This is a genomic window from Virgibacillus salarius (genome assembly GCF_039521925.1).
GTDB classification, from domain to species: domain Bacteria; phylum Bacillota; class Bacilli; order Bacillales; family Amphibacillaceae; genus Virgibacillus; species Virgibacillus salarius.
Map to the genome: position 1 here is coordinate 1 of NZ_BAAACY010000099.1, position 57,671 is coordinate 57,671.

Annotated in this window: 61 protein-coding genes and 1 pseudogene (1 of these 62 running past the window's edge); all 62 read right to left on the reverse strand. The window is 36.7% G+C overall.

Annotated elements, in window-relative coordinates; genetic code table 11:
• Positions 1–218: 218 nt before the first annotated feature.
• Entirely contained in the window at positions 219–461 is a 243-nt protein-coding gene (locus ABDZ84_RS12920; protein ID WP_026680942.1) for a YlmC/YmxH family sporulation protein, read from the reverse strand.
• 454 nt (positions 462–915) lie between these two features.
• Positions 916–2,139 carry a M16 family metallopeptidase gene (locus tag ABDZ84_RS12925; protein ID WP_026680941.1) on the reverse strand — a complete coding sequence of 408 codons (1,224 nt, stop codon included), beginning with the start codon at positions 2,137–2,139 and terminating at the stop codon, positions 916–918.
• 39 nt (positions 2,140–2,178) lie between these two features.
• On the reverse strand, positions 2,179–3,123 hold the full coding sequence (locus ABDZ84_RS12930) for a polysaccharide deacetylase family protein (protein ID WP_026680940.1): 945 nt from the start codon (positions 3,121–3,123) through the stop codon (positions 2,179–2,181).
• A gap of 139 nt (positions 3,124–3,262) precedes the next feature.
• Positions 3,263–5,386, reverse strand: a complete 2,124-nt coding sequence (gene pnp, locus ABDZ84_RS12935; protein WP_026680939.1) for a polyribonucleotide nucleotidyltransferase — start codon at positions 5,384–5,386, stop codon at positions 3,263–3,265.
• Between the two features lie 171 nt (positions 5,387–5,557).
• The gene (rpsO, locus tag ABDZ84_RS12940; protein WP_026680938.1) at positions 5,558–5,827 is read right to left on the reverse strand and encodes a 30S ribosomal protein S15; all 270 of its coding nucleotides are present in this window, start codon (positions 5,825–5,827) and stop codon (positions 5,558–5,560) included.
• A 126-nt stretch (positions 5,828–5,953) separates the two neighbouring features.
• On the reverse strand, positions 5,954–6,898 hold the full coding sequence (locus ABDZ84_RS12945; protein ID WP_166529878.1) for a bifunctional riboflavin kinase/FAD synthetase: 945 nt from the start codon (positions 6,896–6,898) through the stop codon (positions 5,954–5,956).
• 21 nt (positions 6,899–6,919) lie between these two features.
• Positions 6,920–7,813: a tRNA pseudouridine(55) synthase TruB gene (gene truB, locus ABDZ84_RS12950; protein WP_026680936.1), complete on the reverse strand. Its 894-nt coding sequence runs from the start codon at positions 7,811–7,813 to the stop codon at positions 6,920–6,922.
• 79 nt (positions 7,814–7,892) lie between these two features.
• Positions 7,893–8,234 (reverse strand): 30S ribosome-binding factor RbfA, encoded by a 342-nt coding sequence (rbfA, locus tag ABDZ84_RS12955; protein ID WP_026680935.1) that lies wholly within the window; start codon positions 8,232–8,234, stop codon positions 7,893–7,895.
• A gap of 41 nt (positions 8,235–8,275) precedes the next feature.
• The gene (locus ABDZ84_RS12960; protein WP_026680934.1) at positions 8,276–8,554 is read right to left on the reverse strand and encodes a DUF503 domain-containing protein; all 279 of its coding nucleotides are present in this window, start codon (positions 8,552–8,554) and stop codon (positions 8,276–8,278) included.
• Positions 8,551–10,701 (reverse strand): translation initiation factor IF-2, encoded by a 2,151-nt coding sequence (infB, locus tag ABDZ84_RS12965; protein ID WP_026680933.1) that lies wholly within the window; start codon positions 10,699–10,701, stop codon positions 8,551–8,553. Before infB ends, ABDZ84_RS12960 begins: the two co-directional genes overlap by 4 nt.
• A gap of 19 nt (positions 10,702–10,720) precedes the next feature.
• Positions 10,721–11,020, reverse strand: a complete 300-nt coding sequence (locus ABDZ84_RS12970; protein WP_026680932.1) for a YlxQ family RNA-binding protein — start codon at positions 11,018–11,020, stop codon at positions 10,721–10,723.
• On the reverse strand, positions 11,010–11,291 hold the full coding sequence (rnpM, locus tag ABDZ84_RS12975; RefSeq protein WP_026680931.1) for an RNase P modulator RnpM: 282 nt from the start codon (positions 11,289–11,291) through the stop codon (positions 11,010–11,012). The genes ABDZ84_RS12970 and rnpM overlap by 11 nt, the downstream gene beginning before the upstream one ends.
• A gap of 13 nt (positions 11,292–11,304) precedes the next feature.
• On the reverse strand, positions 11,305–12,402 hold the full coding sequence (gene nusA, locus ABDZ84_RS12980; protein WP_026680930.1) for a transcription termination factor NusA: 1,098 nt from the start codon (positions 12,400–12,402) through the stop codon (positions 11,305–11,307).
• Between the two features lie 15 nt (positions 12,403–12,417).
• On the reverse strand, positions 12,418–12,888 hold the full coding sequence (gene rimP / locus ABDZ84_RS12985) for a ribosome maturation factor RimP (protein WP_026680929.1): 471 nt from the start codon (positions 12,886–12,888) through the stop codon (positions 12,418–12,420).
• 312 nt (positions 12,889–13,200) lie between these two features.
• Positions 13,201–17,487 (reverse strand): PolC-type DNA polymerase III, encoded by a 4,287-nt coding sequence (locus tag ABDZ84_RS12990; protein WP_205388601.1) that lies wholly within the window; start codon positions 17,485–17,487, stop codon positions 13,201–13,203.
• 352 nt (positions 17,488–17,839) lie between these two features.
• Positions 17,840–19,105: an RIP metalloprotease RseP gene (gene rseP, locus ABDZ84_RS12995; RefSeq protein WP_026680928.1), complete on the reverse strand. Its 1,266-nt coding sequence runs from the start codon at positions 19,103–19,105 to the stop codon at positions 17,840–17,842.
• A gap of 106 nt (positions 19,106–19,211) precedes the next feature.
• Entirely contained in the window at positions 19,212–20,018 is an 807-nt protein-coding gene (locus ABDZ84_RS13000) for a phosphatidate cytidylyltransferase (protein ID WP_166529880.1), read from the reverse strand.
• A 14-nt stretch (positions 20,019–20,032) separates the two neighbouring features.
• Entirely contained in the window at positions 20,033–20,803 is a 771-nt protein-coding gene (gene uppS / locus ABDZ84_RS13005) for an undecaprenyl pyrophosphate synthase (protein ID WP_026680926.1), read from the reverse strand.
• Positions 20,804–21,014: 211 nt separating this feature from the next.
• Entirely contained in the window at positions 21,015–21,563 is a 549-nt protein-coding gene (frr, locus tag ABDZ84_RS13010; protein ID WP_026680925.1) for a ribosome recycling factor, read from the reverse strand.
• A 2-nt stretch (positions 21,564–21,565) separates the two neighbouring features.
• The gene (pyrH, locus tag ABDZ84_RS13015) at positions 21,566–22,288 is read right to left on the reverse strand and encodes a UMP kinase (RefSeq protein WP_026680924.1); all 723 of its coding nucleotides are present in this window, start codon (positions 22,286–22,288) and stop codon (positions 21,566–21,568) included.
• Between the two features lie 101 nt (positions 22,289–22,389).
• Positions 22,390–23,274: a translation elongation factor Ts gene (tsf, locus tag ABDZ84_RS13020; protein ID WP_026680923.1), complete on the reverse strand. Its 885-nt coding sequence runs from the start codon at positions 23,272–23,274 to the stop codon at positions 22,390–22,392.
• A gap of 95 nt (positions 23,275–23,369) precedes the next feature.
• Positions 23,370–24,116: a 30S ribosomal protein S2 gene (gene rpsB / locus ABDZ84_RS13025; RefSeq protein ID WP_026680922.1), complete on the reverse strand. Its 747-nt coding sequence runs from the start codon at positions 24,114–24,116 to the stop codon at positions 23,370–23,372.
• Positions 24,117–24,337: 221 nt separating this feature from the next.
• Positions 24,338–24,787, reverse strand: a complete 450-nt coding sequence (locus ABDZ84_RS13030; RefSeq protein ID WP_026680921.1) for a DUF6115 domain-containing protein — start codon at positions 24,785–24,787, stop codon at positions 24,338–24,340.
• Positions 24,788–24,799: 12 nt separating this feature from the next.
• On the reverse strand, positions 24,800–25,108 hold the full coding sequence (locus ABDZ84_RS13035; protein ID WP_026680920.1) for a hypothetical protein: 309 nt from the start codon (positions 25,106–25,108) through the stop codon (positions 24,800–24,802).
• A 20-nt stretch (positions 25,109–25,128) separates the two neighbouring features.
• Positions 25,129–26,502: a flagellar assembly protein A gene (locus tag ABDZ84_RS13040; protein WP_343781819.1), complete on the reverse strand. Its 1,374-nt coding sequence runs from the start codon at positions 26,500–26,502 to the stop codon at positions 25,129–25,131.
• 202 nt (positions 26,503–26,704) lie between these two features.
• A complete protein-coding gene (locus ABDZ84_RS13045) occupies positions 26,705–27,484 on the reverse strand; it encodes a FliA/WhiG family RNA polymerase sigma factor (protein WP_026680918.1) in 780 nt (259 codons plus the stop codon).
• 39 nt (positions 27,485–27,523) lie between these two features.
• Positions 27,524–28,021, reverse strand: coding sequence for a chemotaxis protein CheD (locus tag ABDZ84_RS13050; RefSeq protein ID WP_026680917.1), 498 nt, complete (start codon positions 28,019–28,021; stop codon positions 27,524–27,526).
• The gene (locus tag ABDZ84_RS13055; RefSeq protein ID WP_026680916.1) at positions 28,014–28,646 is read right to left on the reverse strand and encodes a chemotaxis protein CheC; all 633 of its coding nucleotides are present in this window, start codon (positions 28,644–28,646) and stop codon (positions 28,014–28,016) included. Before ABDZ84_RS13055 ends, ABDZ84_RS13050 begins: the two co-directional genes overlap by 8 nt.
• 6 nt (positions 28,647–28,652) lie before the next feature.
• Positions 28,653–29,123: a chemotaxis protein CheW gene (locus ABDZ84_RS13060; protein ID WP_026680915.1), complete on the reverse strand. Its 471-nt coding sequence runs from the start codon at positions 29,121–29,123 to the stop codon at positions 28,653–28,655.
• A gap of 24 nt (positions 29,124–29,147) precedes the next feature.
• Positions 29,148–31,181 (reverse strand): chemotaxis protein CheA, encoded by a 2,034-nt coding sequence (locus tag ABDZ84_RS13065; protein WP_026680914.1) that lies wholly within the window; start codon positions 31,179–31,181, stop codon positions 29,148–29,150.
• Between the two features lie 15 nt (positions 31,182–31,196).
• Entirely contained in the window at positions 31,197–32,258 is a 1,062-nt protein-coding gene (locus ABDZ84_RS13070; protein WP_343781822.1) for a protein-glutamate methylesterase/protein-glutamine glutaminase, read from the reverse strand.
• Between the two features lie 6 nt (positions 32,259–32,264).
• A complete protein-coding gene (locus tag ABDZ84_RS13075) occupies positions 32,265–33,131 on the reverse strand; it encodes a MinD/ParA family protein (RefSeq protein ID WP_026680912.1) in 867 nt (288 codons plus the stop codon).
• A complete protein-coding gene (flhF, locus tag ABDZ84_RS13080) occupies positions 33,121–34,239 on the reverse strand; it encodes a flagellar biosynthesis GTPase FlhF (protein ID WP_026680911.1) in 1,119 nt (372 codons plus the stop codon). Before flhF ends, ABDZ84_RS13075 begins: the two co-directional genes overlap by 11 nt.
• Positions 34,236–36,269: a flagellar biosynthesis protein FlhA gene (gene flhA / locus ABDZ84_RS13085; protein ID WP_343781824.1), complete on the reverse strand. Its 2,034-nt coding sequence runs from the start codon at positions 36,267–36,269 to the stop codon at positions 34,236–34,238. The genes flhF and flhA overlap by 4 nt, the downstream gene beginning before the upstream one ends.
• A gap of 19 nt (positions 36,270–36,288) precedes the next feature.
• A pseudogene (flhB, locus tag ABDZ84_RS13090) lies at positions 36,289–37,368 on the reverse strand (flagellar biosynthesis protein FlhB).
• Position 37,369: 1 nt separating this feature from the next.
• Positions 37,370–38,149 (reverse strand): flagellar biosynthetic protein FliR, encoded by a 780-nt coding sequence (fliR, locus tag ABDZ84_RS13095; protein ID WP_343781826.1) that lies wholly within the window; start codon positions 38,147–38,149, stop codon positions 37,370–37,372.
• A gap of 4 nt (positions 38,150–38,153) precedes the next feature.
• Complete coding sequence (gene fliQ / locus ABDZ84_RS13100; RefSeq protein ID WP_343781828.1) at positions 38,154–38,423, reverse strand: flagellar biosynthesis protein FliQ; 270 nt, start codon at positions 38,421–38,423, stop codon at positions 38,154–38,156.
• Positions 38,424–38,557: 134 nt separating this feature from the next.
• A complete protein-coding gene (gene fliP, locus ABDZ84_RS13105; protein ID WP_026680906.1) occupies positions 38,558–39,223 on the reverse strand; it encodes a flagellar type III secretion system pore protein FliP in 666 nt (221 codons plus the stop codon).
• The gene (locus ABDZ84_RS13110) at positions 39,216–39,878 is read right to left on the reverse strand and encodes a flagellar biosynthetic protein FliO (protein WP_343781830.1); all 663 of its coding nucleotides are present in this window, start codon (positions 39,876–39,878) and stop codon (positions 39,216–39,218) included. The genes fliP and ABDZ84_RS13110 overlap by 8 nt, the downstream gene beginning before the upstream one ends.
• 17 nt (positions 39,879–39,895) lie before the next feature.
• Positions 39,896–40,258, reverse strand: a complete 363-nt coding sequence (locus tag ABDZ84_RS13115; RefSeq protein WP_026680904.1) for a response regulator — start codon at positions 40,256–40,258, stop codon at positions 39,896–39,898.
• A gap of 29 nt (positions 40,259–40,287) precedes the next feature.
• The gene (gene fliY, locus ABDZ84_RS13120) at positions 40,288–41,415 is read right to left on the reverse strand and encodes a flagellar motor switch phosphatase FliY (RefSeq protein ID WP_026680903.1); all 1,128 of its coding nucleotides are present in this window, start codon (positions 41,413–41,415) and stop codon (positions 40,288–40,290) included.
• Positions 41,405–42,403: a flagellar motor switch protein FliM gene (fliM, locus tag ABDZ84_RS13125; RefSeq protein WP_343781833.1), complete on the reverse strand. Its 999-nt coding sequence runs from the start codon at positions 42,401–42,403 to the stop codon at positions 41,405–41,407. Before fliM ends, fliY begins: the two co-directional genes overlap by 11 nt.
• Before the next feature lie 38 nt (positions 42,404–42,441).
• Positions 42,442–42,861, reverse strand: coding sequence for a flagellar basal body-associated protein FliL (gene fliL, locus ABDZ84_RS13130; RefSeq protein WP_026680901.1), 420 nt, complete (start codon positions 42,859–42,861; stop codon positions 42,442–42,444).
• Entirely contained in the window at positions 42,854–43,072 is a 219-nt protein-coding gene (locus tag ABDZ84_RS13135) for a flagellar FlbD family protein (protein WP_026680900.1), read from the reverse strand. The genes fliL and ABDZ84_RS13135 overlap by 8 nt, the downstream gene beginning before the upstream one ends.
• A gap of 42 nt (positions 43,073–43,114) precedes the next feature.
• Positions 43,115–43,906, reverse strand: coding sequence for a flagellar basal body rod protein FlgG (gene flgG / locus ABDZ84_RS13140; RefSeq protein WP_026680899.1), 792 nt, complete (start codon positions 43,904–43,906; stop codon positions 43,115–43,117).
• Positions 43,907–43,990: 84 nt separating this feature from the next.
• Positions 43,991–44,371, reverse strand: coding sequence for a TIGR02530 family flagellar biosynthesis protein (locus ABDZ84_RS13145; protein ID WP_026680898.1), 381 nt, complete (start codon positions 44,369–44,371; stop codon positions 43,991–43,993).
• A 1-nt stretch (position 44,372) separates the two neighbouring features.
• Positions 44,373–44,870, reverse strand: a complete 498-nt coding sequence (gene flgD, locus ABDZ84_RS13150) for a flagellar hook assembly protein FlgD (protein WP_026680897.1) — start codon at positions 44,868–44,870, stop codon at positions 44,373–44,375.
• A gap of 11 nt (positions 44,871–44,881) precedes the next feature.
• The gene (locus ABDZ84_RS13155) at positions 44,882–46,165 is read right to left on the reverse strand and encodes a flagellar hook-length control protein FliK (protein WP_166529882.1); all 1,284 of its coding nucleotides are present in this window, start codon (positions 46,163–46,165) and stop codon (positions 44,882–44,884) included.
• Between the two features lie 28 nt (positions 46,166–46,193).
• Positions 46,194–46,793 carry a MotE family protein gene (locus tag ABDZ84_RS13160; protein WP_026680895.1) on the reverse strand — a complete coding sequence of 200 codons (600 nt, stop codon included), beginning with the start codon at positions 46,791–46,793 and terminating at the stop codon, positions 46,194–46,196.
• Between the two features lie 5 nt (positions 46,794–46,798).
• Positions 46,799–47,245, reverse strand: coding sequence for a flagellar export protein FliJ (fliJ, locus tag ABDZ84_RS13165; RefSeq protein ID WP_026680894.1), 447 nt, complete (start codon positions 47,243–47,245; stop codon positions 46,799–46,801).
• Entirely contained in the window at positions 47,245–48,564 is a 1,320-nt protein-coding gene (gene fliI, locus ABDZ84_RS13170) for a flagellar protein export ATPase FliI (protein WP_026680893.1), read from the reverse strand. The genes fliJ and fliI overlap by 1 nt, the downstream gene beginning before the upstream one ends.
• Complete coding sequence (gene fliH, locus ABDZ84_RS13175; protein WP_343781838.1) at positions 48,561–49,313, reverse strand: flagellar assembly protein FliH; 753 nt, start codon at positions 49,311–49,313, stop codon at positions 48,561–48,563. Before fliH ends, fliI begins: the two co-directional genes overlap by 4 nt.
• Complete coding sequence (gene fliG / locus ABDZ84_RS13180; protein ID WP_026680891.1) at positions 49,306–50,319, reverse strand: flagellar motor switch protein FliG; 1,014 nt, start codon at positions 50,317–50,319, stop codon at positions 49,306–49,308. The genes fliH and fliG overlap by 8 nt, the downstream gene beginning before the upstream one ends.
• Before the next feature lie 12 nt (positions 50,320–50,331).
• Positions 50,332–51,927, reverse strand: coding sequence for a flagellar basal-body MS-ring/collar protein FliF (fliF, locus tag ABDZ84_RS13185; RefSeq protein WP_026680890.1), 1,596 nt, complete (start codon positions 51,925–51,927; stop codon positions 50,332–50,334).
• A 54-nt stretch (positions 51,928–51,981) separates the two neighbouring features.
• Positions 51,982–52,290: a flagellar hook-basal body complex protein FliE gene (gene fliE / locus ABDZ84_RS13190; RefSeq protein ID WP_051388306.1), complete on the reverse strand. Its 309-nt coding sequence runs from the start codon at positions 52,288–52,290 to the stop codon at positions 51,982–51,984.
• An 18-nt stretch (positions 52,291–52,308) separates the two neighbouring features.
• A complete protein-coding gene (gene flgC, locus ABDZ84_RS13195; protein WP_026680888.1) occupies positions 52,309–52,758 on the reverse strand; it encodes a flagellar basal body rod protein FlgC in 450 nt (149 codons plus the stop codon).
• A 1-nt stretch (position 52,759) separates the two neighbouring features.
• Positions 52,760–53,152, reverse strand: a complete 393-nt coding sequence (gene flgB / locus ABDZ84_RS13200) for a flagellar basal body rod protein FlgB (RefSeq protein ID WP_121605227.1) — start codon at positions 53,150–53,152, stop codon at positions 52,760–52,762.
• 420 nt (positions 53,153–53,572) lie between these two features.
• Positions 53,573–54,352 (reverse strand): GTP-sensing pleiotropic transcriptional regulator CodY, encoded by a 780-nt coding sequence (gene codY, locus ABDZ84_RS13205; RefSeq protein WP_026680886.1) that lies wholly within the window; start codon positions 54,350–54,352, stop codon positions 53,573–53,575.
• Positions 54,353–54,378: 26 nt separating this feature from the next.
• A complete protein-coding gene (gene hslU, locus ABDZ84_RS13210; RefSeq protein WP_343781843.1) occupies positions 54,379–55,776 on the reverse strand; it encodes an ATP-dependent protease ATPase subunit HslU in 1,398 nt (465 codons plus the stop codon).
• Between the two features lie 19 nt (positions 55,777–55,795).
• Positions 55,796–56,341, reverse strand: a complete 546-nt coding sequence (gene hslV, locus ABDZ84_RS13215) for an ATP-dependent protease subunit HslV (RefSeq protein WP_299629665.1) — start codon at positions 56,339–56,341, stop codon at positions 55,796–55,798.
• Between the two features lie 22 nt (positions 56,342–56,363).
• A complete protein-coding gene (xerC, locus tag ABDZ84_RS13220) occupies positions 56,364–57,263 on the reverse strand; it encodes a tyrosine recombinase XerC (protein ID WP_034678908.1) in 900 nt (299 codons plus the stop codon).
• Positions 57,264–57,562: 299 nt separating this feature from the next.
• Positions 57,563–57,671, reverse strand: partial view of a hypothetical protein gene (locus tag ABDZ84_RS13225; protein WP_034678895.1) — the 3' portion only. Its footprint extends 203 nt past the window's final position; 109 of the gene's 312 nt are visible here — the last part of the coding sequence; the start codon falls outside the window, past its right edge; it ends in the stop codon at positions 57,563–57,565.

Below are 57,671 nucleotides of genomic sequence, written 5' to 3' on the forward strand. Positions count from 1 at the left end.
ATAGCGGAGACTAATTACGTAGACTCCTGCGGGATTAGCGCGAGCCGAAAATCCACTTTGCAACGTGGTCTTCTTTGCAAAGTTAGTTGAGGCCGTGCCCGCGGAAAGCGAAGTAATTAGTCGGAGCATTGCCAATAGACATCAAACATTTCAAAATAACTACTTGGCTTAACGCAGTCATTGCACTGATTTTATACTTTCTTAACTTATAAAAAACATTAATTTAATTTTTCTGTATCAATTATAATCATGTCCTCACCAACCTTTTTAATAGCACTCCAACGAATCTTTGTTTCCTCTCCTTCTTTTTTTAATCCAAACCATTTATAATTTGGTATAATAAATGATTCAATTTGTCCTGTAGTTTCATTTATTTCTAAATCCGTTTGACCAAGTATTCCTAAACGTGACCCTTCATTTACATTTACAATCTCCTTACCACTTATATCTTTATAGCGCATAAAAATATCTCCTCCAATCAAGCTTTATAACATATATATGCACAAAAAAAACACCTATGTTTCCATAGGCGAACAGCTTGTAGAGAATCTACCATTTATAGCCGAAAGTGAAAATCGAAAATCACCTTGCTCCAACAGACATGGAACAGAAAAAGATGCTTTGCCAACTAGCTGCTATAGCTACGTATATGCCATTTCTCAGATGCTTGACAAGCAACTTCTTTCCGTTCCATTTCTCTTTTGTATAAAGTGAAACTTCAATCCGTGGGGGTTTTGTTTTATCCCACACGGATTGTTAGTACCACAAGGATATGACCTAAAGGCCTTTGAACCATCGGACATTTACCGGCAGTCGATCCCCAATTACCAAAAGTGTCTCACTTTATTGCTTGAAGTGGTGGTATTACTGCCAAGTTATATGCGGGAAAAAATAATAATACTTTTTTCTAGTAAGTTAATTCTCAGTATCTGGAGCAATTAAGGCTATAGAAGGAGACTGCTGGAATATACTATCCATCACTTGATGGATAGAAGCATGCGAAACTTCATCAATCACCTGAACCATCTCATCTAAGCTACGATGCTGCTGTAATATTAACTCATTTTTACCATTACGGCTCATTCTACTATTCGTACTTTCTAGACTTAATAACAGGCTACCTTTCAGCTGTTCTTTGCTATTTTGTAATTCTTTATCCGTTAAACCGTTTTTACTAAACGTAGCAATAGTTCCTTCAATTACTTCTGTTAATTTGTCTAACTGATCTTTCCCTGTACCAGCATATATAGTTAACAATCCATTATCGATAAAGGAGGAATGATAGGAAAAAACAGAGTATGCTAATCCCTGTTTTTCACGGACATCCTGAAACAGTCGGGAACTCATACTTCCACCTAGAACGTTATTCATAATAATTAAACTATAAATATTTTCATCATCAACTGCCAAGCCATTATATCCCATACAAAGATGCGCCTGTTCTGTATCTTTTTGTCGTATCAGCTTTTCACTTACAAATGCTGGTTTTGTAAGTAAGGATGGTGAATGGTCTGTTTGATAATTACCAAAATAACCTTCTACCGCCTCGAGATAAGATGAATCCACATTACCCGCGATCGAGATTACTACATTTTGAGGAGTATATCTTTCTTTCATATAATTTCTTAATTCATCAGGTGTAAAGGATTTTACATGATCCATCGACCCTAAGATTGGAAAACCTAGAGGATGATTTCCATACGAAGCTCTTGCTAAATAGTCGTGCACGATATCATCTGGAGTATCTTCGTACATTTTTATTTCTTCATACACAACTTTCTTTTCTTTTTCCATTTCTTCTTCATCAAATGTTGAATTAAAAAACATATCTGCAAGAATCTCTAATGCTTTATCCTTATGTGTATCTAATACTTTTGCATAAAAGCAGGTATATTCCTTAGATGTGAAAGCATTTACTTGTCCACCTATTGCATCAAATTCTTCAGCAATATCTTGAGGTGAACGGTTTATTGTACCTTTGAAGAACATATGCTCTAAAAAATGTGAAATACCATTATTCGCTATTGATTCATTTCGTGAACCTGTCAATACCCATATACCTACTGTTACAGATCTTACAGCAGGAATAGGTTCTAATACTACGCGTAAGCCATTTTTACAAGTATGTTTTTCTATCAATGCATTTCCTCCTATGTGTGTAGATAATACATACCAATGCTACCTTTTTGCATCTAAAAGCTTTTCTATTGTACTAATTTTTAAGTCTTTATCTTTTATGGAAGTTATAAGCGAATTTAATCCTCGTTCAGTAGCAGCAGTTGGATGCATTAATACTGTCGCACCTGGATGAATCTTTTCATTTACTCGATTAAGCATAACAGAAACAGAAGGGTTCTTCCAATCAATTGTATCTACCGTCCAGAGAATGGTGTTCATATGTAATTGATGACTCACTTTCACTACTTGATCATTAAAACTTCCGCTTGGCGGTGCAAACCATTTTGGACTACTACCAATAATTGCCTTAATAATATCATTCGTTTGAACGATCTGATCAACTATGCTTTGATAATTCATTTTTGCCATATCTGGATGATTATACGCATGATTACCAATAACATGTCCTTGTTCATGGATCATTTTAACGAGATCTGCATGTTTTTTAGCCCATTTTCCTTCTATGAAAAATGTAGCCTTTACATTATGATCCTTTAACGTAGATAATATGTCTGGAATATATTCTTCCCCCCACGATACATTTATTAAGAAAGCCACCATTTTTTTCTTCGGATGACCACGATAAACTGGTGATGCTGGAAGGTCATCCAACGAAACTTCTGGAGATACTTGATCATACACCAATAAGGATTCGTCAAAAGTACCAGTTTCTTTCATTTTTTTATAAGATTTGTCAATATTTACTTTCAAACCATTTCTTCCTGGTGTTTTTTTCCAGACGTTATCAATATATGCATCTTCAGGTGATTCATTATACTTCTCAGCTTTCATTTCTATCTCCTTGTATAATGAATCCTCTGTTTTTACTGCTTCCATTATTTCAGATGTTTCTGTAATGGTAACAGGACTCTTTTGTATATCAAAAGTCAAACCGACTAAAATGATAAATACAAAGAAATGGATCATATGACGGAATCGGTGCATAGCTAAGTCCCCCTTTGCTTTCATTTATATGAAAGGAAGGGACAAGGTATGATTAATTTGCCAAACGTACCAGTTGTTTGACAGAATAATAATAGCAAAATAAAAAGAAACTGGTACGCCAGCTTCTTGTTTAAGACTCTTATGATTTTGATTTTTCAGCTGCTTCTTTACGTTCACGTTCTTCTTTTATAACAGCTTTTCTAGAAAGATTAACTCTCCCTTGATGATCAATTTCTTTTACTTTCACCATAATTTCATCACCAATGGAAACAGCATCTTCTACTTTATTTGTTCTTTCCTCTGCCAGTTCAGAAATATGCACTAAGCCATCTTTTCCTTTAAATAATTCAACAAATGCACCAAATTTTTCAATTCGTTTTACCTTACCAAGATACATTTGACCGACTTCAACTTCTCTCACTAAGTCTTCGATGATTTTTTTGGCTTTTTCGTTCATAGTTGCGTCCGTTGATGATATAAACACACTTCCATCTTGTTCGATATCTATTTTAACGCCAGTTTCATCAATGATTTGATTAATCTGCTTTCCGCTTGGTCCTATAACATCACGGATTTTATCGGGATTAATACTCATGGTAAGGATCTTTGGAGCGTATTCAGAGAGTTCATTTTTAGGCTCCCCAATTGTCGCAAGCATGGATTCAAGTATCTGCATCCGTCCTTTTTTCGCCTGGCTTAATGCTTCTTCTAAAATCTCCTGGGATAATCCGTCGATTTTAATATCCATCTGTAAGGCTGTTACCCCCTGTGCTGTCCCAGCTACCTTAAAATCCATATCTCCTAATGCATCTTCCATACCTTGAATATCAGTTAAAATAGTATAGTCTTCTCCAGATTTAACAAGTCCCATCGCTATACCAGCAACTGGTGCTTTAATTGGTACCCCTGCATCCATCATAGCTAGTGTCGAAGCACAAATGCTGGCTTGAGATGTAGATCCATTTGATTCTAAAACTTCGGAAACAAGCCGTATCGTATAAGGAAACTCCTTATCAGAAGGAACCACTTTTTCTAAAGCACGCTCACCTAACGCACCATGACCAATCTCCCTACGTCCTGGTCCTCTAATTGGTCCAGTCTCACCAACGCTGTACTGCGGAAAATTATAGTGGTGCATAAAGCGTTTAGACTCTTCCAAATCAAGTCCATCAAGAATTTGGACATCTCCTAATGCACCAAGCGTACAAACACTTAAAGCTTGTGTTTGGCCACGAGTGAACAGACCAGATCCATGTGTACGAGGTAGAACATTAATACGAGAGGATAATGGACGAATTTCATCAATCTTTCGACCATCAGGACGTATTTTCTCTTTTGTAATAAGTCGACGGACCTCTTCTTTTACTATTTTATCAAGAACCGCTTTTACTTGTTTAATTTGGTCTTTATCTTCTTCATCATAGCCTTCGATGATCGCATCTTTCACAGCACTAATTGCTTCTTCTCTTGCATGTTTTTCTTTCACTTGAATTGCTGCTAACAATTTTTCTTTCGCTTCTGCTTCCACTTTTTCAGCAATCTCATCTTTTATTTCAAATAAGATTACTTCTTGTTTAGCTAAACCAACTGCTTGTACAATCTCTTCTTGGAACGTCACCAATCGTTTTATTTCTTCGTGTCCAAACATGATTGCTTCAAGCATTACTTCTTCAGGTACTTCTTTTGCTCCAGCTTCAACCATGTTGATAGCATCCTTAGTACCAGCAACAGTGAGTTCAATATCGCTTAGTTCTTCCTGTTCAATCGTTGGATTAATAACGAATTTCCCATCCACTCGACCAACATTAACACCAGCGATTGGTTCTGCAAATGGTATATCAGAAACGCTCAATGCTATGGATGAGCCAATCATTGCTGCGATTTCTGATGGACAATCTTGATCCACACTCATGACTGTACTAATTACTTGAACCTCATTACGGAATCCATCCGGAAATAAAGGTCGGATAGGGCGATCAATTAATCGAGAAGAAAGGATTGCTTTTTCGCTTGGCCTTCCTTCACGCTTGATAAATCCTCCAGGTATCTTCCCAACTGCATACAAGCGCTCCTCATAATTTACAGTAAGCGGGAAAAAAGGTAAATCTTTTGGTTCACTTGATGCCGTTGCTACGGATAACACAGCAGTATCGCCATAGTGAATCATACATGCACCATTTGCTTGTTTTGCTAATTCTCCTATTTCGACGGTAAACTTCTTACCGGCAATTTCTGTAGAAAATAGGTGTTTGTCATCTGCCATTAGTTATAGTACTCCTTTCAATAAACATTCTACCACTCATTTTATAGTTTATAAGCATGATTGTAAATTTTATGTAGGTAAAAAAGTGGAACTTCATAAGAACGGCTCATTACCAAATGACATGCTCTTCCAATGTAGAAAAAAAAGCAGGATTTCTCCTGCTTTTTAAATCTATCGGCGTAGGCCAAGATTTTTAATTAATTCACGATAACGAGTAACGTCTTTTTTACGAAGATAGTTAAGTAAATTACGACGTTTACCAACCATTTTCAAAAGACCACGACGTGAATGATGGTCTTTTTTGTGAACACGTAAATGTTCATTTAGTGTTGTAATTTCTTCAGTAAGTACAGCAATTTGTACTTCTGGAGAACCAGTATCACTCTCATGAATTTTGTATTCATTGATAATTTCATTCTTACGTTCTTGTGTAATAGCCATCTGGCTCACCTCCTAATAATCTTTTTAGCCCCATTCCCCTAGCAATCGTCGGAGTTACGTATTGCCAAGCGATGGTTTTACGTTTTTAATCGTACACTTTTTTTCAGGAAAATGCAAGAGGATTGATCAACAATTCTTAGCGAAATAATTGCGAATTTTCACCTCATCCTCTGCGATTTTCTTAATAAGCTGTGCGGCTCCAGCAAATTTTTGTTCTTCTCGAATAAATGCATGAAATTCCACAAGAAGCTCATCACCGTAGAGATCATTGTTATAATCAAATATGTTCACTTCAAGGACAGGCTCTAGCAAATCTGGTGTAAAGGTTGGATTCACTCCAAGGCTCGCCATACCCTCATACCTTTCATTTTTATAGATTATTTTCACCGCATAGACACCGGTTTTCGGCAACAGTGCATCACGATTTGTGTCGATATTCGCTGTTGGGTAACCCAACGCTTTTCCTCTCTGTTCCCCTTTAATAACAATACCATCTACGATTAATGGTCTGCCTAAGAGTTCATTCGCCTTTTCTATCTGACCTTTTTTTAAGCATTCCCGTATTCTTGTTGAGCTAATTTTCTCATTATCTAGTTCTACTTTGCTAATCGTAGTATACGAAAATGCATCAGCCGCATGCTCTTTAATCGTTTCCATATTTCCTTTCCCTTTATGTCCATAGGAAAAATCAAACCCTGCTACAACATGCTTTATATTCAATCCCTTTATAAAATGATCTATAAAACCTTGAGGAGATAAAGAAGCTAATGCTTTATTAAATTTAATAATATAGAGTCTATCTACTCCAAGCCGCTTCAGAATTTCCTTCTTTTCACGTAATGGTGTTATGTATTTAACGTGTTGCGCATCTTTTTTTAATACAACAGAAGGGTGAGGAAAAAAAGTGATAACTGCGCTTTCCATATTTCTATTTTTTGCTTCAGATACAGCTGTTTGGATCACCCGCTGATGTCCACAATGTATTCCGTCAAAAAAACCAATGGCTGTTACGGTTTCTGGTAGCTCGTTAAAAACTAATGCATGTGGATACTCTAATTCAAATGTTCGCATATTGCTTCACCTACACTTTTATTATCTGCTAAAAACACGAATTGGCTTCATCATTTCAGGGTTGTCAGGATGGATCTGATAGACTGCCAACAATTCATCCTGATACATTACTGTAAATGGATTTGTCGTTAATTTATACGTGTACTGCAGTTTTTGACCATGGAGTACTTTCTGTTTTGTATCTCGATCGACACGTAAGCAATCAAGATGTAAAAGTCCTTGTTCGATCGGCTGCAGAAGATCGGCTTCCTTCTTATTTCTGACCGCCTCCTCTATTGTAGCAAATGTCACGGTATTTTTCTTTGAAAAAGCACCGGTTGCCTCTCTAGTTAACTCAGCCATATGTGCAGGGTAACCCAATGCTTTTCCAATATCCACACATAGAGTTCTAATGTACGTTCCTTTCGAGCAGATCACTTTGAAAGAGATTGTATCTTGCTGTTGCTCATCTTCAGAAAGTTGCATGAGCTCATAGATATATACATGTCGTATTGGTCTTTCAACTGTCTCATTAGCGCGTGCATATTCATAAAGCTTCTTACCATTTACCTTAACAGCAGAATACATGGGGGGAACTTGTTCGATTTTCCCTAGAAATGAGGGTAATACTTCTTCTATTTGTTGCACATTTGGACGATATACTACCTCTTTCTCCTCGATGACTCTTCCTGTTGCATCCTCTGTATCTGTTGCTTGTCCGAGTTTTAACTTGGCAATATACGTTTTTTTAGTATCCGTTAAAAAAGGAACAATTTTGGTTGCTTGTCCAATACAAATAGGCAGTACCCCTTCAACATCCGGATCAAGGGTACCTGTATGACCTACTTTTTTGGTATGAAATAATTTACGTATTTTAAAGACGCAATCATGAGATGTCAAGCCTTTTGGCTTCCACAATGGCAGGATTCCATCCATTTAAAAAACCTCCGTTTATTTTCTGTACATGAAGGGAAAAATCTGACCTATTTATAAATAGGTCAGATTTTTGCAATCATCACTTATTCAAATCCCTAAGGATTGTTTCAATTCGATTACCATATTCATAAGCCTCATCAAACTCAAACATGAGTTCAGGTGTTTTTCGTAACCGAATACGATGGCCAATTTCTGATCGAATAAAGCCCTTGGCCTTCGCTAAACCTAGTAATGTATCTTGCTTTTGCTTTTCATCCCCAAGAACAGATATAAATATTTTTGCTTGTTGTAAATCTCCAGTAACCTCAACATCCGTTACAGTAACAAAACCTACTCGAGGATCTTTGATTTTTCGAGTAAGAATTTCACCTAATTCCTTTTTCATCTGTTCGGCTACTCTATTTGCACGTAAATCAGCCAATTCAATCACCTCATGTATAACTCCTTGCAGAACAAGAGACTTTAAATTCGTTCTACTTCGGTAATAGTTCGCTCAAGTTCAGTATATGAATCAATTACGTTTATTACTCCTTGAATTATCTGTTCCGCATGCTTCTGCTCATTGGAAATAGTAACAATTCCAAGTTTCGTTCGCTGCCAAAGATCATGATAATCCAATTCAGTAACTGCAACATTATAGTCATTTTTTAATTTTGCAATTAAACGCTTAATGACAGAACGTTTCTGCTTTAACGAATTCCCTTCATACATCATGCACTCAACTTCAGCATAAATGATCATGTACGCTCAATTTCCTCCATTACAAATGCTTCAATAATATCGCCTTCTTTAATATCATTAAAGTTTTTAATCGTTACACCACACTCATAATTCTGTGCCACTTCCTTCACGTCATCTTTAAAGCGTTTTAGGGCAGCTATTTCACCTTCAAATAATACTACTCCATTACGAATTAAGCGTACTCCAGCATCTCTTGTAATCTTACCATCAGTTACATAGCTTCCAGCAATGGTACCAATTTTAGATACCTTGAATGTTTCTCTTACTTCCGCTTGACCAATAACCTTTTCTTCAAACTCAGGATCAAGCAGCCCTTTCATTGCTGCCTCTACTTCTTCAATTGCTTTATAAATGACACGATGTAAACGAACATCTACTTTTTCTGACTCAGCAGCTTTTTTCGCATTCGCATCTGGACGAACATTAAAGCCAATTACGATAGCATTAGATGCTGCTGCTAGGATAATATCAGACTCAGTAATGGCACCAACACCGGTATGAATAATTTTAATATTTACTCCCTCTACTTCAATTTTTCGTAACGAAGAGGCAAGTGCTTCCGCAGAACCCTGTACATCTGCTTTAATAATAATGTTTATTTCCTTCATATCTCCTTGTTTGATTTGTTCAAACAAGTCATCTAGACTAACCTTCGTTTGTTCACCACGATTTTCTTGTATTTGCTTTTGCTGACGTGCTTCACCAATTTGACGAGCTTTTTTCTCATCTTTAAATACAAGAAATTGATCACCAGCTTGCGGAACATCATTCAAACCAGTTATTTCTACCGGTGTAGACGGTCCAGCATTGTTAACTCGCTTACCTAGATCGTTAACCATTGCACGTACTCGTCCATGTGTATTACCTACAACAATCGAATCACTAACATGCAATGTACCATTCTGGACTAATAATGTAGCAACAGAACCTCGTCCTTTATCAAGCTGTGCATCAATCACAGTACCAAATGCTGTTGTATGTGGATTTGCCTTTAGTTCTTCTACTTCTGATACGAGAACGATCATTTCGAGTAGTTCGTCAATACCTTCACCCTTTATAGCTGAAAGATTAACAAAGATCGTATCTCCGCCCCAATCTTCAGGAATTAATTCATATTCTGTGAGCTCCTGCATAACCCGATCTGGGTTTGCGCCTTCTTTATCCATCTTATTAACTGCTACTATAATTGGAACTTCTGCAGCTTTTGCATGGTTAATTGCTTCAACAGTCTGTGGCATAACTCCATCATCAGCAGCAACTACTAAGATGGCTACGTCCGTTACTTGAGCACCTCTTGAACGCATACTTGTGAAAGCGGCATGACCAGGAGTATCGAGAAATGTAATTTTCTTGCCATCGTTTTCAACCTGATACGCACCAATATGCTGTGTGATCCCACCTGCTTCCCCGGCAGTCACTTTCGTATGGCGGATAGAATCTAATAACGTCGTTTTCCCATGGTCCACATGCCCCATTATCGTTACAACAGCTGGTCTTTCAATTAAATCCTCTTGCTTATCTTCCTCAATATACTTATCGAAATCCGTATCCTCAAGGATAATTTCCTTTTCAACTTCTACATCGAATTCAGCGCAGATTAATTCAATAGTATCATCATCTAAATCTTGGTTTTTCGTTGCCATTACGCCAAGGAACATTAGCTTTTTAATAATTTCTGACGCTTCTTTATTTAATTTCTCGGCCAATTCACTTACCGTTAGCTTATTATGATAGGTAATGTGTTTAGGTGTCTCCTTTTTAACTGGTTGTGAATTCCCAACGGGCTTATTTCCTTTACCCTTTTTACCTTTTTTACCTTGAAATTTTTGCTGTTTATTTGGTTTGTTATTATTCTGATGGTTCTTTTTGTTTTGTTGTGGAGAATTATGATTGGATTTCCCTTTGTTCTCCTTCTTACCTTTATGTTCCGTTTTATCGCTACGTTGTTCCGCTGACTTGTCGGATTTCATTGAAGCCTGTGATTTATTATCTGACTTAAAATGATTATCTAGTTTCGCTATAACATCTGAAGAAATAGTAGACATATGGTTACTAACCTCTACATTAATCCCTTTCAAAAATGTCACTACATCCTTACTTGATGTATTATTTTGTTTTGCATATTCATATACACGCATTTTACTCATACGTTCACCCCCGAATTTATTACCCGAGTAACGATTTGAACTTCGCAGCAAACCCTGCATCTATAATTGCAATGGCTACTCTTTGGGCTTTGCCAATAGCTTTCGATATCGTATCTCTGTCGTCCACTATGACATATGGAATTTCATAGGTTTTACATTTATCCGTTAATTTTTTTCGTGTTTGCGGACCTATATCGTTCGCTAACAATACTAGTTTTGCCCGATTGGATCGAATTTCTTTAAGTATTGCATCTTCACCAAGTACACACTTACCTGCTCGATGAGCAAGACCTAACAAATTTAAATAATTACTTTTCATGATTCTTACCTGTTATCAGCGCTTTAAGTTCTTCAAATATGCTAGCATCGATGTCAGCATTTAAATGGCGACTAAGGACACTTGATTTTTCTGCCTTTGCAATAACATCCAAATCCTTTGATACATATGCGCCTCTTCCATTTTTTTTACCAGTGGGGTCTACAAACACTTCCCCTTCCTTATTACGCACAACTCGAATTAAATCTTTTTTTGGCATCATTTCATTTGTTACTACACATTTACGTGTAGGTATCTTTCTTTGTTTTGTCATTTAATGATCCCCCTTATTCAAACAAGCTTTCCTCATTGTCGGAATAAGTCTCATCCGCTTCATCCAATAAGCCTTCATCACGTGCTTCGGACTCACTTTTTATATCAATTTTCCATCCAGTGAGCTTAGCAGCAAGTCTCGCATTTTGACCACGCTTGCCAATAGCTAATGATAATTGATAGTCAGGAACAATGACAGTTGTCGCTTTTTCCTCTTCATTCACTAATACTTCAACAACTTTAGATGGGCTTAACGCATTTGAAACATATACTGTTGGATCTTCAGACCATTCTACTACATCAATTTTTTCTCCTTTTAATTCGTTTACAATTGCTTGCACACGCTGGCCTTTTTGTCCAACACATGAACCTACCGGATCAATTTCTGGATCTGGCGCGTAAACAGATATTTTAGAGCGGTCTCCTGCTTCCCTAGCAACGGACTTGATTTCGACAATGCCGTCATAGATTTCTGGAACTTCCATTTCAAATAATCGTTTTAATAACCCTGGATGTGATCTTGAAATATAGATTTGTGGGCCTTTGCTTGTATTTTCAACCTTTGTCACAAAAACCTTGATTCGGTCATGAATATAATATTCCTCCGTTGGCATTTGTTCAGCCTCAGCAAGTTTAGCTTCTATTTTTCCAAGGTTCACATAAACGAAGCGTGCGTCCTTTCGTTGAATAATTCCCGTCATTACATCTTCTTCACGGTCTGAATACTCTGAGAAAATCACACCTCGCTCTGCCTCGCGAACACGTTGTGTTACGACCTGTTTGGCGGCTTGGGCAGCAATCCTTCCGAAGTCTTTTGGTGTTACCTCTACCTCTACGACATCGTCAACCTGATAATTAGGATTAATTTTCTTTGCCTCTTCTAATGATAACTCTTGCTGTGTATCTTCTACTTCATCGACAACCGTTTTTCTAGAGAAAACGCCCATTTTCCCAGTTTCTTCATTTAGTTCCACACGTACGTTTGTAGCTGATTTAAAGTTTTTCTTATATGCAGAAATCAAAGCAGCTTCTAACGCTTCCAATAGAATGTCCTTATCAATACCTTTTTCTTTTGCTAAATAATCAATTGCATCAAACAATTGCGTGCTCACTTTTCTTTTCCCCCTTTAGAACGTTACAGCAAGTCTAGCCTTTGCTATTTTACTATACGGTATTTCTACTGTTAATTTGCGTGTTTTCACCTTATATTCTATCGTTAGCACATCATCTACAAAACGCTTGAGAACTCCTTCATATGACTTCTCGCCATCTACGGGCTCATATAGCTTTACATAAATATTGCTATTTATATGTTTCTCGAAGTCCTCTTTTGATTTTAATGGACGTTCTACTCCTGGAGATGATACTTCCAAAAAGTAAGCTTCCGATATTGGATCGGTTTCATCTAACTTTTCACTCAACTCTTCAGACACTTCTCCACATTCTGAAATATCTACTCCGCCATTTTTATCAATATAAACTCGAAGGAAACGATTTTTTCCTTCTTTCACATACTCAATATCGACAAGCTCTAAGTTCTTTTTCTCTAGAATAGGTAGAACTAGCTCTTCCGTTGTCTTAATTACTTGAGAACTCAATACATATCCTCCTTTATGCTGTTGTTTACTTACTAGTATGAACAAATCATTCCTATTTCATTTGAGTGAACTGCCTCCATCAATATAAAACCCCTGCCGTAAGGAGTGGCAAGGGAAGTCATTGAGCAAAGTAGAGGTATGAAGAAAGAGTGGGCTGTCACCCACTCTTTAAAAACGTTCGTATCATTACTTACCAAAATAAGTATATCATATGGATAAATACGACGCAAGTTTACGTGCATGTAGGAATAGTATATCCATTACAACCTCCAAATAAACTTAAAATGGAGAAGCTCAGCCAACAGAATTACACTAGAATAGTGATAATTGGTTTTTCTCAGCCATTCCTTCTAAACAGCCGTGATTATCCAAATACTCCAAAACTGTTTTTGAAATTTTGCTACGTTCTCTTAAATCTTCTTTTGACAAAAATTCTCCTTCTTCTCTAGCCTTTACAATATTTATTGCAGCATTAGTACCCAATCCATCCACAGCATTAAATGGAGGAATGAGCGCATCACCATCTACAATAAATTCAGAAGCACTCGATTTATATAAATCCACTTTTTTGAATGAAAAGCCTCTTTCGCACATTTCTAATGACAATTCGAGTACGGTTAGTAAATTCTTTTCTTTAGGCGAAGCATCATTTCCTTTTGCTGTGATCGTCTCAATACGATTACGTATCGCATTAGAGCCTTTGATCATTGTGTCCAATTCAAAGTCATCTGCACGCACCGTGAAGTAAGCGGCATAAAAGAAAATCGGATGATGAACTTTAAAATATGCGATTCGCACTGCCATTAACACATATGCAGCAGCATGTGCTTTAGGGAACATATATTTAATTTTTTTGCATGATTCAATATACCAGTCTGGTACATCATGTTTTTTCATTTCAGCAATCCAATCATCTTGAAGCCCCTTACCTTTACGAACAAATTCCATGATCTTAAACGCTAGCGAAGCATCAAGTCCTTTATGCATTAAATACACCATAATATCATCGCGGCAACCAATTACATCAGGTAACTTACAAATACCATCATTAATCAATTCTTGAGCATTTCCTAGCCATACATCTGTACCGTGAGACAGTCCCGATATAATTACCAATTCTGCAAACGTATTAGGCTTCGTATCTTCTAGCATTTGCCGAACAAACTTTGTTCCAAATTCTGGAACTCCTAATGTGCCCGTCTTACAATTAATTTGTTCTGCGTTAACCCCAAGTGCTTCTGGTCCTGAAAATATAGTCATCACATCAGGATCATCCGTTGGTATTGTTTTCGGATCAATTCCGCTAAGATCTTGAAGCATTCTAATTACTGTCGGATCATCGTGTCCGAGAATATCTAACTTTAATAAATTATCATGGATAGAGTGAAAGTCAAAATGTGTCGTTCGCCATTCACTATTCCGATCATCTGCTGGAAATTGAATTGGAGTGAAATCAAATATTTCTTTATCATCTGGCACAACAATGATACCACCTGGGTGTTGCCCAGTTGTACGCTTCACTCCTGTACATCCTTGCACTAATCGATCTACTTCCGCATTTTTATAAACAAGTTGTTTATCAGATGCAAAACCTTTCACATACCCATAAGCAGTTTTTTCTGCAATCGTACCAATTGTCCCAGCTCGATAAACATTATCTACTCCGAACAGCTCTTTTGTAAAATTGTGAGCACGGGGCTGATAATCACCTGAGAAGTTTAAATCAATATCTGGAACCTTATCTCCTTTAAATCCTAAGAACGTTTCAAATGGTATGTCTTGACCATCCTTCGTTAATGGCTTATCACAATTTGGACATGTTTTATCAGGTAAGTCAAAACCACTACCTACAGAACCATCCGTTATGAATTCATTATAATGGCAAGCTTCACATACATAATGTGGAGGTAAAGGATTGACTTCAGTTATTTCTGTCATTGTAGCCACAAAGGAAGAACCAACAGAACCACGTGATCCAACTAAATAACCATCATCTAACGATTTCTTAACCAGTTTATGAGAAATCAAATAGATAACTGCAAAACCGTGACCAATAATGCTTTCCAATTCCTTTTCCAAACGATTGGTTACAATCTCTGGAACTGGATCACCGTAAATTTTTTTCGCACGCGTGTAACACAAATCTCTCATTTCTTGATCAGCGCCTTCAATCGTTGGTGTGAATAATCCATCCTTTACTGGGGAAATGTCTTCTATCTCCTCAGCAATCATAGCCGAATTAGTAACTACAATTTCCTTCGCTTTCGCTTCTCCTAAAAAGTGAAAAGCTTTCAGCATCTCATTTGTTGTACGGAATGGTGTTTTAGGTAATGTTACTCGATTTAATGGATTTCCTGCTTGTGAAGCAACTAAAATTTGGCGATATACCTGATCATGATCATGAAGATAATGGACATTTCCAGTTGCAACTACTCGCTTTCCGATTCTGTCGCCTAACTTTACTAGTTTCTTTAAAATATCTAAGATCTGTGCTTCGTTTTGCACAAGGTCCTTCTCGATTAAATGGGTGTAATTAGCAGGTGGCTGCACTTCTATATAATCATAAAATTCCGCTACACTTTCCGCCTCTTCTTCGGACTTCTGCATGATTGTCTCAAATACTTCACCTTGATCACATGCTGAACCAATTAATATACCTTCCCGATACTTTTGTAATAAAGATCTAGGAATTCGAGGAACTCGATAGAAATAATCAATGTGTGCATGAGATACTAATTTATATATATTCTTTAAACCCTCTTGAGTCTTCGCAAGTAAAATACAGTGAAAAGGACGTGATCGTTGATATGCATTTCCTTCACCCATGTGATTATTTAATTGATTATGATTCGTAATTTCTTTTTTTAGTAATGCTTGCACTAACTTCCATAACAAATAACCTGTTGCCTCTGCATCATAAATAGCTCGGTGATGTTGAGTAAGCTCAATATCAAGATGTTTACATAACGTATTTAAACGATGATTTTTCAATTGTGGGAATAAAAATCTAGCAAGCTCTAATGTATCAATGACAGCATTATCTGCTTTGTTATAATTTATTTTCTTAAATCCTTGGTTTAAGAATCCCATATCAAAACTAGCATTGTGAGCTACTAATATATCGTTCCCCATCCAGCTATGAAAATCTTTTAATACATCTTCCACCTCAGGTGCATCTTGTACCATCTCATCCGTAATTCCTGTTAAATCTGTAGTTGTCTGAGACAAGGGATGATGTGGATTAGCAAAAGATTCAAATCGATCAACGATCTCACCTTGATGAATTTTCACAGCAGCTAATTCAATGATTGTATCATATACTGCCGAAAGACCCGTTGTTTCCACGTCGAATACAATGTATGTGCCTGTCTCTAAGTCAAGATTCTTTTCATTATAGGCAATTGGCACGCCATCATCTACTAAATTTGCTTCAACACCATATAACACTTTAATTCCATTCTTTTGGCCTGCTGCATAAGCATCTGGAAAGCCTTGTACACCTGCATGATCTGTAATAGCAACTGCTTTATGACCCCATTTTGCAGCTTGTCCAATCAAATTTGCTGGCGATACGACTGCATCCATCTGGCTCATTGTTGTATGAGCATGTAATTCCACTCTTTTTTCTTCATCCGGCGCATCATCCATACGAGGTGCTACTTTCACTTCCTGAATATCATTAGCCATCATGGCCAATTCATTCGTATACATGTCCGTTTGTATACTCCCTCTCGCCTTAATCCACATCCCCTTTTTAGCTGCTTCAAATTTCTCTGCATCCTCATCGCCTTTGGAAAACATTTTGATTTGAAGAGAATCGGAATAGTCGGTGGCCTTGATTATCAGCAAGCTTCTACCAGAACGTAGCTTACGTATTTCGGATGAAAATATATAGCCCTGAACGGTTATTCGCCGTTCCTCTTCTTGGATTTCTTCCATTCTTATCGGTTCATCCTGAATTTTATATCCAAGCATAAGTGGCTTATTATCATTTTGTCCGTTGTTCTGATCCCGCTTTTCTTTTTCTTGTACGGTTTTTAGTACTAGCTGTTGATCCTCTAAAGCTTTTTGTTCCTTAAATTTCTGGAAATCAGCTTCCTCCGTCTTTACTTCCATTTGCATTGCATACAACGGTAGCCCAGTTTTTTGGCAATAACTTTTAAAGGTTGTTTCAAGTCGTTTTTTCAGTGCAGTGGCTTCAGCTTCATTCCTAGCTGTTAAAATGATGTTATTATTTTGAATTTGAGGAATTTGATTTTGCACCATTTCTTTATATGCTGGAGACAAATTTGTAAGTGACTGTATAAAGTGCTGCCAATATTTTACTGTCGTATCCGTATCACAAGATTTTTCATTCGTAACAATAGAAATGTCTACCTCTGCAATTTGTTGGAAGCTGTTACGCAGTTTACTTTCAAACACTTGGTATACTTCCCACGGTAGCACTTGTTCTGTATTAATATGAAAATGCCATGTTTTAGACTGTTTATACACTTCCAATTTATCTAAATAGCTATTCTCAAAATATGGGAGATGCTCCTGAGTAATATCCAATTGTTTTAAAAGTACATCCATCTTTTCTTTTTTAGAGATATTCATTTTCATCCTCCTACCCCTCACCCTTACTAGAAAGAATAACCTTCAGGAAGGGATCATTCATCTCATACATTAATTATAGTGAACCATCACTGTATTGACCAATCATTCATTTTTACATAGTGGAAACCCTTGCCAACACTTATTTGACAAGGGTTTTCTTGTTGTCTAGGAAATTATAAAATTAGCCTATGTGGGTAATTATGGGCGTGTTGAGCCGCGTCCAGCTAGGCGACTTCACGAATCGCAATACGATAAGGCGTCATCGGCTCGATTCCTTTATCCTAGCTGACTCGCTCCAGTCGCTACGGGAGCTTGGACTTTTGCTCAAAATTTTTGATTACCACGGTAGCCACTATAGAAATAATTCCTGAATATCATTCCATGTAACAATGATCATAAGAAGCATGAGCAAAGCAAAACCGACGAAATGAAACAATCCTTCCTTTTCTGGAGAGATTGGTTTCCCTCTCACAGCTTCTATTCCTACAAATAACAGTCTCCCTCCATCTAAAGCTGGAAGTGGAACTAGATTGACGATTCCTAAGTTAATACTTAGCATGGCCGTCCACATTAAAAAGTTCATAAATCCAGTTTGAACAATTTGATCTGTTGCATCATATATACCAACAGGTCCTGATAATGTTTCAATTGGTAATTGTCCAGTAATTAGCATGGCTAAGTTAGTTACTATTAATTTTGTTGTTTCAAATGTTTGCGTAAAACCATATGTTATTGTGCCGAGAACCGATTTCTCGAACCCTTGGTATACTCCGATCTGTCCATATGAACCTTGACCTTCTTGTCCAGGCACCTCTGCTGGAACAATCGTTAATGGAACTTCTTCCCCATTACGAAGTACAACAATATCTAGTTCTTCCCCAGGGTTCTTTCTTACAATGGAAGTAAATTCCTTCCACGTTGAAACCGATTGATCTTCTATCTTGATAACCTCATCATCGCTCTTCATACCTGCTTCTTGAGCAGGGCTATCTGGTTGTATTTGCCCCATTTTTGCCTCTTCAACCGGAACTCCTTGAATAAGTCCAAGTATTAAAAAGATAACAATTGCAAGAACAAAATTCATCATAGGACCAGCAAAAAGCTGCATAGCACGTTGACCTATCGTTTTGGAGGCAAATTGACGATCATACGGAGCGATTTGCGTTTCTCTTTCATCCATTACAAAAAATGCCTTCGGATCGACTTCGAAGCTAAGTTTTTCGTCTTGCTCATCAACCTCATAGCCTTCAATTCGTAATTTGTGATCTAAGTCCGCATGTTCTACTTCAATAATACGAGCATTTGGGTGCTTCGATTTATGATTTACAATAATCTTATTTACTTTTCCTGCATCGTTAAATTCAAGACCAACATGGTGGCCTGGTTTCAATTCGATAATTTCTGGATCCTCTCCAGCAACTCGGACATATCCACCGATTGGAAGGAGCCGTATTGTATATACAGTTTCATTTCTAGTAAAAGCAAATATTTTCGGACCAAAGCCGATCGCGAATTCTCTAGCGAGCATACCTGCGCGTTTTGCAAAAATTAAATGGCCCCATTCATGGATAAACACGAGTAAGCCAAACATGAATATAAAAGCGATAACTGTGTTCAAAGAAAGCACCTTCCTTTAGGGGATAAATTAATAACCTTTTATCTGTGAATTCTTACCTATACTAGTATATTATAGACATCCTACAAATATTTATTGCCTGCATTGTTTAGTTAAAAAAACCAACCAAATGTAATATAGGCATTACAAACAATAAACTATCAAACCGGTCTAATATACCTCCATGTCCTGGTAATACATTTCCTGAATCTTTTACTTCATAGTGACGTTTAAATGCGGACTCGACTAAGTCACCAATTTGACCAAAAATAGATGCCAATAGAGATACACTACTAATTGCTAGAAATGAATCTTCTATTGGATGAATAGCCTGAAAGATCACGCCAACAACAATTGCTAAAAAAACGCCTCCTAGCGCACCCTCAACCGTCTTATTCGGACTGATTTTTGGCCAAAGCTTCCGTTTACCGAATGCTCGTCCAAAAAAATATGCACCTGTATCTGTTGCCCAAATAATAAGAAATACGTAAAGTATCGTTGCTAATGCGTCGGTGCTTTCAGGTCCAACTCGCGCTTCAATTAAATAATAAAATCCCATTCCTACATAAATAGCTGATAAAAGCACTACTCCAGCATGATCAAAAGTAAACTTGTTCTTAACGAGTACCGTATACGATAATAAGAGTAGTACCATTAGCATAATGACTTCTGACTTTGTAAACCAAGCTAAAGGAGTTAAATCTGTATTACTCTCTTGCATCAAAATTAACCACACTAATCCAATTCCTAAGATGGATGGAATGGAATACTTGGAAATTTTACCCATTCTTATCAATTCAACAAAGCCAATTGTGGCCATTGCATAAACCAAAAGTTGAAAAGGCATCCCTCCGATAATGACAAAGGGCACAAATATAATTAGTGCAATAATGGCTGTAATAATTCTTTGTTTCATTGCAATTCCTCACCTTAAATTCCGCCATAGCGTCGTTGACGTTGCTGATACTCTTGAATAGCTTCTTGAAATACTTCTTCCGAAAAATCTGGCCAAAGGACATCGGTAAACCAGAATTCGGTATAGGCTAACTGCCATAAAAGAAAGTTACTTAGTCGTTGTTCGCCACTTGTACGAATTAATAAATCCGGATCACTTAATCCCTGCGTATATAGATATTTAGAGAAGATTTGTTCATCCAATGAATCAATGCTTAGTTTGGAACCATCAATATCTGTCATAATCTGTTTTATCGCTTGCATTATTTCATCTCTACTTCCATAGTTTAAAGCAAAATTAAGCAATAATCCATCATTACCCTTTGTTTTATCAATAGCGTATTGAACAGCTTTTTTCGTATGCGTAGGCAAAGATTCAAAATCTCCAATTGTTTGAATTCGAACATTTTTCTCCATTAACTCTGGTAAATGAATATGTAGGAATTCTTTCGGCAACTTCATCAAATATTCTATTTCAGGCTTAGGTCTTTTCCAATTTTCAGTTGAAAAAGCATAAAGGGTTAGTACTTTTATGTTCGACTTATAAGCAGCTCGCACTACTTTTACTACTGAATTAACCCCTTCCTTATGACCTGCAATTCTTGGTAGGGCACGTTTCTTAGCCCATCTTCCATTTCCATCCATTATTATGGCTACATGATTGGGGATGTTCTCGGTCTCCATCTCCATTTGTTTATCGTTCGATGTCTTTTGTTTATTTTTTATAAAAGGAAGTCTAATTGACATTTTTTGTCCTCCGAATGCTGTTGATTATCCATATCATGATTCTACAACTATCATCTATATGTAAACCGCATTGATTATATGCCAGTCCATTCTGGATAAATCATCATTATATCACCAAATCATTTTATATTATAACGATTTTGGCGTAAGAATACAAAAGCCCCCTTAAACAAGAAGAGGGCTTATACATCTTATTTTACACGGAATTAGACTAAACTTCCATAATTTCTTTTTCTTTATCTTTAGCAAGTTGATCTATTTTTGCAATATGATTATCGGTTACCTTTTGAACTTCATCTTGGGCACCTCGTAATTCATCCTCAGGCAGACTATCGTCTTTTTTCAATTGATCATTGGCTTCACGACGAATATTTCTTACTTGCACACGAGATTCCTCCGCGTATTTTCCAACTACTTTCACTAAATCTTTTCTGCGTTCCTCAGTTAGTGTTGGGATATTAATGCGAATCACATTCCCATCACTAGAAGGTGATAATCCTAAATCGGCTTTTTGAATTGCTTTTTCTACATCGGAGATGGCGGATTTATCATACGGTGTAATAACCAATAAACGTGCCTCAGGTGCCGTTACGGAAGCTAACTGATTTAACGGTGTAGATGTACCATAATAATCAACATATACACTATCTAACAAATTAGGGTTTGCTCTACCTGCTCGAACAGTTGCTAAATTTTTCGAGAATGCTTGAACTGCTTGCTCCATTTTTTCTTTCATTTGTTTCATAATACCTTCAGACATCTTTATTTCCCCCTTATCGTAGTTCCAATATTATCTCCTTGGACTACTCGTTTAATATTTCCTTCTTCCATAATAGAAAAAACAACTAATGGAATATCATTATCCATACATAATGTGGAAGCAGTAGAATCCATAACTCCTAGTCCTTCATTCAGCATTTCCATATAAGATAGATTTTCATATTTTTGCGCATCTTTATTAACCTTTGGATCATCTGTATATACGCCATCTACATTATTCTTAGCCATAAGGATTACTTCAGCTTCGATTTCAGCTGCGCGTAAAGCAGCAGTAGTATCAGTTGAAAAGAAAGGATTTCCTGTACCGGCAGCAAAAATGACAACACGTTTTTTCTCCAAATGACGAATTGCTTTTCTCCTTATGTATGGCTCAGCCACTTGTCGCATTTCGATTGATGTCTGTACTCTAGTAGGTATACCCATATTTTCCAGTCCATCTTGAAGTGCTAGAGAATTCATAATTGTTGCTAACATTCCCATATAGTCAGCAGTAGCACGATCCATACCCATTTCACTACCAACCTTGCCTCGCCAGATATTTCCACCACCTACGACGATTGCGATCTCAACATCTAATTCGGCAACTTCTTTCACTTGATTAGCGATAGACTGAATAATTTTAGGTTCAATGCCATATCCTTGTTCGCCACTTAAAGCTTCTCCACTTAATTTAAGTACGATTCTACGGTAACGAGCTGTTGTCATAATAACCTCCATAGAAATTTGATATTGTTTTGTAGTTTTGTTCACTTGGGGATAGATGGAGAAATAGGGAACAACTATTGTGCTCCCTATTGACCTATCATTTATTTTTTAATTTGGCTCATTACTTCATCAGCGAAGTTTTCATCACGTTTTTCCATACCTTCGCCAACTTCATATCGTACAAATGTTTGTACAGATGCGCCCTTATCCGTTACATATTTTTTCACTTTTTGATCTGGATCTTTAACGAAGCTTTGTTCTAATAAACAAATTTCTTCAAAGAATTTACCAAGGCGTCCTTCAACCATTTTTTCGACAATATGTTCTGGCTTACCTTCATTTAAAGCTTGAGCTTTTAATACTTCACGCTCATGGTTTACCTCTTCATTAGATACAGCATCACGTGATACATAACGAGGGTTTACTGCTGCTACATGCATCGCAACATCTTTCGCTACTTGCTCGTCTGTTGTACCTTCTAGTAGCGTTAATACACCGATGCGGCCACCCATATGCAAATACTCACCAAATGCGTCGTTGTCTGTTTTTGACAAGATTGTAAAACGGCGTAGCGATAATTTCTCACCAATTTTTGCAACAGCAGAATTAATGTAATTCTCTACAGTGTCTCCACTACCATCCATTTCTTGTTGTAACGCTTCTTCCAGCGTTGCAGGGTTACGATTAAGTAAATGTTTTGCTAAATCAGAAAGTAATTGTTTAAACTGATCATTCTTGGTTACGAAATCTGTTTCACAGTTAACTTCTAAAAGAACTGCTTTATTACCGTCTATTTCAATGTACGTTGAACCCTCCGCAGCAATTCGGTCAGCCTTCTTCGCTGCTTTTGAAATTCCTTTTTCACGAAGATAATCAATTGCTTTCTCAATATCTCCGTCCGTTTCTTGTAGCGCTTTTTTACAATCCATCATACCTGCGCCAGTTTTTTCACGTAATTCTTTTACCATTTTTGCAGTAATAGCCATAAAAATCCTCCTTTGGATAATCAATGTAGTATCTCGTTCTTTAAAAAAGGTGATAAAAGGCTCTTATCCTCTTATCACCCTCACCTTTCAATTGATTACTCTTGTTCTGTTTCAGAATCGGTTGCTTCCTGTTGCTCTTCTTGCACTTCTTCTGTTTCTTCCCCTTGTTTCACCTCTAAAATAGCATCTGCCATTTTTGAAGTCAAAAGTTTCACCGCACGAATAGCATCATCGTTTGCAGGAATTACATAATCAATTTCATCAGGGTCACAGTTTGTATCCACAATTCCGATAATCGGAATATTTAATTTATGCGCTTCTGCAATCGCAATTCGTTCTTTACGTGGATCAATGACAAACAATGCATCAGGTAGTTTATTCATTTCTTTAATTCCACCAAGGAATTTAACTAGGCGATCTTTTTCTTTTAATAAGTTAACAACTTCTTTTTTAGGTAACACTTCAAATGTGCCATCTTCTTCCATACGTTCGATATCTTTCAAACGATTGATACGTTTACGAATTGTTTGGAAGTTAGTAAGTGTACCACCTAACCAACGTTGGTTTACATAGTACATACCAGAACGAGTTGCCTCATCACGCACAGAGTCTTGTGCTTGTTTTTTTGTACCTACGAAAAGGATTGTACCACCATCAGCTACAACATCCTTTACATAATTGTACGCTTCATCAACCTTCTTCACTGTTTTTTGAAGATCAATGATATAAATTCCGTTACGCTCTGTAAAGATGTATTTTTTCATCTTTGGATTCCAGCGACGGGTCTGATGTCCAAAATGTACACCAGCTTCAAGTAATTGCTTCATTGAAATTGCTGACATTAAAAATTCCTCCTAAATGGTTTTTTCCTCCGTTTAGATCATTTTTGCAAACAGACCATTTACATGGCACCACATTTACAAATCACTAAACGTGTGTATTTATTACTTGCTCAACCTACGAAGAACATAGTATTCACACCAAAAAATAATATATCATAAGCATGAAGACTTATCAAGTCAAACATATGAATTTTTTCGTATTTATGTGCATAAAATTAATACTATGCATGCTTACCAGCCATTTTGATAATCAATTCAGCCTCCGTCTTTCCACAATTTAATTGCCGAGCAATTTCTGTAATAGACAACCCTTTGCTATACAGATGTAATATCCTTGCTTGTAAAGAGGCTTCTACTTGATCATCCTCGTGAACCTCTGGCTCGTATTCGGAATGAGCTTGCTGTATTTCTCCAGCCCTTTTAGAATCCTGTGTGGCAGAAGCCTCAGATACCTCTTTGGACTTTCTATCTCTATGTGTAGTTAACTGATTTATCAATCTGTCATTTTCCTCTTTCAATTCTTCTAGATAGTTGTCGAGGAGAGAATTTATTTCTTCAGAACTTATTTGGTTTGGCTGATTTGGCTGCCTTACCTGTTTTAATAATTGATAAATAGCAGCAAAGGCAATAATATGTAACAAAAAGCTGATAATTAATAAAAACGATGTCATCGAATCCCTCTTTTATCCATTAAAATCTACACGTTTTCCTAAATAAGGATGACGCCATTCTTTTCGTTCTCGCTCTTTTTCTTCATCTTTTGCTTGAATAGAAGCGTTCAATCTTTTTTGATCTTGTTGCTGTTTCCATTTTAATTGCTGAAGATCCTTTGACCCCATTACTCGTTTCCGTTTTAGCTCTTCTTGTTGTAGCTGTGTTTGGGCAAGTGATGTTTGGAAATTCTCATTTTGTTTTAGCATTTGCTCTTGCATTTTACCTGCATCCTGAGAACGAGGAATAGCAACTTGTAATTCTATCGATTTCCACCCCATAAAATCTACACCCCTTACGGCTATTCGAATAATGGATAAATAACAATCTCATTATCTACTAAATGCATTTTCACAAAATGTTGATTGTCTTTGATAATTCGTCGATATTTTCCAAATGCAACGATTACATTCGAAAAAATATAATTTCTTACAATTAATTCTGCATAATGTTCACTACCTATACTGGAGTTGAGTTTATCAAGTTGCAATGTTACTTCTTCAAGTTGTTCATTCGTTTTGTTCCATGAATTCTTTTGACGAAGTAGGGTGATGCGGAGCTTTGGATTTTGCTCAATATCTCTTTGCTTTATTTTTTCGCCTAATATTCTTAATTTCGACAGCGTATCTTCTAATTCCTTTTTTTTCTCTTGTAACTGCCTTTCCTTCGTTTCAATGGATTTATCTACACCGAATATAATCTCTGTTTCCGTGCTAAGACGATTACCAATGTCCTTTGCTTCTATCGATTTACCTGCAGAAAGGGCACCTCCTATAATGTTCCCTTTTTGACAGAAAACATGACCCTTGACCGTACAGTTACTATGTAGAATGGAGTTTTCTACATATAAATCTTGTCCAGCAACAGCGATGCCTTGATTAATATAGCCAATTTTAATGGATTCGTCCGCTTTTATAGTTCCTTTTGCTTGGCCAGCCAAGCCCTCTGATACATAAACAGAACCTCCAGCAATCACCGTAGCCGCCTCAACCATACCAAATATTTTAACATCACCTTTTGCCTTGACTGTATATCCAGTGGGAACATCTCCATGAATAATAATGGTTCCTACAAAATCAAGATTTCCATTTTTCATGGATAATGTTTCTTCTACTTCAAATACAGGCTGAATTTGGATCCACTTGTCGACCTTACTTAATTGCCCCTCAGATGCAGCATAAAAGGATTGATCTTCCTCCCGATATACAACATTTTTCCCGGCCTTTACAACCGCTGGTCTTCCAGGTCGAGCGGCAATTTTTGTACCATCAATCGTATACCCATATTCACCTTCGGATGGGTCATACAGCTCTGCAATTTTTTCCCCTTTTCTCACAGTAGGAATCCGCATAACATCCCTGAAATTCCAATTACAATCACGAACGATATCTGTTGTAAAATCAGAGATATATTGCAAAACCCCATCTTTACCATGTTTCACTTGCTTCCCTTTTGCAACCGTTATTGGAAAGGTTATTTCCGACAAATTACTAGAAAGTTGAGATATTGATTCCTCCATGACTCCATATAAAATTCGATGATCTCGTAAGAATTGACGAATTTCCTCATCCGAAATACTACTAATTTCTCTCTCTATTTGTTCTTTCGTATCTAACTGTGCGACCATCTTATCCTTAGAAATAGTTACTTGAAAGATATCATCTAATTGACCCACTTGTATTTCCTCCTTTTACTTCCACATCATCCCGTTATATGGATTTTAAAAAGTGAGGAGAAAAGATATATCGAATGATTGCTAATGTTGTATTCCATTCATTATGCATTTTGCTTACATCAATTGTAATAGCAGTTATCAAAGCAATTGATATTCTTTTACATACCCGACTCTTCAAATCTTCACTTTGTATAAACACCCTTTATGAAAAGGATTGTATTTTTTTTAAGGTAGATCGAAGTTTGACTATCGATTTTTTGTGTATTTGTGATATTCGTGAAGTAGTTAAGCCTAGTACTTGTCCAATTTCTGTTAATGTTAGCTCCTCGTGATAAAACAAACTAATTACCATTTGTTCATTTTCATTTAAAGCCTTTATTCCTTCTTTAAGTTCATCTTTTAATTCATTGTTTATCATATGATCTTCTGGTGCGACTGTTTTATCATCAGGGATAGAGTAGCCAATCCCCTCTTTTAACTTCATCTTCTGGTCACTTGGCTTATCTTCAATAGACAATATATTAGCAAAAAGTGAGTCACGCATTGCACTCTCCACCTCTTTCACTGTCATGCCGATGTTGTCTGCTATTTCTTCGGTAGTTGGCTTTCTTTGGTTTTTTTGCTCTATTTGGTTTGACACCTGCTCAATTTTCTTCGTTTTATCTCGTAAAGAGCGAGGCAACCAATCTTCCCTTCGTAATCCATCCATTATCGCACCTTTAATCCGAAATGATGCATAGGTATCGAATTTTAGATCTCTGCTCGGATCGAATTTCTTTAGTGCATCATATAGTCCCATTAAGCCAAAGCTCTTAACATCCCCTCTATTGACATTGCTCGGCAAGTTACTTGCAATTCTCTCCACATGAAAACTTACAAGATACATATATTTATCAATAAGTTGATTTGCTGCATCCATGTTATTATAAACTAACCAGTCATCCCACAGCTTCTCTTCATGAGGAGATTCATTCACTATCATTATATACACCCCTTTTATTACGATCTGCTCTGATCTATTCTAAATAAAGGTTTCTTCTCTATTAATTTTTCTGATTTTTAGCTTACTGGTTTCTGGATCAAATTCTATTGTTCTACCAGTATTTCCTCCCACATCTTGAGCAACTACTGGAATATTACAATCCTTTAGCTTATCTAAAACTGCCTCTACATTTCGAGGGCCAATTCGCATCATATCGGAACCAGAAGCGAATTGAAACATTTGCGCACCACCAGCAATTTTTGCTTTTAATTTATGTTTATTAGCTCCACAATCTATCATTTTTGTAATTAATTTTGGGATGGCTGTGTCTGCATATTTATACGGATTGTATTGCTTCTGTCTGGCCAATTGAGAATTTGGAAGCAGGATATGAGCCAATCCCGAAACCTTTTCCGTTTCATCATAAATTACTACTCCTACACACGATCCTAATCCAGATGTTCTAATTTTCATAGGAGGAGTTACAACATTTAAATCTGCAATACCTACTTTGATGATCGACGCTGTTTTATTCATATCCATTTATTCCTAACGCTTGAAATAACTTTGGGAATGAGTCTGGATCAGGAATAAAGAGAAAATGACCTTCTATACTATGAGATAGATGCGAGGGATTCATCTTCGTATTGATAATGATTGCATAATCCGTAACTTGTGATAGTTCAATAAGTCCTGCCGTTAAAATCGCTCCTGCCATATCTATGCTGAGATACGGAACAGATGGCTGCATATTTACTTGTGTGAAATCTGATAGAGCAGATAGGTATGCACCAGTAACAATATTTCCGGTTTCTTTAAGTACAGAAATAGCTAGTTCATTATCAGAAGAAGCAAGTAAATTCATTGCTTGATCTCCTGTTATTTCTCTAACTAATGCTTCAGCTCTCTCAGTTGATAGGATAAAATAAACGGTTCCTGGTGCAACGCCCTGTATTCGGAATAAAAGTGCAACAATAACTTCATCTGGCCCCCCCAGCAACTCCATCATTTCGTCATAGCTTACAACGTTTACGGAAGGAACTTCCATATCTATTTTTCTATTTAGTAATTTAGACATGGAAGTTGCCGCATTTCCTGCTCCAATATTTCCAATTTCTCGCAAAACATCTCGCTGTATGGTCGTGAGTTTTGTATAGTCCATGAACGATTATCCTTCGACAGATTTTAATTCATGAATTTCATCTTCGGTTAATACTTTTTGCAAATTAAGAAGGATTAATAGACGATCATCTAATTTTGCTACCCCTTCTATATAATCCGCATCAACCGTACCAATAACTTCAGGTGCAGGTTCAATCTCATTTTCTGGAATATCAATCACATCATTTGCAGCATCTACTACGAGACCAACTTCCATATCATCTACGAAAACAATAATAATTCTGGTTGAATCAGAAAATGCTGTTTCCTTCATCCCAAAACGTAATCGTAAATCAATAACAGGCGTAACCACTCCTCTTAAATTTATGACACCTTTCACAAAGTCAGCTGTTTGTGGCACTCTTGTAATTGGAATCATCTTTTCAATAGATCCCACCTGCTGCACAGAGACAGCGAACTCTTCATCCTCTAATTGAAATACAATTACTTTCCTATTCATTAACGTTTCATTTTCCATTTTTTTCTCCTCCAATTATCATTTTTATATAACTAATGCATTACTATCTACGATTAAAGCTACTTCCCCATCACCTAGTATCGTTGCTCCAGAAATAGCAAATGTATTTGATAAATAACTGCCTAAGGATTTTAAAACTACCTCCTGTTGTCCTATAAAGGCATCAACAACGAGTCCTGTCATTTTATTCCCTTTTTTAACAATGACAACCGATATATATTCATTATCTATTACATTATCATCTGCTGGAACAGTAAAAATATCATTGAGAAATGCTAATGGAACCACTTTCCCTCTAAAATCAATTACTTTTGTATTATGTGCATGCATGATATCATCCCGATGAATAATTGCCGTTTCAATAATGGATGACAATGGAATAGCGTATTTTTCATTTTGTAATTCGATAAGCAATACGGAAATAATGGATAACGTTAAAGGTAATTGTATAGAAAAGATAGACCCTTGATCTTTCTTAGCATCAATCGAAATCCTTCCACCTAATGATTCAATTGTATTTTTAACAACGTCTAGACCTACACCTCTTCCGGATATATCTGAAACCGTATCTGCAGTAGAAAAACCACTTGCCATAATCAATTCGAATATCTGCTGATCTGACAATAATTCGGATTGACTATCATTAACAACACCATTTGCGATAGCTTTCTTTAATACTTTTTCTTTATTTATACCAGCACCATCATCTTCAATTTCGATGAAAACGTGATTGCCACTGTGATAAGCTTCGAGTTTAATCGTTCCGTGTTCAGACTTTCCTTTTTTTAACCGTTCGTCTGGAGATTCAATACCATGATCAATTGCATTCCGTATTAAGTGAACGAGCGGATCACCTATTTCATCTATTACGGTTCGATCTAGTTCCGTTTCTGCCCCAATAATCTCAATTTCCACATTTTTATTTAGATCCCTTGCTAGTTGGCGAATCATACGAGGGAACCTATTAAACACTTGCTCTATTGGCACCATCCGCATCGTTAAAATGATGGATTGTAAATCACTAGACACGCGAGACATATGCTCTACGGTCTCCTGTAAATCTCCATGGTTTAAGTCTAGAGAAATTTGTTCTAATCTGCCTCGATCGACGACAAGCTCCTCGAATAAATTCATCAGGACATCAAGTCGGTCAATATTAACTCGTATCGTCTTGTTTGCTGAAGTTTTAGCAGAATTTTGCTGCTTTTTGTCCTTATTGGACTTCGTTTCTTGTGTCTGCTGTTCATCCCTTGCTTTATCATTGCTTTGTTGATCAGCTTTATACGTGCTTGCTGAGAAAGTATGAACTTCTACTTGTTCAATTTCTGAAACTTTTTCTATATTTGTTGAAATTTTTTCTTTAGAATGTTCTGATATGAATATTACTGTAAAACTAGTATCAAATTGTTCTTCTTCTAATTCATTTACAGATGGCTCAGATTTAACGATTTCTCCCAATTTCTCTAAAACCTCAAAGACCATAAATACTCTTGCACCTTTTAAGAGACAGTCTTCTCTTAAAGTCACGTTAATCTCATAATTGGAATATCCACGGTCTGATGATTCACTTAGTATCGTAAGTTCAAACTCATCTAAACCCTGAACATGTTGTAGCTGAGTCGCTTCTTGTTGCTGGGTTGTGCTATCTGCTTCTTTCATCTGTACAGCCGAAACAGAATTCCCGCTTTCGATAGCCTGCAATTGTTCAACAGCTTGAGAAACATCTCTCGTGCCATCGCCACCACTCGAAATGTCTTCTACCATTTCATTTAAATGGTCCACTGCTGCGAATAAAATATCCATCATTTCGACGTTAACAGTAACCTTCTCATACTTGATTGCATCAAATACATTTTCTAGTTTATGGGTTAAATTTGCTAAATCACTAAAACCCATTGTTGCTGACATTCCCTTTAATGTATGAGCAGCTCGAAAAATCTCTTCAATGATTTTCTTTTCATTAGGGTTTTTCTCTAAGGCTAAAAGCTGATTATACAAAACTTCTAAATGCTCATTACTTTCATCAATAAAAACTCCTAAATACTCTGTTGTATCCACATTAAAGCCCTCCACCTATAATAATTTTGTTATAAAGTCGCTTATGTCACTTAACACCACTTCTTTAGTAACGAGATTTGTTCGCACCGCTGCTTTGGGCATGCCATAAACAACAGCTGATTCTTCTGATTCAGCGATAACAACGGTATCCTTATCCCCTGCCTTTAGAGCTTTGATACCATTACTACCATCGCTCCCCATCCCAGTAAGCACGACTGCCAGCTTATTAACATGCTTTACATTGGCAAGTGAAGTAAATAACACATCCACCGATGGTCTATGTCCATTAACTGCTTTTTCCTTCGTTAGTTCTATTGCTACAGATGTGCCGATAGACTTTAGTTTCATATGTAAATCTCCTGGAGCAATATAAACAGTTCCGTTTTTCACTATTTCTCCATGTATCGCTTCTTTTACAGTAACCTGGGATTTTTGATTTAATCGTTCAGCAAGAGATTTCGTAAAACCTGCTGGCATATGTTGTACGATAAAAACTGGTGCTTTTATGTTTTTAGGTAATCGAGTAATAATCTGTTGAAGCGCTCTCGGTCCACCTGTTGATGTCCCGATTGCGACAATACTCTGTGCGAATTTAGTTAAAGCACGAGCATGACCAGTTGGTAAAGATGGGGGTTTTTCCTTCGCCCTCTCCTCCTGCTGCTGTAAAGGTAATCTAACCTTTGACGCCGTAATAACCTTCGATATAATTTCCTGCTTCATCGTTTCAATATCAATTGAGATGGGACCAGATGGCTTCGTAATAAAGTCTACTGCACCACTTGAAATTGCCTGTACTGTCTTGATTGTTGTATCCTCAGAGGCGGCACTTGAAAGCATAACTACTGGTATAGGATTGCTGTTCATTAATTCACGTAAAGCTGTTATCCCATCCATAATGGGCATATGAATATCTAAGGTAACAACATCTGGTTGTAATTTTTTAACTTTATTGATTCCATCTTCACCATTTCTAGCTGTTGCAATTACTTCCATACGATTATCACTTGTTAAAATGTCTGAAATCACTTTACGCATAAAAGCTGAATCGTCAATAATAATGACACGAAATTTACTCATGGCCATTTACCTTTCCGTTAAAAGCTGTTTTAGTTTACCTAAAAATGATGGCGTAGTATCTGATTGATTTACAGGCTGAACACTACAATAATTCTTTACTAACTGCTTCATTGCTCTGGCAACAGCAGAATTTTTTTTCAATAATACGTAAGGGGTTTGCCTAATGACAGCCGTGGTCACTGTTCTATCCTCAGGTAATGTACCTAATAGCTTCGTTTCCACTTGTAAAAATTGAAAAATTACCTGATTGAATCGCCTTAGTGCTTCCCACCCTTCTTTTTCTGAATGACTTCGATTCATAATCACTTGCATTGGTAGCGTATCGTCATAAGAAACAATATGCTTTATCATGCTATAAGCATCTGTGATAGAGGTAGGCTCAGGTGTGGTGATCACAAAGCATTCATCAGATGCTAAGATAATTGATAAACTATCTTGTGTAATTCCTGCTCCCATATCAAAAATGATAAAATCGTAGTAATTAACTAGTTTCTTATATTGCTGAAAGAAGAAATTCCTTTTATGCTGATCGATAGAAAAAATATCACTTAATCCAGAACCAGCTGCGATATAATCCAAATCCCCTGGACCATGTTGAATAATTTCCTGAATAGATAGGTGCTCTTCAAACATATCGATAATCGTTCTTTCAACATGTAATCCTAATAAAATATCAATATTTCCCATACCTATGTCCATATCAATAACTAGCACTCTATTACGTTGTCTTACTAATTCCAATGAAAAATTTATCGTAATATTTGATTTTCCTACCCCACCCTTTCCACTAATTACAGCTATTGTCTTCGCCTGTGTAAAGTCCTGCATTGCTTTTAACTTTTTTCGAAGTCCATCTGCCTGATCATGCCTCATCCGATGACCTCATTACAAACGAAGCTAACTGTTTAGGTGATGGGTAGATTAAGTCTTCAGGCACATCTTGACCATTTGTTATATAACCAATTCCGATCTGTTTTCCAAGGGCAATATTTAGAATACTACCGAATTGACTCGTTTCATCTATCTTAGTCAAAATCACTTCTTTAATAGAAATTTCTTCAAATTGATCATATATTTCGCTGATATCTCTTGGTTTAGCCGTTAATGATAGAACTAAATACGTATCTGATTCCAGATTACTTTTTGTATCTTGTTTCATTTGTTTTACGTATTTTTCATCTCTAAAATTACGACCTGCGGTATCAACAAATATTAAATCAAATGTGTTAAATTTCTCGATTGCTTTTTGGAAATCGTCCTCCGTATAGGCTACTTCTACTGGCACATTCAATATTTTTGCATATGTTTTTAACTGCTCAACAGCTGCAATACGATACGTATCTGTAGTGATAAAAGCGATTTTTTTATGATCATTTAGCTTACTGTTTGCAGCAACTTTTGCAATTGTAGTTGTTTTTCCTACACCAGTTGGTCCAACAAAGTAAACTAATTTCTTATCATAGGATATCCCTTCGAAGGAGACCTGTTTGAGTCTATTCTCTATTTCCTGTTTGACTTCAGATATGATCGACTTGTAGCTACTACTATGTTGTTCTGCATCCTCCTGCCTATGCAAGACAGAATCAATAATGCTTGTAGCAATTTCGGTATCTACTTCTTGTTCAAGTAAATAATTATATGCTAATTGAAAATCAGCAGGGTACGTAAAATTCCCAATTGCAGAGTGATGTAGTAATTCTTTTACCTGTCTTAGCTCACGCAGTACATGTTGGTCATCTCTTTCATGATAAGCTTCATTCGATTCTACCTTTTTATTGGGCATTACTACCTTTTTCTTAGATAAATGTGGTTGCGGATCTCTTGCGGCTATTACTTCAATTTGCTGTTTTGTCAACAGACCGAGAAATCTTTTTTTCTTTACTTCCCTAGAATTTAAAATAACGGCTTCTGTACCAAGCTCTTTCCTAACTTGTTTCATCGCTTCAGGCATCGTATCAGCTACATATTTTTTTACCTTCATGCAATATTCACCACCCCGACACTTTGTACTTGTACGTTGGGCTCTAGCTCATTATAGGACAATACAACAACTTGCGGTAAATATCGATCTAGTAACTGTTTGACATACATTCTTACTGCTGGAGAACAAAGCAATATCGCTGTCTCTTCCTGTATGGTCAGTTTTTCTACCTCTTCATGTAATTGGTTGATCACCCGTTGCTGAACATCAGGATCCATGGAAAGATAGCTTCCATGCTCTGTCTGTTGAATACTCTCAGCAATTGCTTTCTCTACTTTTCCAGAAAGAGTAACTACTTTTAATGCCATATCTTCGTCAGTATATTGCTTAGTTAATTGAGATGATAATGCTTGTCTTACATATTCAGCTAGTAAATCGGTATCGTTTGTTAATTTTGCAAAGTCTGCAAGTGTTTCAAATATAATAGGGAGATTACGGATTGACACTTTTTCTTTTAAAAGCTTACCTAGTACTTTTTGAATATCACCTACTGCAAGTGGCTCTGGTGTTACTTCTTCAACAAGTATTGGATAGGTTTCCTTTAAATGATCAATTAATTGCTTAGTCTCTTGTCTACCTAATAATTCATGAGCATGTTCTTTAATGATTTCCGTTAGATGTGTGGATACAACAGAAGGTGGATCTACTACCGTATAACCGGATAACTCTGCTTCATCCTTTAAATCTTCGTTGATCCACTTTGCAGGTAGGCCAAAAGCTGGCTCTTTTGTATCTATACCATCAATTTCGTCATCTTCCATATCTGGAGCCATTGCTAAATAATGATCAAGCAATAATTCACCAGAAGCTACTTCATTTCCTTTTACTTTTAAACGATATTCATTCGGGTTAAGCTGGATATTATCGCGAATTCGAACTACTGGAATAACAATTCCTAGCTCAATTGCAAGCTGCCTTCGAATCATAACAATTCGATCGAGTAAATCGCCACCTTGGTTCGCGTCAGCCAGCGGTATAAGAGAATAACCAAACTCAAATTCGATAGGGTCCATATTTAATAAATGTACAACATTTTCAGGCGATTTCATTGCAGCACTTTCCGTTTCATCTTCCTCTTCCTCACTTGGTTCATAGACTACTTCTGTCTGCTTTAATAACAAATACCCACTTAAAGCTAGTAAACTAGCAATGATTGTAGTAAGAAAAAAGTTGATGGGTGTTAACCCTAATAAGAACACTGTTCCTGCTGCAATAAATAGCAGCTTCGGGTATTGGAGTAGCTGTCCAGTAACATCTGTACCTAAATTACCTGTTCCTGCTGTTCTTGTTACTACGATTCCTGTTGCGGTTGATATGAGTAAAGCTGGTATCTGACTAACTAATCCATCACCTACAGTCAATCGCATAAACGTATTGATCGCTTCTTGAAACGACATGTCCATCTGTACCATACCAATAACGAGACCAAAAATAATATTGATTAGTACAATGATAATACCCGCAATAGCATCGCCTTTTACGAATTTACTTGCACCATCCATGGAACCGTGAAAATCTGCTTCCTTTTCTATTTTTTCTCGTCTTTCTTTAGCTTGTTGTTCCGATATTAAACCTGCGTTCAAATCTGCATCTATGCTCATCTGTTTACCTGGCATCGCATCTAAAGTAAATCTAGCCGCCACCTCAGAAACACGCTCAGAACCTTTAGTGATTACAAGAAATTGGATAATAACTAAAATAACAAATACAACAAAACCTACTAGTGGATTCCCCCCAATTACAAAGGAACCAAATGTATCAACAACCCCACCAGCATCTGCTTTGGATAAGATCGACCTTGTTGTAGATACATTCAATCCTAGGCGAAATAAGGTTAATAACAAAAGAAGTGTAGGAAAGACTGAAAACTGTAATGCCTCTTGTGTATTCATCGAAACTAAGATTACAATTAGTGCTAATGAAATATTACCTAATATCAATACACTTAACAGCCATCCTGGTAACGGGACAATCAACATAATAATAATTAAAATAACGCCTAAAAGAACGGATAGATCTCTTGCTTTCATTGGGGTCTCTCCTTATTGCTTAAACTTTTTTCTCCAGCTTATATACATAAGCCAAAATTTCTGCTACAGCCTGAAAGAATTCTTCAGGAATTACATCCCCTATTTCAACTGCTCTATATAGAGATCGTGCTAAGGGACGATTCTCAACCGTCATTACTTCATTTGTACGAGCTATTTCTTTAATCTTCAACGCCACCTCATCAATCCCTTTAGCTAAAATATATGGCGCTTCAGCTTTTGCCTCATCATATTTAATAGCAATTGCAAAGTGGGTCGGGTTCGTAATGACTACATCTGCATTGGGCACCTCGCTCATCATTCTGCGTGTAGCCATTTGTCTTTGCTTTTCTTTAATTTTCGACTTTATAAGTGGGTCACCTTCAATGTTCTTATATTCATCCTTAACGTCTTGCTTTGACATTTTCATGTTTTTCTCATAGTCATAACGTTGATAAGCATAATCAAAAACGGCCAAAAATAATAATACGATTATTGCTGTTATTCCCATGACCATCGTAACCTGCCCAAAAAAACCAAGTGCATTGTCTACTGTTTTAAAGGACAGCATCATCATATCGTCCTTATATATCCATATCACTGTAAATGTCACAGCGCCAATACAGACAATTTTCAATAATGACTTAAGAAGTTCAACTAATGCACGTAATGAAAATATACGCTTCGCTCCTTGAATTGGATCGATTTTTTTTAAATCAAACTTTAATGGCTCTGTTGTAAACAAAAAGCCAATTTGTAAAAAGTTTGAAGCGAAGCCAGCTACAATAGCAATTATCATAAGTGGTGCGAGCATTTTCGATACTTCCATCGCTGCTCCTGAAAATACTTTATGTACTGTCTCTTCCGTTACATCCCAATGAATAAACTCTGTAAAAGTATGCTAATATAATCTCATCATACTATTCTTCATGGAATCGCCGAACACAAAGAGAATGATAAAAGCGAATAAAAGTAGAAAAGCTGTATTAACATCCTGACTTTTGGCTACCTTTCCTTTTTTTCGCTCATCCTGCCTTTTCTTCGGGGTAGCTTTTTCTGTCTTTTCACCAGCAAAGAATTGTAAATCGAGTTTCAATTGCAAGTTAAGCACCTCCGAACAATTGCATTAGGCTGCGGATTGTAGCAAATAAAATTTCAAACAAGTTCTTCACTAAAACAACATATAAACTCATAAAAAATAACAAGGCAACAAAGCTCACTAAAATTTTCAATGGTAATCCTACTACAAAAACATTTAACTGAGGCACAGTTCTAGCTATAATACCTAAGGCAACGTCAACAAGAAATAAACAACCTACAATTGGAATTGCAATTTGAAATGCAATAAGGAACATTTTATTAAATGTATCAATGACAAATGTAACTATATTTTCATTTTGAAATGGGATAAAAGCATCTATTGGTATAAATTGGTAGCTATTTACAATCCCATCTATTAAAATATGATGACCATTTACCGATAATAAAAAGAGTAAAGCAATAATATAGAAGTACTGTCCTGTTAATGGACTCTGAGCACCAGTTTGCGGATCAATAACATTGGCTATTGCGAACCCCATCTGAAAATCGATAAATCCGCCTGCAATTTGAACAGCAGATAAGATAATATAGGCTATTAATCCGATAAAAAGTCCTACCAAAGCTTCTTTTACGATTAATAACAGATACATTTCATCTACTGGTATGGAAGGTGCATTCACTGTGTAAAACATTAGAAAAGCCAAGAAGAAACTGAATCCTAGCTTAAACAGTCTCGGAATTGTTCGATAAGAGAACAACGGCATTGTAGCAAAAAAAGCTACTACTCTTACAAGAATTAACAAAAATACAGAGATACTATTAACATTAATTATTTCTAGCATACAATTACCCTACAAACTGATTTATATTTTTAAACAATTCGGATGTGAATTCTACCATTTCTGTAAGCATCCAAGGCCCAAAGAATACAAGACCAACCAGTACTGCCACAATCTTGGGAATAAACGCCAACGTTTGTTCCTGTATCTGTGTTGTAGCTTGAAAGATACTTACCAGTAATCCAACAGCCAAAGCTAATAATAGCAAAGGACTTGTAACTAATAGAATGGTATAAACACCTTTTTCTGCCAAAGTTAATACGAACTCACTGCTCATGGGAGCAAAGCCTCCTTAATGCTGAATACAACTCGCAGTATGACTTTAGTTGCAACATTCCAAAGTGGTTTCCAGCATGCTCTAATCTAATTATGAAACATTTCATGAATACCACCTACCAGTCCATCCTAAGATTAGAATCCATCCAACAGTGAGTGGGTAATTAAATACCAGCCATCTACAAGAACAAATAATAGAATTTTAAAAGGTAAAGAAATCATTACTGGGGGAAGCATCATCATCCCCATCGACATTAATACACTGGCAACAGCCATATCAATGATTAAAAATGGAACAAATATCATAAACCCCATTTGAAATGCTGTCTTCAATTCGCTTATTGCAAATGCAGGTACTAATGTTGTCAGTGGAATGTCCTGAACAGTTTCAGGACGTTCCAATTCTGCATAATTCATAAAAAGCGCTAAATCTTTCTGACGCGTATGCTCCGCCATAAAATCCTTTATGGGTATACTCGCTTGATCATACGCTTCATCTAACGTAATCTCTTCGGCAAATAATGGTTCTAATGCTTCGTCATACACCTCATTGAAAACTGGAGCCATAATGAAAAACGTTAAAAATAACGCAAGTCCAATTAGTACTTGATTTGGTGGCATTTGCTGTGTCGCCAATGACGTACGAACAAATGACAACACAATAATTATTCTAGTAAAGCTCGTCATCAAAATTAATATACTTGGTGCTAGTGACAATACAGTTAATAGAAGAATTAATTTAACTGATGTTGAGATATTTGCCGGATCGGAACTGGAAAACATATCGATAAATTCATTCATTCTGATCTTCCTTTTGTTTATACTGTTGGATCAATTGGGTTCTATTTTTTTTTAGTTTATCCAGCTCGTTCACAAAATGACCTTTAAAATTCTGTTTCGAATGTATAGAATCTGAATTGGTAGTTTCTTTTGTGGTTACCCGTTGGACGAGAGTTGATAATGGACTATTGGCATCGGTTGTATTTCTTTTCAACAAATCTTCCATTAATGCTTCATCGTCAATCTCTTGAAGCATTTCTACATTATCTCCAACCCCAATAAGATAGAACTTGCTACCAACACGAATAATTTGAATTGACTTGTTTTGCCCAACAGAAATACCGCCAAGGTTTTCTAGTGACTTCACTTGATTAAACAAGGCATTTTTCTTCTTTAAAAATTTTAACAGTAAATAGATCAGCCCCAATATGAGTGCTAAAGCAAAAAATAGCTTTATAAAATTAACCCAAAATGGTTCTGTATCTTCTTCCGTCGATAAGAGTGTTGATTTCTCCGTGTCTCCATCTTCCGTCGATGACTCTGCTGGTTGCTCGCAATCAGCATTTTTCTCTAAACAATCAGTAACAGATTTGGTTGCTGCATCTACTTTTATGGAAACAGTAAATGAAAATAGAATAATAGTCAGTAGAATGCAAAACCGTAACGATTTATTCAATAGTATTCACTCACTTTTTAGTTCAATGCCTTTTGAATTGCTTCTAAAACACGATCCGCCTGAAATGGTTTAACGATAAAATCTTTAGCTCCTGCTTGGATCGCATCAATAACCATTGCTTGCTGCCCCATTGCAGAGCACATAATTATTTTCGCTTCAGGATGACTAGCTTGAATTTCCTTTAATGCTGAAATCCCATCTTTTTCAGGCATGGTTATATCCATCGTCACAAGATCTGGCATAAGCTCATTATATTTTTCTACCGCCTGTGCACCATCTTGTGCTTCACCTACTACCTCAAACCCATTTTTAGTTAAAATATCTTTAATCATCATTCGCATGAAAGCTGCATCATCAACAATTAGAATACGGTGTGCCATTCGTAAATCCTCCTATGTATAATAAGATATTATTTTAATTTCATTATTCTATCTGATTGACTAAGTATGTCCGTAACACGAACGCCAAAGTTTTCATCAATAACAACTACTTCTCCAGTAGCAATTAGTTTTTCATTTACTAATATATCGACAGGCTCTCCTGCTAACTTATCTAATTCAATAATGGAACCAGAAGACAAATCCAAAATATCCTTAATTGTTCGTTTTGTCCTCCCAAGCTCTACAGTTACCTTAAGCGGGATATCCAAAAGCATATCTAGATTCCGTTGCTCGGTATTATTTAATGCAACCTGGTCAAAGTTGGAAAAATCAGCCTTTTGCACTGATTTATGTGCTGAAACAGCATTACCTAAGTATTGCGGTTCCTCTCTTACCTCCTCAGATGAGACGGATTGACTTTGCTTATTTGTAGACATAGGCACCTCCACCTGCTCAAGCGCTACAGCTGATTCTTGTTCCGCTGGTTCACTATTTAATAACTGATCAACCAAATTTTTTGCGAATTGAATTGGCATGAGCTGCATGATATTAGAATCTATTAAATTACCAACCTTTAATTGGAAGGAAACTTTAACAAAAGGATTCTCATCAAGTACTGCTTCTGACTGATTGTCTGGATTTTCTAGATGAATCGTTGGTGGTGATATATCTACCTTCTTATTAAAGACCGTTGACATACTAGTTGCTGCAGCACCCATCATCTGATTCATTGCCTCTTGTACTGCACTTAAGTGAATTTCATTTAATTCTTCTGATGGTTTTGTACCGTCTCCACCAAGCATGATATCGGAAATGATGGCAGCATCCTCGGCCTTGATCACAAACACATTTCTACCCGTAAACCCTTCTATATAGTTAACCTGAACGCTTACTGGTTCAAATGTAAAGGCCTCTAATTCCTTTTGTTCCATGACAGAAACTTTCGGTGTTGTTATTTCTACCTTTTGATTTAATAATGTCGATAAAGTCGTAGCAGAGCTTCCAAATGAAATATTGCCAATTTCCCCCAACGTATCCTCTTCAATTGTTGATAGATGATCATTGGTAGGGTTTTTCTCTACTTCTTCATCTTCATCAGAACTAACTTTTAATAATGCATCTATTTCATCTTGAGAAAGCATCCCGTCATTCGCCATGTTCGTTCCCCCCTTTAAATTCTTCCATTATTTGAACAGACATTTTATTTTTATATTTACCAGGCTGTACATAGAATTTTGGCGCATCATTTACCGCCAATATTAGCGGGCTTTCTATTCTATTATCCAACCCGATAACATCATCTTTATTTAAGTTCAGAAATTGCTCAATTGAAATTGTAGATTCTCCTAATAGTGCTTTTACTTCAATTTGTGCTTGTTGTAAGTTCTTTGTTAACTTTTCATATGCATCTACGTCTCTTTCTTTACTAGATGTTTGCATCCAGTAATGTACCGAAAGCTTGGAAATAATTGGTTCAAGCACAATATGAGGTATACAAATATTAATCATGCCACTTTCTTCACCAATTGTTGTATTCAGTGAAACAACCACAACCGTTTCATTAGGTGATACCATCTGCAAAAATTGTGGATTGACTTCAAAATCTTCTAATACTGGATCAATATCTACAATGGTAGCCCACGCCTCTTGAAGATTGGTAATTGCCTTTTCAAATAACTGTGTCATTAGAATTGTTTCGATTTCCGTTAAGTTTTCTACTTTATTAACTCCACTTCCCATACCGCCCAATGTTCGATCAAGCATGGCATAAGCAATATTTGGGTTAACTTCCATTACTAGTCTACCTTCTAAGGGTTCGACACTATATGTATTAAGAATAGTCATTTTTGGAACAGAACGAATAAATTCTTCATAAGGAATCTGATCCACTGACGCAACAGTAATATTGATGTACGTCCTTAATTGTGCTGAAAAAAAGGTAGTTAATAGTCGTGCATAATTTTCATGAATTCGCGATATACTGCGGATTTGATCCTTGGAAAATCGTAATGCTCGTTTAAAATCATATACTCGAACTTTCTTTTCTTTATCTTCTTTTTTTAATTCCTCCGCATCCATTTCACCTGAAGTAATTGCGGATAATAGGGCATCAATCTCATTTTGAGAAAGAACTTCATCTACCAAGTATATTCACCTCCATCGTGGAGTCCTAAATAAATTATTTATTGTAAGATTTTGCTTATCGTATATACATCTGTGATTTTTCCAGTTGTCATTACTTCATTTAACTTTGTTTTAACAACTTCTTCTAAATCACCTAAGCCACTCTTGAAATCTTCTTCCTGCATTGTAGCCAATTCTTTGATTAAAATGTTTTTTAATTGAAAATCCCGCTTACTAATTTCTTCTTTAGCTTCCTTCCTATTCGTAATCACTTGAAACTGAATACGAACAAAACTTCCATCCTCTAAATCTGTTGTTATTTCAGGTGTTTCATAAGAAAATTCTTCGATCTTATCAATAGATGCTGCAGATCCCTTTTGATCGTCCGCGTTCATATTCCATACCACTACAAATGCAGCTATTCCCACAATCGCCAATACCGCCAATGAAGAGATCATTGTTTTCATTAAACTACTCATCGTCTTTCTTTACCTCCCTTTGTGCTCTTTGTATACCAATTTGTTGATAATAGGCCATTACTAATTGAAGTACTTCCGCATGAGAGTTTTTTACTACTAATTTCTTACCATTTGTTAAGGTGATCGTTGTATCTGGAAATTCTTGAACCTGTTCAATCAGGATCGCATTTAAAGTAAATGGTTCGCCATTTAATCGAGTTAAAGAAATCATTATTTAGGCGGGAGTGTGTTTATCACACTCCCTACCCCCTTACTATCGTTTTAGATTTACTAGTTCCTGGAGTATTTCATCTGATGTTGTTATTATTCGAGTATTCGCTTGGAAACCACGTTGTGCTGTAATCATTTCCGTGAATTCTTCCGATAAATCAACGTTTGACATTTCGAGTGCGCCACTTACAATCGACGCTGTACCATCTGTTTCAGGAGTAACAATTCCATTAAACCCGGCATTTTCCGTATTTAAGAAAAGATTACTTCCCGCTTTTTCTAAACCTGCTGGATTAGCAAAGCTTGCTAAACCGATTTGACCAGCGGTCTCTGTGTCCCCATCTTCATTTGTATAAGTTACGGTACCATCTGATTCAATACTAAAGCTTTTTGCATCGTCTGGAATATTTATCTTTTCGTTATTAACATCTTGTAAATACAATCCATCTGAATTAACAATGTCACCATTCGTATCCAAGTAAAAATTACCTGCCCGCGTGTAATACGTCGTTCCATTACCTTCTAAAACGAACATTCCATCTCCCTCTAAAGCAAGATCTAATGCTCTAGTAGTTGTTTGTCTAAACCCTTGTGAATGGATGTTGTCAATTGAACCGAGTTGCGAACCTAAACCTACCTGAGCTGGGTTTACACCACCGCGACCAGCAGTTGGTCCTTGAGCACCAGAAGTAGTCTGACTCATCATGTCTTGGAAAGTTACTCTTCCTTTTTTAAATCCAGATGTATTTACATTAGCAATATTATTACCTATTACATCTAGCTTTGTTTGGAATCCTTTCATGCCTGATATTCCTGCATACATTGAACGTAACATAGTTCATTTCCCCTTTTTGGTTATCAATTTATTGGCTGCTTCTATCATTCAACAGCTGATGGCCTCCCTAAAAAGGGTCCAGCCTTATTTCTCAATCAAAATCGTTCCATTAATATTCGTAAATATTCGACTTGTGGCTTCTTTTCGATCCATCGCAGTAACAACAGTATTGTTTTTCGTACTTACAAGTAATGCTGCATTATCCAAAACAACAAGCGAGTCAGTAATTCCTTTTTGCTTTGCCTCCGCCATTTTGCTTTCAATGACTTGCCATTGGTGCTTATCGATATGAATATTTCGTTCCTGTAAACGCTCCGTAGCATGTTTACTAACTTTGAGCTCTTTTAAGCCCAATTCAGATGTTAATAAATCCTTAAAGCTCGCCCTGTTTACTTGGTTATTTGGATGTTTAGCACCAGGAATCTGTAAAGCCTGCTGGGGCAACTGATGAATCCGGTGATCTATATTATTCACTTTCTTCATCCTCCGGATTTTCTGGATCAGTTGGATCCTCTCCATTATTTTCACTACTATCTGGATTACTTACTTGAATAGCTGCATCTGCATAGATCTTTTCCCCATTTTCTAACTCTAAAATTGCCCAACCATCCTTTTGACTAACAGCTATTACTTTACTTGTTTCGATATCTAGCTTTTCACCAGTTTCTTCATCATAAGCTTGGTAGGTTACTTCTTTTCCAATCATATGGCTATATTTAATTACTGGTGAGACAAGCTGACTTTGTACGAGTGTATCGATGGAATTAGTCATATTCATCATTTGCTCTAATGAACTGAACTCCGCCATTTGCGAGATAAATTCTCGATCATCCATCGGATTTGTTGGATCCTGACTTTGTAATTGTGTCATTAATATTTTCAAAAATTCATCCTTACCTAATTCAGGGCTTGGCGATCTACTAGGTTGATTAGACAAGTATAATGATGGATCTATCTTTGTCATATAAACACCTCCTATACTTGTTCATTTAATAATAGTTCTTCAAACTGTGTAGCAAAGTCTTCATTCTGATTATTTTCACTCTCTTGAGAGTCATTTCCGTGCTGATCCTGTTCTCTAAATTGCTGTGAATCGGCTTCAGATCCTGTATCCTTAAGAACTTGCTGTCCCTGTTGAAACTGAATCTCTTGCTTCTCTACAACTACTTGCTGAGGTGAGAACATACTTCTTAGTTGATGCATATTTGACTCAAGCATATCTTTAGTAACCTGTGAGCTTACTAAGATCTTTACTGTCATCTGCCCATCCATTTGAGTTAAGCGAACAACCATATCCCCTAAATTTTGTGGACGCAAGGTAATTTGAAGTTGATTACTTCCATTCGCCATTGTCAAGAACTTACTAGACTTCATGATCTTCTGAAATTGCTGAATGAGTTCTTGTCCAGAATTATTCATGTTCTGCTGGCTAGGGTTTAAGTAGATCATGTGCTGCTCCATTTTTGCCATAGGTAATGTTGATACATTTGCTTGATTTACTACTTGAGAATAAGCTATACTATCTTTTTTCGATGAAAATGTCTCTAGTGCATGGTCTAACCATTTTGCAACATCTGCGCTCGTAACTTTAGCATCCGTATGATAAGGCAATTTTTGCGCTATTTGATTTCGTTTTTCAAATGCTTGTAAGAGTTGTTGCCAAACTATTTTTTCTTTCGAATCTGCTGGTTTACTAGCTAAAAATTGCTCGACAGAGACCTTTTCTGTACCTTTCACCGAATCTGTCCACTGCTGTAATAATGGCAGGAGTTTAGTGGATGCCTTCATTAACTCTTGCTTGTTCGATATTTGCGAAACAACAGCTTCCACCTTTGCAAAAATACTCGCTAATTGCTGTTGTAAAGAAGGTTCTAACTGTTGTACTTCGATGTCGCCTGTTAAAAGCGCAGGTAGCATCCACGTCGCCGTCTCTTCATTGGATTCGACATGCCCTTCATTCTCTTGCTCGCTTCCTACTACCCTATTGTCTGTCAATTCTTTCCCATCTAATGTGGATAGCATGTTAAAGAAAGTCATATCTATCGTTTCAAAGGGTATACTTGGTGTATCTTGCTGGTTCTCTTGGGATTGCATTCCCATTTGAAGTAGCTTATTTGCTGCCTCTTGTAATTGCTGCTTACTAAGTAATAGGTCTTGAAACGGTTGAGCTTCCTCATTTGTATGGCCTAATTGACTATCTTGCTTCATCATTGGATTCGAAGTTTGTAATTGCTGAAAGAGCATCCCAATTGCGTTCATTATTTCACCTCCTTTCAATACAATTACATTAATTTCCACTGTTAATAAATTGTTGTGTTAGCTTTGCAGCTGTTTCTGCATTCATTGACTCTAGAATGCTGCCACGAGTATCATTTGACAATTCCTTCATTATTGCTAATGCCGTTTCTTGTTCAAGCTCTTGTAAAATATTAGCTGCTTGATCAGGATCCATATCTTTAAAAGAATTGGCGATTGTTTTGACAGTGGTTACCTCTTTTTTCACCTGTTCGTCATCAGACTGCTCTTCATTTTCATTAGCTTGATTATTTTCAAGCTTCATTATTTCTTGTTCGAGCTGTTCAACAGTAGCTTCCTTATCTGTAAGATCCACCTTTAGCTGCTCAATTTCAGCATCTTTATCAGACATCATCGCTTTCACGCTTTCATCTTCACGTTTCAACTGTTTTTCCTTATCTGTTTCAACGAATGAAGAAACAACCGGTATATTATTACCTTTATCCTTCAACCAGCCGGTAACATCAATACCAGCAATACTCAAAACGACCGTAGCTAGGGCAATTGTAATGATAATAGGAATTACAATTGCAAAGAGGAACCATAGGACAGGATTCATTTTTCTTTTATCTGTATTGTTTTTCTTTGCCATTCACTTCACCTATTTTTATGATTTAGAAATTGATGAATAGATACCTCATCCATTGTAGCCTTTTCCTTTTTGCGATTTGCTGCTGCTTCATCTTTCTTACGAGTTTCGATAATCTTTTCATATTTTTTCATCTCAACATGTGCATCTGTGAGCTTGGATTGCTTTGCTTCCATATCGAATCTTGCCTTTTGGACTTCTTCTTGTAAGTGCATAATATGATTATTTAAATGCTCGATATAAGTAAATTGTTCTTTTAACTTATCAAGAGTAGTTGATTCCGTAAGAGCAGTCTCGTATACTTCCTCTGCCATTTCTTTCTTTTTAAGAAGTTCATAGAGCTGTGTTGCTGTTTTTTCAAAAAGATCAATAGACTGTTGATATGCCTTCTGTGCGTGTTTTTTTTCGGTTTCACGTATATGTAAAATCTTGGATAAAACAACCGTCTCCGCCATTAGCTTACACCTCCATGAAGTAAGTTTTTCATCGAATTAATCGATTCTTGAAGTGTATGATATTCAAAAATATCTTGTGAAAGAAACGATTGGATTTTAGTGTGATAAGAAATAGCTCGATCAATTTCACTGTCTGTCCCTCGTTTATAGGCGCCAATTTGAATCAGTTCACTATTTTCTTCATAAGTAGCAACGAGCTTACGTATCTCCTGAGCTGTTTCCTTGTGCTCGTTATCTGCAACTTGGTTCATGACACGACTAATAGATTTCAACACATTGATCGCTGGATATTGTCCACGCTCAGCTAATTTCCTATCCATTACAAAATGACCATCTAATATTCCACGTACCGTATCAGCAATCGGCTCATTCATATCATCTCCATCTACCAAAACGGTATAGAAGGCTGTAACCGTACCATTTTCATTCGTACCGGTTCGTTCTAGCAATTTTGGCAAGGTAGCAAATACGGAGGGCGTATAGCCTTTGGTGGTTGGCGGCTCACCTGTAGCCAAGCCAACCTCACGCTGTGCCATAGCCACACGTGTAACAGAGTCCATCATTAGGTTCACACGGTAACCTTGATCACGAAAATATTCACTTATTGCTGTTGCTGTATATGCTCCCTTTATTCGCATTAATGCTGGTTGATCGGAAGTAGCAACAACGACAATCGATTTCTTTAGTCCGTCATCTCCTAAATCTTTTTCAATAAACTCCCTTACTTCTCGCCCGCGTTCTCCGATTAATGCAATGACATTAATATCTGCCCCACTATTTCGAGCAATCATTCCTAGTAATGTACTTTTTCCAACACCACTTCCTGCAAATATTCCAATTCGCTGTCCCTCTCCGACAGTCAGTAAAGAGTCAACTGCTTTGATCCCAACCTGCATTGGTTGTGCAATTGGTGGGCGAAGCATTGGATTTGGAGGAGATTGCTCCGTTAAATAATTTGCTAGACCTTTCGGCAAAGGGCTTTGATCTAATGGGTTTCCCAATGAATCTATTACTTTGCCAATCAGTCCACGGCCAATTTTTACTGTTAATGCCTTGCCAGTAGATTCTACTAAGCACCCGGGTCCAATTTCTGCAACCTCTGAATATGGCATTAGAATAATTTTTTCATTATTAAAGCCAACTACTTCCGAGAGAATAGGATTCCCGCTTGAAGAAGAGGAATGAATGAGACAAACTTCTCCGACATTCGCTGCTGGACCTTTTGACTCAATCATAATTCCAACAACCCGTAATACTTTTCCATACCGCTTGTAGGTATCTGCTTGATCAATTGCTGTTAGATAATCCGCTACCTTCATTGTCTGTTCTCCTCAGAAACTTCAAATAGTATTTGCCGGATTTCTTGTAACTGTGTATCAACGCTTGCATCGATTTGCCCAAATGGATGCTTAATCATACAACCGTAATCCTCTACTTCATCCGTAACATACAAGGCAAGCTTTGCATCCTTTTCAATTATCGTGACGAGTTCTTCCTTATGCTGCACAACAGATTCATACTGATTAGGGTGTAGGTAAATGGAAATTACCGATTGGTCCTTTAATTCCTTTATTGCTGCATTAATAATTTCTAAGAAAGAGTTAGGTTCCTCATCAATTTTCTGTTTTGTAATCTTTTCAGCAGTATGAAGTGCGATTTCCAATATGGTGTCGACATTATCCTCAATCAGCGCTTGATAGTCTTTCCTTGCCGTATCAATAATTTGATTAGCTTTTTCTAAGTCACTTTTATATTTAGCAAGACTTTTTGATTCTCCATCTGTATAACCTCGAGAAAAACCTTGCTTGCTAGCAGCTTCGATATACGTCTGTTTTTCCGTTTCCCATGCCTGCTTTTTGCTTTCAATTTCTGCTTCCGTTTCTTCTAGAAGCTGCTGTGATTGATTCTTTAACTCTTCTAATTGAATTTGTGCCTGTTCAATTTCTTGAAGCAACGTTTCTTGTTTGGACGCTGCTTCTAATTCTGATTTTGGCTGACCACTAGGTTGCAGGCTAATCGGTTTAATTTTTATTTGCCTACTTTCATTACGAATAGATGAATTAGACAATGATGTCGTCACCTCCACCCCTTGCAATAACAATTTCACCTACATCCTCTAATCTTCGGATAATAGCAACAATTCTTGTTTGTGCTTCCTCTACATCTCTTAAACGAACTGGACCCATGTATTCCATTTCTTCTTTAAAGGTTTCTGCCATACGCTGTGACATATTCTTAAAGACGATATCTTTCACTTCATCACTAGCAACCTTCAATGACAAACGTAGATCCTCATTTTCTACTTCACGAATGATACGTTGAATTGCGCGATTATCTAAAATAACAATATCTTCAAATACAAACATCCGCTTCTTAATTTCATCAGCTAATTCTGGATCTTGGATTTCTAAAGCATCTAAAATCGTTCGTTCTGTACTTCTATCAACACCATTTAACACTTCAACAACAGCTTGAATTCCACCAGTTTGTGTGTAGTCTTCTGTAAATGAAGAAGATATATTTTTTTCCAATACCTGCTCGACCTGTGAAATAATTTCTGGTGAGGTCGAATTCATCGTTGCTATCCGTTTCGCGACATCTGCTTGCACCTCCTGTGGCAATGCAGAGAGAATTTGACCGGATTGCTCAGGATCTAGATAAGATAGCACAAGAGCAATTGTTTGTGGATGCTCTCCCTGTATAAAGTTCAGAACTTGTTGCGGATCTGCTTTTCTAGCAAAATCAAATGGTCTAACTTGTAAAGAAGAAGTCAAGCGGTTAATAATATTTGAAGCTTCTTGTTTTCCAAAGGCTTTTTCTAAAACGGTTTTTGCATATCCAATACCGCCTTGAGAAATATAATCCTGCGCTACCGCAATTTGATGAAATTGCTCCAGCACATCCTCTTTCAAACTACTATCTACCTTCTTAACGGAAGAGATTTCTAAACTTAACTTCTCGATCTCCTCTTCTGATAAATGCTTATACACTTGAGCCGAAACATCTGGACCTAAGGAGATTAAAAGAATTGCTGCTTTTTGTTTACCTGTGAGTACACCTTTTTGTCTTGCCAATTGTAATACCTCCTAATCTTCTCCGATCCAGCTTCTTAGTAATTTCGCAAAATCTTCTGGTTTCTCTTTTGCTATCTTTTCTAATTGTTTTTTACGAATCGTTGTTTCCGATTCCTCTTGATCTGGGATTTCTGGTACTTCTATCGGCTCTTGGATAGCTACCTCTTCCTCTTCAACATCCTCTTCTTTTCTTCTGCGAAGTAAGAATACTATCAAGACAATAATTGCGAGCAATAATCCCCCACCTACGATATATAGCCAAGTTGGTATAGTAGGAGTTGTGCTAGCTTTAGCGTTTTTCATACCTGAAAACTCTTGAAAGACAATCGATACTTTCTCTTCTGGGTTAATGTTCTCAGCATATTCCCCGTCAATAGATGTTGTAATAATAGAGTTCATAATCGAATTAATTCCCTCTTCAACCGCGTTTTCATCCTGCTGTGTTAAATACTCTACATCTTTTCCTTGTGATGTTTTAACATTATTAACAGCGACTTGAATTCCTAAATCTCGCACTTTATATGGACTCTCAACAATGTTTTTTCGAATCTTATTAAATTCATTGTTAATCGTTTCTTTCGCCATTTCATACTCACCATTGTCACCATCATCCGTCGCTTGATAGTTACCGATATCTTCATCCCCAGTACCTACGGTACCTCCTGCTGCAGCACCTTCACCAGTATACGTTTCTTTTATTGTTTCAATACTTACTGGCAGTCCTTCCATATTCTCTAGATCAACTGGTTCGACAATTTCTTCAGTACGATTCTCTTGCGTAAAATCAATATCAGAAGTGACGGAAACAATGACATTTCCTTGACCTACCATTGCTCCAAGCATCTGCTGTAATCGTTGCTGAATATCTTTTTCAATGTCCTTTTTAACATTTTGCTGATATGTATGTGTATCCTGTACGCCAGTTCCTGCAGTAGCATTTTGTTCAAAGCTTTCAAAATACTGATTGGTGATTGCTATATTTTCTGCTGGTAAGTTAGGGACGGCCTTTGATACTAAATGATACAATCCATCTATTTGTCCTTCTTGGAATTGATAGCCAGCCTCTGTATTTATAACAATTGATGCACTCGCTTCTTGTTTTGTATCATTGACAAATACAGGATCCTCCGGCATATTAATCATCACCTGTGCATCTTGTATCCCATCAATACCTTTGATCAGATTAGCTAACTCCGTCTGCATTGCATCTAGCTTCATAACGTTAAATTCATTTTCTGTTACACCCCAGGATGCATTCTCACTAAAAAAGGAATAATCTATATTTCCACTGTTTGGGATGCCTTGCCCTGCTAAATCGACGAGTAATGAATCTACTTGTTGTTCAGGAACCGTTATTGTCGTTCCCCCATCTTTTAATTCATAAGAAACTCCTCTGGCATCTAGTTCCGTTTTTATCTGCCCAACTTCCTGAATGGACAAATTATTGTATAGTGGAACAAATTTCGAATTCATGGAAAAGAATAGAATTCCTACTATCAAAAGGACAACTATCATGATTGATCCTATAAAAATCCGTTTTTGACTTTTCGTCCGATTCTTCCAGAAAGCCGTAGTAGTGTCTTTCCAGTTCTTTATTTTCTCGTTCATAAGTTCCCCCACTAACGTGCTGTAGTAAATTTTTCTATATATGATTGCAAATCATTATACTTGCATGCTCATTACTTCTTTATAGGCATCTACTACTTTTTTCTGGACTTGTACGGTAGTTTCCAATGTGATACTAGCTTTTTGTGCCGTAATCATTACATCGTGTAAGTCATCGATTTTCCCATTAGCTAGTGCTTCTGTTTTTTGATCAGATGCAATTTGTGCCTGATTGACATCATTAATGGCATTCTTTAAAGCTGCTGCAAACTTACCCTGTGCTTCCCCAATAGAAATTGCTGGCTTAGAATCTAGTTGTGAGGATACTGGTGCTTGTGGTATTTGATTGCCTATTGACTGAATCATCGAAAAACTCCTTTACATTTATTTCCCAATCTCTAGTGCTTTCATTAACATGGATTTACTAGCATTTACTGAGGTAATGTTAGCTTCATATGATCTTGTTGCGCTCATTAAGTCCACCATTTCTTTAAGTGGATCAACATTCGGTAATTCCACATATCCATTCTCATTCGCATCGGGATGCGTTGGATTATATACCTGCTTGAATGGACTTTCATCTTCTGTTATTTCCGTAACCTTAACACCCGCGGTAGCTTCTGAACCGGTTGCTCTATGTAAGAATGATTTAAAACTATTGGTCTCTGGTTCTAGGGAAACCATTTTTCTTCGATACGCTTCAAATTCTCCTTCTTCATTCACTGTTGCTCGCGTCGTTTGAGCATTAGCAATATTAGAAGAAATGACATCCATACGAAGCCTTTGAGCAGTAAGAGCACTAGCACTCGAGTGAAGTGCATTGAATATCGACATATTACCTTCCTCCCCTTAAAGCTGTTTGTAAACTACCAAACTTACCATTTATGCGGTCGACTAATGCTTGATAATAGATCTGATTTTCTGCTAATTCTGCCATCTCTTTGTCAACATCCACATTATTGCCATTATGACCGTAAGAAGTGTTTTGCTTCGTAACTGTCTTATAGGAATTAGAATTATTTTGAAAGGAAAGATGTTTAGAATTAGTTCGTTTCGCCTCTATGTTTGAAGCCATTGCATCGGATAATACATTTTTAAACACGACGTCTTTTGCCTTATAATTTGGTGTGTCAATATTTGCAAGATTCGTTGAAATTGCCCGGTTTTTGGCAGAGGCATAATTTAACGAATTTTCTAGCGTATGGATAGTTCCACCAAATAGACTCACATTGATCCCTCCTAAAAAGTTACGTTTGCATTACGACAGACATAAAATATTGCTTGTCTACGAATAGTTTAAGTCATATGTTTGCCAAAGTCTATTACTTTTCGACATTTTCCTCAGAAAGAACAAAATATGGTTAATTTTGCATAGGCCAATTTTACCATATTACTACCTATTTTTGTTAATTAATTTTTTTAAACTTGAAAATCGTAAGTTAAAGTAGGATTTTTATGTCGAAATTGCAAGAATAACTAAATTTTAAATTATACCTAGTTCTTATGTAATAGAAAATCCTTGTATAAAAAGTCCTGAAATTGACCAAAGATTTACTTGACATTTCATGCATAATTACAAACAAAAAATCCGAAGCAAAATGCTTCGGATTTTCTATTATTTTGACTGTATTCTATAATACATATCGTTTTATCTTGAACGTAATTTTTCTAATTCAACTAAGAAATTATTGTTAAGTACTTTTATATACGTACCTTTCATACCTAAAGAACGAGACTCAATGACACCAGCACTTTCTAATTTTCTAAGCGCATTTACAATAACTGATCTTGTGATCCCAACTCTATCTGCAATTTTACTAGCTACGAGTAGACCTTCGTTGCCGTTTAATTCTTCAAAAATGTGATCAATAGCCTCTAGTTCACTGTATGATAGCGAGCTGATCGCCATTTGAACAACAGCTTTGCTTCTAGCTTCCATTTCAATTTCTTCTGTTTTTTCATGAAGAATTTCCATACCAACAACAGTAGCACCGTATTCAGCTAATAGTAGATCATCCTCACTAAAGCTCTCTGTTAACCGTCCTAATACAAGCGTTCCTAATCGCTCTCCGCCACCAATAATAGGTACAATCGTAGTTAGGCCTGATTGGAATAATTCACGGTTTTCGACTGGGAAAACAGTTTGTGGACTGTCGATATCTAAGTTAGCTGTAGTCTCATGAATATTAAATAGTCCCTCCGTGTATGCTTCCGGAAATTGGCGATCCTCTAGCATTGATTTCATTCTCTCATTTTCAATCTCTTGATTGATTGCAAAGCCTAATAGCTTCCCTCGTCTGCTTAGGATGTAAACATTACCTTTGATAACATCCCTTAAAGAAGCAGACATGTCATTGAAATCAACTGACTTTCCTGTAGATTTTTGTAGCATAGCATTAATTTTTCTTGCGCGATTTAATAGTTCCATAATGATCCTCCATTCAACCTTTTAAATTATAGTATATATTGACTTAAATCTTTATTTTTTGCAATAGTACTTAATTTTTCATCGACATATGCTGGAGTTATTTCAATCTTTTCCATCGTCACATCGGGTGCTTCAAAAGAAAGATCCTCCAGTAATTTTTCCAAAATAGTATGAAGTCGCCTTGCTCCAATATTATCCATTTCCTGATTTACTTGATAAGCTATTTCGGCTAATCTATCTACAGCTTCGTCTGTAAATACAACATTTATACCTTCTGTTTTCAATAAAGCCTTATATTGTTTTATGAGCGCATTTGATGGTTCCTTTAATATGCGCTTGAAATCTTCTGTTGATAGTTTATCTAGTTCAACCCGGATTGGAAATCTACCTTGCAATTCCGGAATCAGGTCAGATGGTTTGGACATGTGAAATGCACCAGCAGCTATAAATAGCATATGATCTGTTTTAACAGGTCCATGTTTTGTAACTACAGTGGAGCCTTCAATGATCGGTAAAATGTCCCGTTGGACCCCTTCTCTAGATACATTTGCACTATGCTCCTGTTTACCAGCAACTTTATCTATTTCATCAATAAATAAGATACCTGATTGCTCCGCGAGCTGTACTGCCTCTTGAGCAGCCTCTTCCATATCTACAAGCTTGCTTGCTTCTTGCTGAGATAATACTTTTCTTGCTTCTGATACTGGCATTTTTCGTTTCTTCTTCTTTTTGGGCATGAACTGACTGAAAGCATCCTGCATATTCATCCCCATTTGCTCCATACCAGATCCTTGGAGCATGTCAAACATCGTAGGAGCTTGTTCTTCTATTTCTACCGATACCATATGGTCTTCTAATTCACCCAGGGCCAATTGATGTTCTACACGTTTCCGCTTATTGCTAATTTCATCATCTTTCGGATCATGATCTCCATCTTCATGATTGTCATCTGAATTAGAAGCGAATAACATTTCAAATGGATTTCTAGCATTGTTTTCCTTTTTAGCATGTGGTACTAGGAGATTTACTAGCTTTTTATTTGCTTCTTTCTCTGCCTTATCTGCAACTTGCTTCATTTTATCTTCTTTTACCATCCGCAAAGACATTTCTACTAAATCACGGACCATGGACTCTACATCTCGACCGACATAGCCCACCTCAGTAAATTTAGTTGCTTCTACTTTGACAAATGGAGCTCCAACTAACTTCGCTAATCGTCTAGCTATCTCCGTTTTCCCAACTCCAGTAGGACCAATCATTAATATGTTTTTAGGAACAATTTCATCCTTTAGCGATTCATCCAGCTTCATACGACGGTAACGATTGCGTAATGCCACTGCAACGGATCGCTTAGCGCTGTTTTGACCAATAATAAACTTATCTAACTGTCCCACTATCTGTCTCGGTGTGTAATCAATACCCATTCTTCCAAAAGGCCTCCTTTTAATCAAGTACCTCCAGTGTGATGTGATCATTTGTATATACACATATTTCTCCGGCAATTTCTAATGCAGATTGAGCGATCTCCCGTGCAGATAATTGACTCGAATACCTTGCTAGAGCTCTTCCAGCACTAAGTGCGTAATTGCCTCCAGAGCCAATAGCCAATATGCCATCATCAGGTTCAATGACCTCACCTGTACCAGAAACTAAAAACATACTTTCTTTATTCATTACGATAAGCATAGCTTCCAATTTCCGCAATACCTTATCGCTGCGCCACTCTTTTGCTAATTCTACAGCCGCTCTTGCAAGATTTCCATTATATGCTTCTAGCTTAGCTTCAAATTTTTCAAAAAGCGTAAATGCATCAGCAACAGATCCAGCAAAGCCAGCAAGTACTTGGCCTTTATATAAAGTACGAACTTTCTTTGCTTTATGTTTCATAACGACCGCATTTCCTAATGTTACTTGACCGTCACCGCTCATTGCACATTGACCATTATGCCTTATGGCGAAAATCGTAGTGGCATGCATTTCATTTGTCACGCCTTCTCACCTCTTTACTCAATTAATAATCATTTGCTCGTGGATGACTTTTCATATATACGCTGCGCAAATGATCTTTTGTAACATGGGTATAAATTTGTGTAGTTGACAAATTCTCATGACCAAGTAATTCCTGAACGCTACGTAAATCTGCACCTTCATTTAGTAAATGTGTGGCAAAGGTATGCCGTAACTTATGTGGGTGTACATGAACGGTTAACGCAGCTCTTTCGACCATCTTGTTCAATACTTCCCTAATTCCACGTGTAGTTATTGGATTTCCCCGATTGTTCAAGAAGACTGCATCCGAAGATTGCTTTGCTTTAGACAATAACGTATTCCTACCATCCTGTATGTAGGTTTCCAATGCTATTTCAGCAAATTTACCATAAGGAATGTAACGTTCTTTTCTGCCTTTCCCTCTAACAAATACGGTACCAATGAAGAAATCAATATGCTCCAATGATAGCTGTTGACATTCGCTAACACGCATGCCAGTTGCGTAAAGTAGTTCTAGAATTGCTTGATCTCTTTGACCTAATGGGTTAGTAAGGTCATTTACCTCAAAAAGCTTCTCCAACTCTTCTTGATACAGAAAACCCGGAATCGTTGTATCCGTTTTTGGCAATTTCACCTGTACAAACGGATTTCCAGTGAGCACTTCTTCTCTTTCCAAGTATCGGAAAAAAGTTCGAAGACTAGATATTTTTCTAGATACAGATCTTCTGCTTAGCTGCCGATTATACAAAGTGTTTAGGAATAAACGGACAACCCTATGATCTACATCAACTAGACTAGATAAACCTTCTGCTGTTAAGAAATCGAAAAATATTTCCAGATCATTCAGATAATATTTAACAGTATATGGCGAAGCGTTTTTTTCTATTTGTAAATACTCCTTAAAGGATTGCCAATAATTCATATAATTATTCAAATTTTCACCCCGTTAAGCAGCGAATAAATCATAACATAGAAAATAGTGAGAAGCAATAAACTTAACTAAATTGTAACAAAATTCAGAATTGATGTCACTTTTAGTTGTTTTTTCCTTTTATAACCCTATAGAAATAAGGTCATATACTTAGCTCTTGACTGTCAAGTATATATCCTTACCAATGCGTTATTATATCTGTTTCGAAGTCCATAGTCAACAATTTCTATTCATATTTCACAATTAAATTTCTATAACAGCTCACATACCATTGATATCGGCTATTTGGATTACTTTATTACACCTAACTTTTTAATTTTCGCTTTTGTATCTTCTGTTCCAAACTTATATAGTTCATGATATATAGTTATTAAATGGTCACTATACGCAGATCGTTCA

What these genes read in the sequence shown, in the direction of transcription:
- fliQ (WP_343781828.1), bottom strand. Translation starts at nt 38,423, where the DNA reads ATGAGCAGTGAGTTCGTATTAACTTTGGCAGAAAAAGGTGTTTATACC.
- infB (WP_026680933.1), bottom strand. Translation starts at nt 10,701, where the DNA reads ATGAGTAAAATGCGTGTATATGAATATGCAAAACAAAATAATACATCA.
- fliE (WP_051388306.1), bottom strand. Translation starts at nt 52,290, where the DNA reads ATGATTCAGTCAATAGGCAATCAAATACCACAAGCACCAGTATCCTCA.
- ABDZ84_RS13160 (WP_026680895.1), bottom strand. Translation starts at nt 46,793, where the DNA reads ATGGCAAAGAAAAACAATACAGATAAAAGAAAAATGAATCCTGTCCTA.
- hslU (WP_343781843.1), bottom strand. Translation starts at nt 55,776, where the DNA reads ATGGGTATTGATTACACACCGAGACAGATAGTGGGACAGTTAGATAAG.
- ABDZ84_RS12960 (WP_026680934.1), bottom strand. Translation starts at nt 8,554, where the DNA reads ATGATCATTTATGCTGAAGTTGAGTGCATGATGTATGAAGGGAATTCG.
- ABDZ84_RS13155 (WP_166529882.1), bottom strand. Translation starts at nt 46,165, where the DNA reads ATGAACGCAATTGGGATGCTCTTTCAGCAATTACAAACTTCGAATCCA.
- ABDZ84_RS13030 (WP_026680921.1), bottom strand. Translation starts at nt 24,787, where the DNA reads ATGACATCGTTTTTATTAATTATCAGCTTTTTGTTACATATTATTGCC.
- ABDZ84_RS13075 (WP_026680912.1), bottom strand. Translation starts at nt 33,131, where the DNA reads ATGAGGCATGATCAGGCAGATGGACTTCGAAAAAAGTTAAAAGCAATG.
- rpsB (WP_026680922.1), bottom strand. Translation starts at nt 24,116, where the DNA reads ATGTCAGCAATTTCAATGAAGCAATTACTTGAAGCTGGTGTACATTTT.
- fliF (WP_026680890.1), bottom strand. Translation starts at nt 51,927, where the DNA reads ATGAACGAGAAAATAAAGAACTGGAAAGACACTACTACGGCTTTCTGG.
- uppS (WP_026680926.1), bottom strand. Translation starts at nt 20,803, where the DNA reads ATGTCAATTAGACTTCCTTTTATAAAAAATAAACAAAAGACATCGAAC.
- frr (WP_026680925.1), bottom strand. Translation starts at nt 21,563, where the DNA reads ATGTCTGAAGGTATTATGAAACAAATGAAAGAAAAAATGGAGCAAGCA.
- fliP (WP_026680906.1), bottom strand. Translation starts at nt 39,223, where the DNA reads ATGAATGAATTTATCGATATGTTTTCCAGTTCCGATCCGGCAAATATC.
- ABDZ84_RS13050 (WP_026680917.1), bottom strand. Translation starts at nt 28,021, where the DNA reads ATGAATAAAACAGCGTCGATCATCAAAGTAGGTATTGCAGATTTAAAT.
- fliY (WP_026680903.1), bottom strand. Translation starts at nt 41,415, where the DNA reads ATGGCGAATGACGGGATGCTTTCTCAAGATGAAATAGATGCATTATTA.
- ABDZ84_RS13035 (WP_026680920.1), bottom strand. Translation starts at nt 25,108, where the DNA reads ATGGGGTGGAAATCGATAGAATTACAAGTTGCTATTCCTCGTTCTCAG.
- ABDZ84_RS12970 (WP_026680932.1), bottom strand. Translation starts at nt 11,020, where the DNA reads ATGAAAAGTAATTATTTAAATTTGTTAGGTCTTGCTCATCGAGCAGGT.
- ABDZ84_RS13115 (WP_026680904.1), bottom strand. Translation starts at nt 40,258, where the DNA reads ATGGCACACCGTATTCTAATTGTTGATGATGCAGCTTTCATGCGAATG.
- flgD (WP_026680897.1), bottom strand. Translation starts at nt 44,870, where the DNA reads ATGACAAAGATAGATCCATCATTATACTTGTCTAATCAACCTAGTAGA.
- ABDZ84_RS13060 (WP_026680915.1), bottom strand. Translation starts at nt 29,123, where the DNA reads ATGGAAAATGAAACGTTAATGAATAGGAAAGTAATTGTATTTCAATTA.
- rpsO (WP_026680938.1), bottom strand. Translation starts at nt 5,827, where the DNA reads ATGGCTATTACACAAGAACGTAAGAATGAAATTATCAATGAATACAAA.
- ABDZ84_RS12930 (WP_026680940.1), bottom strand. Translation starts at nt 3,123, where the DNA reads ATGCACCGATTCCGTCATATGATCCATTTCTTTGTATTTATCATTTTA.
- flgG (WP_026680899.1), bottom strand. Translation starts at nt 43,906, where the DNA reads ATGTTACGTTCAATGTATGCAGGAATATCAGGCATGAAAGGATTCCAA.
- ABDZ84_RS13000 (WP_166529880.1), bottom strand. Translation starts at nt 20,018, where the DNA reads ATGAAACAAAGAATTATTACAGCCATTATTGCACTAATTATATTTGTG.
- truB (WP_026680936.1), bottom strand. Translation starts at nt 7,813, where the DNA reads ATGGATGGAATCCTGCCATTGTGGAAGCCAAAAGGCTTGACATCTCAT.
- fliI (WP_026680893.1), bottom strand. Translation starts at nt 48,564, where the DNA reads ATGAAGGTAGCGGATTATCTAACAGCAATTGATCAAGCAGATACCTAC.
- flhF (WP_026680911.1), bottom strand. Translation starts at nt 34,239, where the DNA reads ATGAAGGTAAAAAAATATGTAGCTGATACGATGCCTGAAGCGATGAAA.
- rnpM (WP_026680931.1), bottom strand. Translation starts at nt 11,291, where the DNA reads ATGACAAAACAAAGAAAGATACCTACACGTAAATGTGTAGTAACAAAT.
- ABDZ84_RS13135 (WP_026680900.1), bottom strand. Translation starts at nt 43,072, where the DNA reads ATGATTTCTTTAACTCGATTAAATGGCGAACCATTTACTTTAAATGCG.
- flgC (WP_026680888.1), bottom strand. Translation starts at nt 52,758, where the DNA reads ATGTCGATATTCAATGCACTTCACTCGAGTGCTAGTGCTCTTACTGCT.
- codY (WP_026680886.1), bottom strand. Translation starts at nt 54,352, where the DNA reads ATGGAACTATTAAATCGCGCAAGAAAAATTAATGCTATGCTACAAAAA.
- flhA (WP_343781824.1), bottom strand. Translation starts at nt 36,269, where the DNA reads ATGAAAGCAAGAGATCTATCCGTTCTTTTAGGCGTTATTTTAATTATT.
- ABDZ84_RS12920 (WP_026680942.1), bottom strand. Translation starts at nt 461, where the DNA reads ATGCGCTATAAAGATATAAGTGGTAAGGAGATTGTAAATGTAAATGAA.
- fliR (WP_343781826.1), bottom strand. Translation starts at nt 38,149, where the DNA reads ATGCTAGAAATAATTAATGTTAATAGTATCTCTGTATTTTTGTTAATT.
- xerC (WP_034678908.1), bottom strand. Translation starts at nt 57,263, where the DNA reads ATGAATTATTGGCAATCCTTTAAGGAGTATTTACAAATAGAAAAAAAC.
- fliL (WP_026680901.1), bottom strand. Translation starts at nt 42,861, where the DNA reads ATGAGTAGTTTAATGAAAACAATGATCTCTTCATTGGCGGTATTGGCG.
- tsf (WP_026680923.1), bottom strand. Translation starts at nt 23,274, where the DNA reads ATGGCTATTACTGCAAAAATGGTAAAAGAATTACGTGAAAAAACTGGC.
- pyrH (WP_026680924.1), bottom strand. Translation starts at nt 22,288, where the DNA reads ATGACAACAGCTCGTTACCGTAGAATCGTACTTAAATTAAGTGGAGAA.
- ABDZ84_RS13070 (WP_343781822.1), bottom strand. Translation starts at nt 32,258, where the DNA reads ATGAGTAAATTTCGTGTCATTATTATTGACGATTCAGCTTTTATGCGT.
- ABDZ84_RS12945 (WP_166529878.1), bottom strand. Translation starts at nt 6,898, where the DNA reads ATGCGAACATTTGAATTAGAGTATCCACATGCATTAGTTTTTAACGAG.
- fliJ (WP_026680894.1), bottom strand. Translation starts at nt 47,245, where the DNA reads ATGGCGGAGACGGTTGTTTTATCCAAGATTTTACATATACGTGAAACC.
- ABDZ84_RS12990 (WP_205388601.1), bottom strand. Translation starts at nt 17,487, where the DNA reads ATGAATATCTCTAAAAAAGAAAAGATGGATGTACTTTTAAAACAATTG.
- ABDZ84_RS13045 (WP_026680918.1), bottom strand. Translation starts at nt 27,484, where the DNA reads ATGATAGTGAATGAATCTCCTCATGAAGAGAAGCTGTGGGATGACTGG.
- ABDZ84_RS13055 (WP_026680916.1), bottom strand. Translation starts at nt 28,646, where the DNA reads ATGGACTATACAAAACTCACGACCATACAGCGAGATGTTTTGCGAGAA.
- pnp (WP_026680939.1), bottom strand. Translation starts at nt 5,386, where the DNA reads ATGGCAGATGACAAACACCTATTTTCTACAGAAATTGCCGGTAAGAAG.